Annotated in this window: 46 protein-coding genes, 1 pseudogene and 1 riboswitch (1 of these 48 running past the window's edge); of the genes and pseudogenes, 20 read left to right on the top strand and 27 right to left on the bottom strand. The window is 74.9% G+C overall.

Annotation, left to right across the window (positions count from 1 at the left end):
- From O4U47_RS07490 to mnmA, 5 genes are all read right to left on the bottom strand, one after another.
- Positions 1–662 carry the start of a putative bifunctional diguanylate cyclase/phosphodiesterase gene (locus tag O4U47_RS07490; protein WP_270676890.1) on the bottom strand. 1,390 nt of this gene lie to the left of the window's left edge, so the window shows 662 of its 2,052 coding nt (coding positions 1–662); the start codon lies at positions 660–662; its stop codon lies beyond the left edge, outside the window.
- Positions 663–788: 126 nt separating this feature from the next.
- A complete protein-coding gene (gene ligA / locus O4U47_RS07485) occupies positions 789–2,987 on the bottom strand; it encodes an NAD-dependent DNA ligase LigA (protein ID WP_270676889.1) in 2,199 nt (732 codons plus the stop codon).
- Positions 2,988–3,018: 31 nt separating this feature from the next.
- Positions 3,019–4,053 carry a uroporphyrinogen decarboxylase/cobalamine-independent methonine synthase family protein gene (locus O4U47_RS07480; protein ID WP_270676888.1) on the bottom strand — a complete coding sequence of 345 codons (1,035 nt, stop codon included), beginning with the start codon at positions 4,051–4,053 and terminating at the stop codon, positions 3,019–3,021.
- Entirely contained in the window at positions 4,046–4,552 is a 507-nt protein-coding gene (locus tag O4U47_RS07475) for a DedA family protein (protein ID WP_270676887.1), read from the bottom strand. The genes O4U47_RS07480 and O4U47_RS07475 overlap by 8 nt, the downstream gene beginning before the upstream one ends.
- Positions 4,553–4,609: 57 nt before the next feature.
- Positions 4,610–5,704, bottom strand: a complete 1,095-nt coding sequence (gene mnmA, locus O4U47_RS07470) for a tRNA 2-thiouridine(34) synthase MnmA (RefSeq protein ID WP_270676886.1) — start codon at positions 5,702–5,704, stop codon at positions 4,610–4,612.
- A gap of 67 nt (positions 5,705–5,771) precedes the next feature.
- On the opposite strand from mnmA, the gene O4U47_RS07465 reads away from it, so the two are divergent.
- Entirely contained in the window at positions 5,772–6,929 is a 1,158-nt protein-coding gene (locus O4U47_RS07465; protein WP_270676885.1) for a DUF695 domain-containing protein, read from the top strand.
- A 3-nt stretch (positions 6,930–6,932) separates the two neighbouring features.
- Here O4U47_RS07465 and O4U47_RS07460 read toward each other — a convergent pair whose 3' ends face one another.
- From O4U47_RS07460 to glgP, 10 genes and pseudogenes are all read right to left on the bottom strand, one after another.
- Positions 6,933–8,108: a cysteine desulfurase family protein gene (locus tag O4U47_RS07460; protein ID WP_270676884.1), complete on the bottom strand. Its 1,176-nt coding sequence runs from the start codon at positions 8,106–8,108 to the stop codon at positions 6,933–6,935.
- 159 nt (positions 8,109–8,267) lie between these two features.
- Positions 8,268–9,212 carry an electron transfer flavoprotein subunit alpha/FixB family protein gene (locus O4U47_RS07455; RefSeq protein WP_270676883.1) on the bottom strand — a complete coding sequence of 315 codons (945 nt, stop codon included), beginning with the start codon at positions 9,210–9,212 and terminating at the stop codon, positions 8,268–8,270.
- Between the two features lie 30 nt (positions 9,213–9,242).
- On the bottom strand, positions 9,243–10,022 hold the full coding sequence (locus tag O4U47_RS07450; RefSeq protein WP_270676882.1) for an electron transfer flavoprotein subunit beta/FixA family protein: 780 nt from the start codon (positions 10,020–10,022) through the stop codon (positions 9,243–9,245).
- A 244-nt stretch (positions 10,023–10,266) separates the two neighbouring features.
- Entirely contained in the window at positions 10,267–12,189 is a 1,923-nt protein-coding gene (locus O4U47_RS07445) for a serine/threonine-protein kinase (RefSeq protein ID WP_270676881.1), read from the bottom strand.
- Between the two features lie 161 nt (positions 12,190–12,350).
- A pseudogene (locus tag O4U47_RS07440) lies at positions 12,351–12,884 on the bottom strand (YbaK/EbsC family protein); the annotation flags it as partial.
- Between the two features lie 28 nt (positions 12,885–12,912).
- Entirely contained in the window at positions 12,913–13,701 is a 789-nt protein-coding gene (locus O4U47_RS07435; RefSeq protein ID WP_270676880.1) for an enoyl-CoA hydratase-related protein, read from the bottom strand.
- A 61-nt stretch (positions 13,702–13,762) separates the two neighbouring features.
- A complete protein-coding gene (locus O4U47_RS07430; protein ID WP_270676878.1) occupies positions 13,763–14,473 on the bottom strand; it encodes an energy-coupling factor transporter transmembrane component T in 711 nt (236 codons plus the stop codon).
- Positions 14,467–15,990 carry an ABC transporter ATP-binding protein gene (locus tag O4U47_RS07425; protein ID WP_270676877.1) on the bottom strand — a complete coding sequence of 508 codons (1,524 nt, stop codon included), beginning with the start codon at positions 15,988–15,990 and terminating at the stop codon, positions 14,467–14,469. The genes O4U47_RS07430 and O4U47_RS07425 overlap by 7 nt, the downstream gene beginning before the upstream one ends.
- Positions 15,987–16,574 carry an ECF transporter S component gene (locus O4U47_RS07420; RefSeq protein WP_270676876.1) on the bottom strand — a complete coding sequence of 196 codons (588 nt, stop codon included), beginning with the start codon at positions 16,572–16,574 and terminating at the stop codon, positions 15,987–15,989. Before O4U47_RS07420 ends, O4U47_RS07425 begins: the two co-directional genes overlap by 4 nt.
- Before the next feature lie 60 nt (positions 16,575–16,634).
- A riboswitch (TPP riboswitch) is annotated at positions 16,635–16,740 on the bottom strand.
- A 62-nt stretch (positions 16,741–16,802) separates the two neighbouring features.
- On the bottom strand, positions 16,803–19,433 hold the full coding sequence (glgP, locus tag O4U47_RS07415; protein ID WP_270676874.1) for an alpha-glucan family phosphorylase: 2,631 nt from the start codon (positions 19,431–19,433) through the stop codon (positions 16,803–16,805).
- 388 nt (positions 19,434–19,821) lie between these two features.
- On the opposite strand from glgP, the gene O4U47_RS07410 reads away from it, so the two are divergent.
- The 5 genes from O4U47_RS07410 (at position 19,822) to O4U47_RS07390 (ending at position 28,251) form a co-directional block, all read left to right on the top strand.
- The gene (locus O4U47_RS07410) at positions 19,822–21,774 is read left to right on the top strand and encodes an alpha-1,4-glucan--maltose-1-phosphate maltosyltransferase (protein WP_270676873.1); all 1,953 of its coding nucleotides are present in this window, start codon (positions 19,822–19,824) and stop codon (positions 21,772–21,774) included.
- Positions 21,771–23,480 (top strand): maltose alpha-D-glucosyltransferase, encoded by a 1,710-nt coding sequence (treS, locus tag O4U47_RS07405; protein ID WP_270676872.1) that lies wholly within the window; start codon positions 21,771–21,773, stop codon positions 23,478–23,480. Before O4U47_RS07410 ends, treS begins: the two co-directional genes overlap by 4 nt.
- Positions 23,477–24,862, top strand: coding sequence for a maltokinase N-terminal cap-like domain-containing protein (locus O4U47_RS07400; protein WP_270676871.1), 1,386 nt, complete (start codon positions 23,477–23,479; stop codon positions 24,860–24,862). The genes treS and O4U47_RS07400 overlap by 4 nt, the downstream gene beginning before the upstream one ends.
- 9 nt (positions 24,863–24,871) lie before the next feature.
- Positions 24,872–27,061, top strand: a complete 2,190-nt coding sequence (gene glgB / locus O4U47_RS07395) for a 1,4-alpha-glucan branching protein GlgB (protein WP_270676870.1) — start codon at positions 24,872–24,874, stop codon at positions 27,059–27,061.
- A gap of 101 nt (positions 27,062–27,162) precedes the next feature.
- The gene (locus O4U47_RS07390) at positions 27,163–28,251 is read left to right on the top strand and encodes a DUF418 domain-containing protein (protein WP_270676869.1); all 1,089 of its coding nucleotides are present in this window, start codon (positions 27,163–27,165) and stop codon (positions 28,249–28,251) included.
- Here O4U47_RS07390 and O4U47_RS07385 read toward each other — a convergent pair.
- Positions 28,148–28,885, bottom strand: coding sequence for a hypothetical protein (locus O4U47_RS07385; RefSeq protein WP_270676868.1), 738 nt, complete (start codon positions 28,883–28,885; stop codon positions 28,148–28,150). The two genes, O4U47_RS07390 and O4U47_RS07385, sit on opposite strands and share 104 nt — an antisense overlap.
- An 81-nt stretch (positions 28,886–28,966) precedes the next feature.
- Between O4U47_RS07385 and sppA the strand changes: the two genes are divergently transcribed.
- Together sppA and O4U47_RS07375 are read left to right on the top strand one after the other, a co-directional pair.
- Positions 28,967–30,673: a signal peptide peptidase SppA gene (gene sppA, locus O4U47_RS07380; protein WP_270676866.1), complete on the top strand. Its 1,707-nt coding sequence runs from the start codon at positions 28,967–28,969 to the stop codon at positions 30,671–30,673.
- A 32-nt stretch (positions 30,674–30,705) separates the two neighbouring features.
- Positions 30,706–31,164, top strand: a complete 459-nt coding sequence (locus O4U47_RS07375; protein ID WP_270676948.1) for a flavin reductase family protein — start codon at positions 30,706–30,708, stop codon at positions 31,162–31,164.
- Positions 31,165–31,327: 163 nt separating this feature from the next.
- On the opposite strand, the gene O4U47_RS07370 is transcribed toward O4U47_RS07375, so the two are convergent.
- The 6 genes from O4U47_RS07370 to O4U47_RS07345 are packed head-to-tail and all read right to left on the bottom strand — an operon-like array spanning position 31,328 to position 36,192.
- Complete coding sequence (locus tag O4U47_RS07370) at positions 31,328–32,245, bottom strand: ABC transporter substrate-binding protein (protein ID WP_270676865.1); 918 nt, start codon at positions 32,243–32,245, stop codon at positions 31,328–31,330.
- Between the two features lie 24 nt (positions 32,246–32,269).
- Positions 32,270–32,953 carry an ABC transporter permease gene (locus O4U47_RS07365; protein ID WP_270676864.1) on the bottom strand — a complete coding sequence of 228 codons (684 nt, stop codon included), beginning with the start codon at positions 32,951–32,953 and terminating at the stop codon, positions 32,270–32,272.
- Positions 32,950–33,630 carry an ABC transporter permease gene (locus O4U47_RS07360; RefSeq protein ID WP_270676863.1) on the bottom strand — a complete coding sequence of 227 codons (681 nt, stop codon included), beginning with the start codon at positions 33,628–33,630 and terminating at the stop codon, positions 32,950–32,952. The genes O4U47_RS07365 and O4U47_RS07360 overlap by 4 nt, the downstream gene beginning before the upstream one ends.
- The gene (locus O4U47_RS07355) at positions 33,623–34,795 is read right to left on the bottom strand and encodes an ABC transporter ATP-binding protein (protein ID WP_270676862.1); all 1,173 of its coding nucleotides are present in this window, start codon (positions 34,793–34,795) and stop codon (positions 33,623–33,625) included. Before O4U47_RS07355 ends, O4U47_RS07360 begins: the two co-directional genes overlap by 8 nt.
- Before the next feature lie 7 nt (positions 34,796–34,802).
- Complete coding sequence (locus O4U47_RS07350) at positions 34,803–35,453, bottom strand: HAD family hydrolase (protein WP_270676947.1); 651 nt, start codon at positions 35,451–35,453, stop codon at positions 34,803–34,805.
- A gap of 16 nt (positions 35,454–35,469) precedes the next feature.
- Entirely contained in the window at positions 35,470–36,192 is a 723-nt protein-coding gene (locus O4U47_RS07345; protein WP_270676861.1) for an NUDIX hydrolase, read from the bottom strand.
- Positions 36,193–36,263: 71 nt separating this feature from the next.
- Here O4U47_RS07345 and nadA point away from each other — a divergent pair, with 71 nt between their 5' ends.
- On the top strand, positions 36,264–37,244 hold the full coding sequence (nadA, locus tag O4U47_RS07340) for a quinolinate synthase NadA (RefSeq protein WP_270676860.1): 981 nt from the start codon (positions 36,264–36,266) through the stop codon (positions 37,242–37,244).
- 99 nt (positions 37,245–37,343) lie between these two features.
- Complete coding sequence (locus O4U47_RS07335; RefSeq protein WP_270676859.1) at positions 37,344–38,615, top strand: RNA polymerase sigma factor; 1,272 nt, start codon at positions 37,344–37,346, stop codon at positions 38,613–38,615.
- On the opposite strand, the gene O4U47_RS07330 is transcribed toward O4U47_RS07335, so the two are convergent.
- Both O4U47_RS07330 and O4U47_RS07325 read right to left on the bottom strand, forming a co-directional pair.
- Entirely contained in the window at positions 38,612–39,724 is a 1,113-nt protein-coding gene (locus tag O4U47_RS07330) for a steroid 3-ketoacyl-CoA thiolase (RefSeq protein ID WP_270676858.1), read from the bottom strand. The genes O4U47_RS07335 and O4U47_RS07330 overlap by 4 nt on opposite strands.
- 22 nt (positions 39,725–39,746) lie before the next feature.
- Positions 39,747–40,328, bottom strand: coding sequence for a TetR family transcriptional regulator (locus O4U47_RS07325; protein ID WP_270676857.1), 582 nt, complete (start codon positions 40,326–40,328; stop codon positions 39,747–39,749).
- A gap of 216 nt (positions 40,329–40,544) precedes the next feature.
- Here O4U47_RS07325 and O4U47_RS07320 point away from each other — a divergent pair, with 216 nt between their 5' ends.
- The 9 genes from O4U47_RS07320 (at position 40,545) to O4U47_RS07280 (ending at position 50,298) form a co-directional block, all read left to right on the top strand.
- The gene (locus O4U47_RS07320) at positions 40,545–41,516 is read left to right on the top strand and encodes an acyl-CoA dehydrogenase family protein (protein ID WP_270676855.1); all 972 of its coding nucleotides are present in this window, start codon (positions 40,545–40,547) and stop codon (positions 41,514–41,516) included.
- 18 nt (positions 41,517–41,534) lie between these two features.
- On the top strand, positions 41,535–42,704 hold the full coding sequence (locus O4U47_RS07315; RefSeq protein ID WP_270676854.1) for an acyl-CoA dehydrogenase family protein: 1,170 nt from the start codon (positions 41,535–41,537) through the stop codon (positions 42,702–42,704).
- 10 nt (positions 42,705–42,714) lie between these two features.
- The gene (locus O4U47_RS07310) at positions 42,715–43,971 is read left to right on the top strand and encodes an OB-fold domain-containing protein (RefSeq protein ID WP_270676853.1); all 1,257 of its coding nucleotides are present in this window, start codon (positions 42,715–42,717) and stop codon (positions 43,969–43,971) included.
- A gap of 5 nt (positions 43,972–43,976) precedes the next feature.
- Positions 43,977–45,155, top strand: a complete 1,179-nt coding sequence (locus O4U47_RS07305; protein ID WP_408638946.1) for a lipid-transfer protein — start codon at positions 43,977–43,979, stop codon at positions 45,153–45,155.
- A gap of 30 nt (positions 45,156–45,185) precedes the next feature.
- Entirely contained in the window at positions 45,186–46,238 is a 1,053-nt protein-coding gene (locus tag O4U47_RS07300) for an MBL fold metallo-hydrolase (protein WP_270676851.1), read from the top strand.
- Positions 46,231–47,124, top strand: coding sequence for an SDR family NAD(P)-dependent oxidoreductase (locus tag O4U47_RS07295; RefSeq protein WP_270676850.1), 894 nt, complete (start codon positions 46,231–46,233; stop codon positions 47,122–47,124). The genes O4U47_RS07300 and O4U47_RS07295 overlap by 8 nt, the downstream gene beginning before the upstream one ends.
- Before the next feature lie 92 nt (positions 47,125–47,216).
- Positions 47,217–48,497 carry a glycosyltransferase family 4 protein gene (locus O4U47_RS07290; RefSeq protein ID WP_270676849.1) on the top strand — a complete coding sequence of 427 codons (1,281 nt, stop codon included), beginning with the start codon at positions 47,217–47,219 and terminating at the stop codon, positions 48,495–48,497.
- On the top strand, positions 48,494–49,222 hold the full coding sequence (locus O4U47_RS07285; RefSeq protein ID WP_270676946.1) for a class I SAM-dependent methyltransferase: 729 nt from the start codon (positions 48,494–48,496) through the stop codon (positions 49,220–49,222). Before O4U47_RS07290 ends, O4U47_RS07285 begins: the two co-directional genes overlap by 4 nt.
- Positions 49,219–50,298 (top strand): prenyltransferase, encoded by a 1,080-nt coding sequence (locus tag O4U47_RS07280; RefSeq protein ID WP_270676847.1) that lies wholly within the window; start codon positions 49,219–49,221, stop codon positions 50,296–50,298. Before O4U47_RS07285 ends, O4U47_RS07280 begins: the two co-directional genes overlap by 4 nt.
- Positions 50,299–50,371: 73 nt before the next feature.
- Here the strand turns inward: O4U47_RS07280 and O4U47_RS07275 are convergent, their stop codons facing one another.
- The gene (locus tag O4U47_RS07275) at positions 50,372–53,662 is read right to left on the bottom strand and encodes a transglycosylase domain-containing protein (RefSeq protein ID WP_408638945.1); all 3,291 of its coding nucleotides are present in this window, start codon (positions 53,660–53,662) and stop codon (positions 50,372–50,374) included.
- Between the two features lie 438 nt (positions 53,663–54,100).
- Positions 54,101–54,748 carry a hypothetical protein gene (locus O4U47_RS07270; RefSeq protein WP_270676844.1) on the bottom strand — a complete coding sequence of 216 codons (648 nt, stop codon included), beginning with the start codon at positions 54,746–54,748 and terminating at the stop codon, positions 54,101–54,103.
- 192 nt (positions 54,749–54,940) lie between these two features.
- Between O4U47_RS07270 and O4U47_RS07265 the strand changes: the two genes are divergently transcribed.
- Positions 54,941–55,381, top strand: coding sequence for a protein-tyrosine phosphatase family protein (locus O4U47_RS07265; RefSeq protein WP_270676843.1), 441 nt, complete (start codon positions 54,941–54,943; stop codon positions 55,379–55,381).
- A 123-nt stretch (positions 55,382–55,504) separates the two neighbouring features.
- Here the strand turns inward: O4U47_RS07265 and O4U47_RS07260 are convergent, their stop codons facing one another.
- Complete coding sequence (locus tag O4U47_RS07260; protein WP_270676842.1) at positions 55,505–56,887, bottom strand: HNH endonuclease signature motif containing protein; 1,383 nt, start codon at positions 56,885–56,887, stop codon at positions 55,505–55,507.
- Between the last annotated feature and the right edge of the window lie 628 nt (positions 56,888–57,515).

The following is a 57,515-nucleotide window of genomic DNA, read 5'->3' as shown; positions in this document are numbered from 1 at the left end:
ATGGAGTGCACCATGGCCGCCACCACCAGCGGGGCCAGGCTGAGCAGCACCGCGTTGACGAACAGCCGCTGGCCGATGTCCTTGCCCAGCACGCTGTGCAGCGGCACCCGCTCGTGCATGGCCACCGCGCACTCCACCAGCACCAGGTTGGTGACGAAGTAGGCGGCCCCGGCCAGGCCCACCAGCAGCAGCTCGGCGCCCTGCGGCACCCACGGCCCGGCGGAGGCCGCGGGGTGGAACAGCCGCATGACGGCGTCGGCCACCCCGAAGCTCAGCACGTACTGGGCGAGGTTGAAGGCGGTGCGGTGGGCGGCGTGCCGCCGGGCGATCCCGGCCACCACCGTGGCCACCGCCTGCACCAGGGCCGCCGCGGGCAGCCCGAAGAAGATCAGCAGCGCGAAGGAGAACGGCAGCGAGGTGGGGGCGCCGCTGGTGGCCGGGGCGTTCGGGGTGGCGATGGGCCGCAGCTCACCGATGACGACCATGCACAGCACGACCCAGACGAGCGGTTCATCGGCCAGCGCCGCCAGGCCCGAGGGGCCGGTCCACACCAGGGACCCGCCGAGGAGGCCGCACCCGGCGACCGTGGTGCCCGCCAGGTACAGCCAGAGCGGCGTGCCGACCCGCGGGCCCACGTCACGGGTGTTGTTCGGGTCCTTCATCGCGTTCCGGGCACCCCCTCTCGTACCTTCCAGGCACAGCTTACGACGCTTCATCACCTGCTGTCGCCGCACAAGGACTTTAGGTGAGCCTTGGAGGTTTGCGCCCGATTCCGGAAGAACGCCCGGTCAGCCGGTCTCCTCCCCGTCGTCGGCGACGCGCGCGAGCTTCCTGGCCTCATCCGGCCCAGCGGCCAGCAGCACCCCGAAGCCCTCCTCGTCGAGGACCGGAACCCCCAGCTTCAGGGCCTTGTCGTACTTGCTCCCGGGGCTCTCCCCGGCCACCAGGAAATCGGTCTTCTTGGAGACCGATCCGGTCACCCGCCCCCCGGCCTCGGCGGCGGCCTCCTTGGCGCCGTCCCGGCTGTAGCCCTCCAGCGAGCCGGTCACCACCAGGGTCACCCCGTCCAGCGGCCGCGGCCCCGACCCGGCGCCCTCGTCCTCCATGCGCACCCCGGCCTCGCGCCACTTGCGCACGATCGCGCGGTGCCAGTCCTCGGAGAACCACTCCCGGATGGAGGAGGCGATGGTGGGGCCCACACCGTCCACCGAGGCCAGCTCCTCCTCGGTGGCGGCCTCGATGGCGTCCATCGACCGGAAGTGGCGCGCCAGGTCCTCGGCGGCGCGCGGCCCCACGTGCCGGATGGACAGCGCCACCAGCACCCGCCACAGCGGCCGCTCCTTGGCCGCCTCCAGCTCCTCGAAGAGCTTCTCCACGGTCTTCTTGGGCTCGCCGTCCTGGTTGGCGAAGAACGTCACCACCTTGCGCTCGCCCGTCCTGGGGTCGAGCTTGGGCTCGGTGGTGTCGGGGTCCAGAACCAGGGTGCGGATGGGCAGCAGCCGCTCCACCGACAGGCCGAACAGGTCGCCCTCGTCCTTGAGCGGCGGCTCGGACGGCTCCAGCGGCTGGGTCAGCGCGGTGGCCGCCACGTACCCCAGCGTCTCGATGTCCAGCGCCTTGCGCCCGGCGATGTAGAACAGCCGCTCGCGGAGCTGCCCCGGGCAGGAGCGGGCGTTGGGGCAGCGCAGGTCGACGTCGCCCTCCTTCTGCTGCCCGAGCGCGGTGCCGCACTCGGGGCAGGCCTCGGGCATGGCGAAGGCCCGCTCGGAGCCGTCCCGCGCCTCGGTGACCGGACCGAGGATCTCGGGGATGACGTCCCCGGCCTTGCGCAGCCGCACGGTGTCGCCGATGAGCACGCCCTTGCGCTCGACCTCCTGGGCGTTGTGCAGGGTGGCGAACTCCACTTCGGACCCGGCCACCCGCACCGGCTCCATCACCCCGTAGGGGGTGACCCGGCCGGTGCGGCCCACGTTCACCCGGATGTCCACCAGCTCCGTGGTGACCTCCTCGGGCGGGTACTTGTAGGCGATCGCCCAGCGCGGCGCCCTGCTGGTCGAGCCCAGGCGGCGCTGCAGCGCCACGTCGTCGACCTTGACCACCACGCCGTCGATCTCGTAGGCGGGGTCGTGCCGGTGGTCGCCGTAGTGGGCCACGTACTCGGCCACCGCGTCCAGGTCGGGCAGGACCCTGTAGCGGTCGCTGACCGGCAGCCCCCAGTCCCGCAGCATGTCGTACACGTGCGACTGGCGGGCGAAGTCCACGCCGCGGTGCTCGCCCACGCCGTGGCAGATCATGGTCAGCGGCCGGGTGGCGGTGATCCGCGGGTCCTTCTGCCGCAGCGACCCGGCGGCGCCGTTGCGCGGGTTGGCGAACTCGGCCTTGCCGTCGGCCACCAGGCGGCGGTTGAGCTCCTCGAACTCGGCCACCGGGAGGAAGACCTCGCCGCGCACCTCCAGCAGCTCGGGGGCCGGGCGCACGCTCTCGTCCAGCCGTTCGGGGAGAGCGGCGATGGTGCGGGCGTTGAGCGTGATGTCCTCGCCCACCCGGCCGTCGCCGCGGGTGGCGGCGGTGGTCAGCCGCCCGTTCTCATAGACCAGGTCGATGGCCAGGCCGTCGATCTTCAGCTCGCACAGGTAGGCGTCGACCGGCGCCTCGCCCTCCACCCGCGCCGCCCAGGCGGCCAGCTCCTCGGCGTTGAAGGCGTTGTCCAGGCTCTCCATCCGGCGCAGGTGCTCCACCGGCGCGAACAGGTTGCTGATGGGCGCGCCGACCTTCTGCGTCGGCGAGTCCTGCGTGACCAGCTGCGGGTAGCGGTCCTCGATCGAGCGCAGCTCGCCCATCAGCCCGTCGTACTCGGCGTCCGAGATGACGGGCGTCTTCATGTAGTACCGGTAGCTGTGGTCGTCGATCTCCTGCGACAGCTCGGCATGGCGCTCGCGCACCTCGTCGGGGACGGAACCGACTGCGGTCGACCTCTCCGCGCTCACCCAGGGCGTCCTTTCCTCATCCAGCGCCGTGTCACCGCCGCGGCTCGTCGCGCAGCACCCGCGCGGCCGCCCGGCAGACGGCCAGCGCCTCGCGCGCGCCGTCCGGGGACGCGCCCGCCAGGCCGCACGCGGGGGCGCACACCACGGCGTCGGCGAGCGCCTCCGGGGCGAGGCCGATGCGGTTCCACAGCTCCCGTACAGGATCGACGGTACTGCCCAGGTCGGACAGTCCTTCCCCGCGACGCGGGCCGGTGCCCGGAACCACACCCATAATGAGACCGACGCCGTCCTCCAGGGCCGTGCCCAGGGCCTCGTCGTCCCCGCGGCCGAGGAGCGCCGCGTCCAGCGCCAGGGCGCGGAAGCCGCACCGGTGGAACAGGGAGACCGGTGCGCCCTCGGCGCAGCAGTGCACCGCCGGGACCGCACCGGCGTCGGCGACGGCGGCGGCCAGCGCGCGCAGCCGCTCCTCGACCCGCACCCGGTCGGGGGCGGGGATGCGGCGCAGCCCGCTGGCGGTGGGCACCCGCCCGGCCGCGACGGCGGGCAGGCCCGGCTCGTCGACCTGCACCAGCAGGCGCGCCCCGGGCAGCCGCCCGGCCACCTCGGCGATGTGTGCGCGCAGGCCCTCCTCCAGGGAGGCGGCCAGGTCGGCCGCGGCGCCGTGGTCGGAGAGCATCCGCTCGCCGCCGCGCAGCTCCACCGCGGCCGCCAGCGTCCAGGGACCGGCCACCTGGAGCTTGAACGCGCCCTGGAAGGCGGCGCCGTGCCGCTGCACGGCGTCCAGGTCCCAGGACAGGAAGCTGCGGGCGCGCGCCAGGTCCCGGCCGGGGGCGCGGGCCACCCGCCACCCGGTCGGCTGCACCTCCAGCGGCAGGTCGGCCAGCAGGGCGGCGGCGCGGCCGACGGTGTCGGCCCCGGCGCCGCGGGCGGGAAGCTCGGGCAGGTGCGGAAGGTCGGGCAGTTCGCCGAAGACGGTGCGCGCCGCCTCGTCGGGGTCGGTCCAGGGGTAGGACCCCATGCCGGTGGCGCTCGCGGCGGGCCAGGGATAGCGTCGGGGCTCAGTCACGTCCGACAAGGGTAGGCGAACCCTCGGCGGCGCGGGCGGCGCGGCGCCGCCGGTACACCAGGACGGCGGCCACCGCGGCGACGGCCGCCAGGACGAGCGCCACGGCCAGCGCGGGCGAGCGGGTGAAGGCGTTCCACCAGGCGGCGATGACCGCCATCCCGACCGTGCCGTGCAGTGCGGCCCACAGGGCGCACCCGGGCAGCATCGCGGCCAGGTACCGCGCGAAGTGCATCCGCATCGCCCCGGCCACCAGGTGCACGGCGGTCTGCACGCCCACGGTCAGGTAGGCGAAGGTGACCACGGGCGGGCCGAACCGGTTGATCAGCCGCTCGGCGCGGCCCAGGCGCGCCCCCAGGCGCTCGCCCGCCCGCGACCGGTGCACGCCGGCGCCCAGCCCCCGGCCGATCCAGTAGGTGGCCTGGGTGCGGGCGAAGACGATGGCGAACAGCGCCGAGTAGACGATCCAGAAGGGACGCCCCTCCAGGAACCCGTACTCCATGCGCCCTCCCGGTGCCCGCGCCGCCTGGACCCCCCGGACGGCATTGCTAAGGCTAACCTAACCCGATACGGCCGGGGAAGGGGCGGGCTCGGTGGCGCCGATCGTCGCCGACCCCAGCACCGCCGCGCCGTCGTAGAACACCGCGGTCTGCCCCGGGGCCACCCCGGCCGCCGGCGCGTCCAGCTCGATGCGCAGCCCCGCGCCGTCGGGCCGCACGGTGCAGCCGTACACCTCCCCGTGCGCGCGCAGCTGCACGGTGCAGGCCAGTGGGCCCTCGTCGGCGGCGGGCGCGGCGCGGCCGCTCCACACCGGGCGGTCGCCGCGGATCGCCCCGACCCGCAGCGAGGAGCGCGGGCCCACCGTCACCGTGTTCTCCACCGGCTCGATGGACAGCACGTAGCGCCGCTCCGGAGCCCCGCCCAGGTCCAGCCCCTTGCGCTGGCCCACGGTGAAGGCGTGCGCCCCCTCGTGCTCGCCCACGACGGTGCCGGACTCGTCCTTGATCGGCCCCGGGGCGCCGCCCAGGCGCCCCTTGAGGAACCCGGCGGTGTCGCCGTCGGCGATGAAGCAGATGTCGTGGCTGTCCGGCTTGTCGGCCACCGCCAGCCCACGCCGCGCCGCCTCGGCCCGCACCTCCTCCTTGGTGCAGTCGCCCAGCGGGAACATCGCGTGCTCCAGCTGCTCGCGGGTGAGCACCCCCAGCACGTACGACTGGTCCTTGCCCTCGTCCACGCTGCGCACCAGGCGGCCGTCCGCCTTGCGCACGTGGTGGCCGGTGCACACCGCGTCGAAGCCCAGCGCCACCGCCCGGTCCAGCACCGCCTCGAACTTGATCTTCTCGTTGCAGCGCAGGCACGGGTTGGGGGTGCGCCCGGCGGCGTACTCGGCGACGAAGTCCTGGACCACGTCCCGGTCGAACTCCTCGGCCATGTCCCACACGTAGAACGGGATGCCGATCACGTCGGCCGCCCGCCGGGCGTCCCGGGAGTCCTCCACCGTGCAGCAGCCCCGGGCCCCCGTCCGGTAGGACCGCGGGTTCTTGGAGAGCGCCAGGTGGACGCCGGTCACCTCGTGCCCCGCCTCGGCGGCGCGGGCGGCGGCCACGGCCGAATCGACGCCGCCGGACATGGCGGCCAGTACGCGCAGAGTCATAGCCCCTCCAGGGTATGCGCCCCCGGGGCGGGCCCAGGACACCTCCCGCTTCTGCGAAAATCGGACCATGGCTCTGTTCCGTCGCCGCCGCTCCCCCGAGTCCGACTCCGCCGTCACCATCGACGCCTTCTGGGCCGCCTGGCCCGAGCTGCGCACCGCGCTGGCGTCGGCCGTCGACGCCGGAGAACCCGTACCCGAGCAGGCGGCGGCGCGCCTGACCGAGCTGGTGCAGCGCATCCACCCCGCCCTGGGGTGGGACGTGGGCCGCGCCCCCGAGCCCGCCGAGCCGGGCCCGGCGGGCCTGGACGCCCCGCTCGACGCCGACCCCGAGGACCTGCTGCGGCAGCTGGCCGAGCAGGACGAGGCGGTGGGCGGTCCGGCCCCCGACTACGCACTCACCCTGCGCCCCGGCCCCGACGACGAGGCGCGGGTGCTGTCCGAGCGCTGGTCGCGCGCGGCCCCCGGGGAGCCGGAGTGGGTGTTCCGCCCCGCCGTCCCCGCCGACCACCGGGCGCTCACCGGGGGCCTGGACTGGAACGGCCACGAGCTGGACCTGTCGCACGCCACCGTGGAGCTGCGGGTGGACCAGCGCCGGGGCCGCGTCGACGCCGGGGTCTACCACCCCGACTTCATGTTCCTGCCCGAGGAGGACCGGGCCGGGGTCGCCGAGCACGTGGTGCTGCTCGCCGTGGGCGAGGACGACCGGGTGCGCGCCGTGGGCGAGGTCCGCCCGCTGGTGGACAAGCCGCTGGACCCGCTGCCGCCCACCGCCGTGCCCTCGGTCGTCGAACAGCTCACCGGCGGCTCGGGCGGCTCCTGGGTGTCCTTCCGGGCGCGGGTGCCGCTGCGCGGCGTGATCGAGGTGCAGGCCCGCCACCCCCTGCGCCGCCGCGACTTCCCGGCCTTCACCCTGCTGGCCCGCGTCGAGCTGGCCTACACCGACACCGACGACGAGCGCCAGCCCACCGCCGAGGCCGCCGCCGAGATGGACGCCTTCTCCCAGCGGCTGCAGCGGGTGGCCGGCGGCGACGGCGCCCTGTTCGGCCAGGAGACCTCCGCCGGGAAGCGGCGGCTCTACCTGTACCTGGACCCCGAGGCCGGGGTGATGGGCCCGCTGGAGGAGGCCGCGCGGCAGTGGCCGCACGGCGCCTCGGTCGGCAGCAGCATGGACCCGGACTGGCGGTTCATCGGAGCGCTGACCCAGCCCATCCGGCGGCAGCGCTAGAGCTCAGCGCCGCCGCTTGCCGCGCGCGGCGCGGGCCCGCTCCACCGCGGGGCCGATCGCCGCGCCCAGTGCCTCCACGTCCGCCGCCGTCGAGCCGCGGCCCAGGCTGAACCGGAGCGAGCCCAGCGCGGTGTCGGTGTCGGCGCCCATCGCCAGCAGCACGTGCGAGGGCCGGGCCACCCCGGCCGTGCACGCCGACCCGGTCGAGCAGGCGATGCCCTGGGCGTCCAGCAGCATCAGCAGCGCGTCGCCCTCGCAGCCGGGGAAGGAGAAGTGGGCGTTGCCCGGCAGGCGGTCCTCCGGGTCGCCGTTGAGCACCGCGTCCGGCACCGCCTTGTGCACGGTGCGCACCAGCTCCTCGCGCAGCCGCGCCAGGTGCCCGGCGTGCTCGGCGCGCTCGGCCGCCGCCAGCCGCGCCGCCTCGGCGAAGCCCCGCAGCAGCGGCGGCGCCAGCGTCCCCGAGCGCACGTCCCGCTCCTGGCCCCCGCCGTGCAGTACCGGCTCCGGGTCCACCCCGCGCGCCAGCACCAGCGCGCCCGCGCCCACCGGCCCACCGATCTTGTGCGCCGAGGCGGTCAGCGCCGCCAGGCCCGCGTGCGCGGAGAAGTCCACCTCCAGGGCGCCCACGGCCTGCACGGCGTCGGTGTGCATCGGCACCCCGTACTCGGCGGCCACGGCGGCCAGCTCGGCCACCGGCTGCACGGTGCCGACCTCGTTGTTGGCCCACATGACCGAGACCAGCGCCACACCGTCGGGGTCGCGGGCGATCGCGGCGCGCAGGTCCTCCGGGCGGACCGCGCCGCGGCCGTCCACCGGAAGCTCCTCGACCACGGCGCCCTGGCGCCCGCCCAGCCAGTGCGCCGGGTCCAGCACCGCGTGGTGCTCCACCGCGCTCACCAGCACCCGGCGCCGCCGGGGGGCGGCCGCCGACCGCGCCCAGTACAGGCCCTTGACCGCGAGGTTGTCGGCCTCGGTGCCGCCCGCGGTGAACACCACCTCGTTCGGGGAGGCCCCCAGAGCCCCGGCGATGTCCTCGCGGGCCTCCTCCACCGCCCGCCGGGCGGCCCGCCCGGCCCCGTGCAGCGCGGAGGCGTTCCCCAGGCGCCCGAACTCCTCGGTCATCGCGGCGAGGGCCTCGGGGCGCACGGCCGTCGTCGCGGCGTGATCCAGATACACCATGGCGCCCCCACGGATACGGCGGCCCGGAAGGGGTGGAACGCCCGGAGGGGTGCCGGGCAGGTACCCGGGTGGCAGAGGACCGAGGGCGACCCCCTCGCCTAGGACGGCGCGCGGCGGGCCCCGGGCGCATCGCCCGGGGCCCCGCCGCTCCGTGCGCCGCTACTTGCGCTTCCCGATCTCCTCGGTCAGCTGCGGGGCGACCGTGTGCAGGTCGCCCACCACGCCGAAGTCGGCGATCTCGAAGATCGGGGCCTCGGGGTCCTTGTTGACCGCCACGATGTTCTTCGAGGTCTGCATGCCGGCCCGGTGCTGGATCGCGCCGGAGATGCCCAGCGCGATGTACAGGTTCGGGCTGACCGTCTTGCCGGTCTGGCCGACCTGGAACTGGTTGGGGTACCAGCCCGCGTCGACCGCGGCGCGGGAGGCGCCCACGGCCGCGCCCAGCGCGTCGGCCAGCCCCTCCACCACGGTGAAGTCGTCCGAGCCGACGCCCCGGCCGCCGGAGACCACGATCGCGGCCTCGGTCAGCTCCGGGCGCTCGCCCTGCTCCTGGGCCACGCGCTCGACCACGCGGGCGCCCTTGGCGGCCGCGGAGACCTCGATGTCCACGGCCTCCACGGCGGCCTCGCCCGCCTGCGGCTCGGCCGGGACGGAGTTGGGCCGCACGGCCACCACCGGGGTGCCGGTGCGCACCTTGGCCTTGGTGACCATGGCGCCGCCGAAGATGCTGTGGTCGGTGACCAGCTCGGCGGAGACGTCGACGACGTCGGTGAGCACGCCCGAGCCCAGCTTGACCGCGGTGCGCCCGGCGATCTCCTTGTTCCCGGCGGTGGCCGAGACCAGGACCGCTCCGGCCCCCTTCTCCTCGGCCAGCCGGGCCAGCAGCTCGGCGGTGGGCGCCACGACGTGGTCGTTGAGCTCCGCCGGGGCGGTGTAGACCTTCTGCGCGCCGTACTCGGCCAGCTTGGCCGTGCCCGAGTCGGACGCCTCGCCGACCCACACGGCCGACGGCTCGCCGATCCGCCGGGCGGCGGTCAGCAGCTCGGTGGTGACCTTCTTGACCTCACCGTCGACGTGGTCGACGAGGACGAGGACCTCAGCCATTGGTAAAACCCCTCTTTCGTCTCCGCCGGCCTACACGAACTTCTTCTCGGCGAGGAAGTCGGCCGCCTTGGCGCCGCCGTCGCCCTCGTCCTTGACGATCGTCCCGGCGGCCCGCGGCGGCGCGGGGCTGGCCTCGACGGTCTCGGTGCCCGCGGCGGACACCCCGACCCGGTCGGCCTCGATGCCGGCGTCGGCGATGCCGAGCTTGGCCACCGGCTTCTTCTTGGCCTGCATGATCAGCTTGAAGGACGGGTAGCGCGGCTCGTTGATCTTCTCCACGACCGACACCACCGCGGGCAGCTGCGCCTCGACGACGTCGTAGCCGTAGTCGGTCTGGCGCTGGACCGTGACCGCGGTGCCCTCCACGTCGACCTTGCCCGCCAGGGTGAGCTGGGGCAGGCCCAGGTACTCGGCCAGGGCGGCGCCGACCACGCCGGTGCGCGCGTCGGTGGACTCCGACCCCAGGACGACCAGGTCGAACTCCAGGGTGCCCAGCGCCTTGGACAGCGCGTAGGCGGTCTGCAGCGCGTCCGAGCCGTGCAGCGCGTCGTCGACGAGGTGCACCGCCTTGTCGGCGCCCATGGACAGCGCCTTGCGGATGGAGTCGGTCGCCTGGTCCGGACCCATGGTCAGGACGGTGACCTCGCCCCCGTGCTTCTCGCGCAGGAGGAGGGCCTCCTCGATCGCGTACTCGTCGAGCTCGTTGATGACCCCGTCCGACGCGGCGCGGTCGAGCGTGAAGTCGTCGGACGTCAGTTTCCGCTCGGTCGCCGTGTCCGGGACCTGCTTGACCAAAACGACAATATTCATGGCCGGTGGCCGACCTCCCTGCACTCCGATGCGTCGCCCTCCGGCGGCGCGGACGCGGGCGCGTCCGTGGTCCCTAAGGGTGCCAAATGCGCTGGTCGCATCCGGCGCCGGGGGCGCGTTCCGGTCCCGCGCCCCGCGGGTTCGTCGTCGTGACACCCCCGATGTTACTGACTGGTAGCCCAGACGGCGAACGCGGGTGTGCGCTCAGAGCGAACATCAGGGCGGACCGGGGCCCGTCCCGTCCTCAGCCGCCGAACGGCTGGGAGGGCGACCACCCCGTCCACACCGGGGCCGAGGTGAACCCGAAGGAGAGCACCAGCAGCGCGAAGAGCACGGTGAACACGATCACGCCCCAGTAGACGTAGACGTTGCGGAAGCCCGCCTTGTCCACCAGCTCCATCGCCTGGCGCCGGGCGCCCTTGCCGTTGGGGCCCACCATGCTGCCCAGCACCATGAAGAACACCGCGTAGGAGCCCACGTTGTTGGCGGTGTTGGTATCGGTGACCAGCCCGATGATGATGCCCAGGACGACGCCGACGAGCAGGTACCCCATCCCGAACAGCAGGTTCACCCCCAGCGAGCGGATCAGCGCCACCGGCATGCTCAGCGCCACCACCATGGTGTCGGAGCTGCGCGGCCCGCGGGTCTGCAGCCGCCGGGCGTGGTCGGACTTGACCTTGTCCAGCGCGCCCAGGACGCTCACCGCCAGCATCCCCAGCACCAGGCCGATGGTGGGCACCACCAGCGCCAGCCCGGCGATCAGCGCCGCCACCGGGAGCAGGTAGAGCTTGGGCAGGTGCCAGCGCTCGTCGTCGTACTCGTCGCCGCCGTATCCGCCGAAGTAGTCCGACCACCGGTCGGTGCGGCTGCGGCGGCCGCCCCCCTCGCCGCCGTACTCGCGGGAGGTGGTGTAGCCCTCCTCGACGCCGTCGCCGCCGAACATCGCCGTCTGGTCGGGGGCGCCGCCGCGCCCCTGCTCCTGGCCGACCGGGGTCAGGATGTCGCGGAAGTCCTCGGGGCGCAGCGTGGAGTTGAAGTACTGGGTGTGCGGACCCTGCGCGGCGCCGTCGTCCTCGTCGTCGTCGGCGTAGTAGGTGCGCACCTGCGGTTCGGGCTCGGAGGGGGCCACCTGCGTGTGCTGCGCCTGCTGCGGCGCCTGCTGCGCCGAGGACGGATCGAACGCCTGCGTCCGCGGCGCCTCGGGCTCCTCAGGCGCCTCCGGCTCGGCGTACAGGGCCTGCTCCTGCTGCTGCGGCGGGCGCTCCTGCATGGGCGCGTGCACCGTGTGGCTGCCGGTCGTCCCCGACGCCGCGTAGGCCGCCATGTCGTCGCTGAGCGGCAGGTCCAGGTTGAGCCGCCCGGTCTCGGCCACCAGCTGGGCCGCGGTGGGGCGGGCCTCCATGTCCCGGGAGACCGCCGCGGTCACCAGCGGGCGCAGCTGGTCGGGCATCCCGTCCAGGCTGATCTCCCCGTTGAGGATGCGGAAGAAGATGACCTCGAACGACCCGGCGCCGTAGGGCGCCGTGCCGGTGGAGGCGAAGGCGACGGTGGCGCCCCAGGCGTGCACGTCGGTCGCCGGGCCGAGCGCGGTGCCCTCGATGACCTCCGGCGACAGGTAGCTGGGGGTGCCCACGAAGGTGCCGGTCTGGGTCAGCTTGGCGCCGTCCACCGCGTGGGCGATGCCGAAGTCGATGACGATGGGCTCGCCGTTGGAGATGATGACGTTGCCCGGCTTGAGGTCGCGGTGGATGACCTCGGCGGCGTGGATGTCGTCGATGGCGCGCGCCATGCCGCCCACGAAGCGGGTCAGCGCGCGCCCGCGCAGCGGGCCGTGGTTCTCCACGGTGGCGTCCAGGGTCGGGCCCGGGATGTACTCGGTGACCACCCAGGGCAGCTCGGCGTCGGTGTCGGCGTCGATGACCTCGGCGACGTTGCGGCTGCGCACCCGCCGCATGGTCTCCACCTCGCGGGCCAGCCGGGCGCGGGCGATCGCGTCCCCGGCCACCTCCGAACGCAGCACCTTGATCGCCACGAAGCGGTCCTGCCGGGGGTCGTGCCCCTGGTACACGACGCCCATGCCGCCCTGGCCGATGCGCCGCCGGATGGTGTAAGGGCCGACGCGTTCCGGCAGCTCCTCGCCCTCGGGGAAACCTGCCGTCATAGCCATTGCCTGCTCATCCCCTCAAACCCCGCATACCACCACACCAGCTTAGCCGTCGGCCGGGGGCCCTCCGCGGCCGTCGGCCGGGGCCCCGGAAGTTCGGGCGACCCCACGAGTATGACGGAAATCCGGGGCGCCCGGTTCCTCACCCCCCCGGCCGCGACCCCCAGTCCGTCGACGATCTGGGCCCCCGGAAGCCGCGCGAGGGCGGCGCCGGGCACGATGAGCTTGGCCGACCGCACCCCGGCGCCGATGACCGCCCGGGGGCGCTCCGCCGCGGCCGCGTCGACCAGGACCGGCCAATCCGGCGGCAGCCCCACCGGGGTGATGCCGCCGAAGGCCATCCCGGTCGCCTCCACCGCCTCCTCCTGGCGGGCGAAGGAGGCCTTGCGCGCCCCCAGCAGGCGGCGCACCGCCCCGTTGACGTCGGCCCGGGTGGTGGCGAGCACGACGCAGGCCGCCATGCGCACCTCGCCCGCCCGCTTGCCCGCCACGATCACGCAGTTGGCCGAGTCCTCCGGCGGCACGCCGTAGCGCCCGCAGCAGGCGGCCGTGTCGGCCAGGTCCGGGTCGATGGGCGCCACCAGCGGCTCCTCCTCGCCCCCGGCCCCCTTCCCGCCCTCCAGGGCGGCGGCGACGGGCGGGGCGAGCAGGTCGGGCCGCTCGCGGGCGGGCACGGCGTCGAATCCCCACACCTGCATCGGCTCACTCCTTCCTCGACGGGACCCCTCAGCGCCCGGTGAACTCGGCCTTGCCGGGGCCCTGCTCGACGAAGCTGCGCATCCCGGCCTTCTGGTCCTCGGTGCCGAACAGGCCGGAGAACCACCCGCGCTCGATCTCCAGGCCGGTGTCCAGGTCGGTCTCCAGGCCCCGGTCGATCGCCTCCTTGGCCGCGCGCAGCGCCACCGCGGGGCCGCCCGCGTACCGGGCCGCCCGCTCCACCGCCTCGGCGTACACCCGGCCGGCCGGGACCACCGCGTCGACCAGTCCGATGCGCTCGGCCTCGGCGGCGCCCACGTGGCGCCCGGTGAAGACGAGGTCCTTGGCCCGGGCCGGTCCGATCAGGCGCGGCAGGCGCTGGGTGCCCCCCGCGCCCGGGATGATGCCCAGCTGGATCTCGGGCTGGCCCAGCTTGGCGTCCTCGGCCGCGATCCGGAAGTCGGCGCACAGCGCCAGCTCGCACCCGCCGCCGAGGGCGTAGCCGGTGATCGCGGCGACCACCGGCTTGGGCACCCGCGCCACGGCCGTGAAGCAGTCCTGGAGGGTGCGCGAGTGGGCGCTCATGTCGGCGAACGACATGTCGGCCATCTCCTTGACGTCGGCCCCGGCGGCGAAGACCCGCTCACCGCCGTAGAGGACCACGGCCGCCACCGAGGCGTCGGCGGCGACCTCCTCGGCGGCCGCCCCGATCTCCCGCTGCACCTGCGCGTTGAGCGCGTTCATCTTGGGGCGGTCCAGCCGCACCACCGCCACCGCCGGGTGGGTCGGGTCCTTCTCCACACGCACGAACTCCGGCACGTCGGTCGCCTCCTGTACCCGCTGTTGCCCGCTGCCTGTCACCCAGGTGTCTACCACGCGCTCACGCGAACAGCGGGCGCCAGGCCCCCAGCCACAGGGAGAGGCCGTAGGCGGCGGCCAGCACGGCGGCCGTGGCCGCCAGCAGCGCCGTGTCGGCCCCCGTCCACACGCTGCGCCGGGCGTGCGTGCGCGGCCCGGTACCGAACCCGCGCGCGTCCATCGCCGCCGCGAGCCGCGTCCCCGTCCGCACCGCCCGCACCAGCAGCGCGAACACCTTCCCCGCGAACAGGCGCACCGCGGCGGCGGGCCGCCCGCCCGCCTCCAGGCCGCGCGCACGGCGGGCCAGGGTGAGGGTGCGCCACTGCTCCGCCAGCAGCGGCACCAGGCGCAGCGCCGCCAGCACCCCCAGGGCCGGCCGCTCGGGCACCCGGAGCCGCTGCACCAGCGCGTCGGCGGTCTCGGTGGGGTCGCTGGTGAGCACCGCCAGCACGCACGGCAGGGCGATGGCCGCCAGCCGCACCCCCAGCCCCAGCGCGGCCATCGGACCGGCGTCCCCGTAGAGCAGGTTGACCACCGCCACCGACCCCGCCGCCAGCAGCAGCGGCGGGAACAGCACCAGCGCGGCCCGCGCCGGGATCCCGGCGAACGGCAGCAGCAGGACGACGGCCGCCAGCACCACCCCGGGGGTGACGGGGTCCACCACCGGCGCCAGCGCGGCGGCGACCAGCAGGGCCGCCACCAGCTTGGCCGCCGGGTTGCGGCGCTTCAGCACGGCTCCTCCCCCTGCCCGCGCTCCCCCGCCGCCAGGCGCAGCTCGGCGTCGGCGAACCCGCCGAGCAGCCGCTCGTCGTGGGTGGCCGCGACCACGGCCCGGCCCTCGGTGCGCAGCCCGTGCAGCAGCTGCGCCAGCTCCGCCCAGGTCACCGCGTCCTGCCCGAAGGTCGGCTCGTCCAGCAGCAGCACGTCGGGGGCGTGCTCGGGCCCCGCGCTCAGCGCGGTGGCCACCGACAGGCGGCGCTTCTCCCCGCCGGACAGGGTGAAGGGGTGGGCACCGGCCAGGCCCTCCAGCCGCAGCCGCCCCATCAGCTCGGCGGCCCAGGCCCGCGCCCGGCGCGCGCCCAGCCCGGCGCGCAGCGGCGCGAACTCCAGCTCATCGCGGACCGACCCGGTGACGAACTGGTCCTCGGCGTGCTGGAAGACGGTCCCCACCCGACCGGCGAGCCGCCGGGCGGGCCAGCGCACCAGGTCGCGCCGGTCGGCCCCGGCCAGCGGACCGGCGGGGCGCACCCGGCCGCCGTCCGGGCGGGCCAGCCCGCCCAGCAGCCCCAGCAGGGTCGACTTGCCCGCGCCGTTGGGCCCCGTCAGCGCCGTGACCGCGGCGGCGGGCACGTCGGCCTCCACCCCGTCCAGCACGGCGCGGCGGCCGCGCGAGGGCGCGCCGGGGCCGCGGGGCTCCAGCGCGCGAACGGACCGCGCCTCGATCAGCGCCTCCCCCGGGCGGCCGTGGCCGCGCGGGGCCCCGGGCTCGCGCCCCGGCACCCACACCCCGCGCGCCGCGAGGTCGGCGCCGCGGTCGGCGAACACCCGCTCGGGCGGGCCGTCGGCGGCCACGCCGCCGCCCGGCTCCAGCACCACGACCCGGTCGACCAGGCCGACCGCCTCGGCCACCCGGTGCTCCACCAGCACCAGGGTGGCGCCGCTGCGCGCGGCCAGGTCGGCCACGACCCCGCGGACCAGCGCGGCCCCGGCCGGGTCGAGGTTGGCGGTGGGCTCGTCGAGCAGCAGCAGCCGCGGCCGCATGGCCAGCGCCCCGGCGATCGCCAGGCGCTGCTGCTCGCCGCCGGACAGCGCGGCGGTGGACCGGTCGGTGCCGTAGGGGAAGCCCACGTCCTCCAGGGCGGCGCGCACCCGCGGGCCGATCTCCTCGGGCGGAACGCCCAGGTTCTCCGGCCCGAAGGCCGCGTCGTCCCCGGCGCGCGCCATCACCAGCTGGGCCTGCGGGTCCTGGCCCACCAGGGCCGCGCCGCCGCGCCCGCGCCGGGCGGGGGCGCCGTCCAGCAGCAGCTCCCCCTCGGACTCGCCGGTGACCGCGGCGTCCGGCCCGGTCAGCCCGGCCAGGGCGTGCAGCAGGGTGGACTTGCCCGCCCCCGAGGGGCCGAGCAGCAGCACCCGCTCCCCCGGCGCGACGGACAGGTCCACCCCGCGCAGCGACCAGGCGTCGCGCCCGGCGTAGCGCCAGCCCCACCCGGACAGCTCCACGCGGGCACCCTCAAGGGCGTCCGCGCTCATCCGCGGGCCGACGGGAACGGCGACAGCGCCCCGGCGCGGGCCAGCGCGGTGGTGAGCGCCCGGCTCCCCGCGCCGCCGATGGCGGCGGCGCTGACCACCACGATCACCCCGTAGGCCAGCATGAAGTGCGGCGGCCAGGTCGGGTAGTACAGGGTCAGGTCCATGGCCACCGGCGCCAGCCCGGCCACCGCGCCCGCGGCCACCGACACGCCCATGCCCCAGCGGCGGTACCGGGTGGCGGCGAACACCAGCTCGGGCAGCAGCCCCTGGAGCAGCCCGGCGACGAGCACCATCAGCCCCCAGGAGGTGCCCAGCAGGGCCGAGACGGCCGCGGCGGCCAGCGAGGTCAGCACGCCCGCGCCGGGCCTGCGGATCACCAGCATGCCCAGCACGCCCGGCACCAGCCACATCCCGTAGATCACGGCCTGGGCCGGCGGGAAGAACAGGAACACGGGCCCGGTCGCCGACCAGAGCATGCCCCAGATCCAGAACACGACGCCGACGGCGACGCCGAGCACGGCGGCGACGACGATGTCCACGGTGCGCCAGCGGACCGAGCCCGCCTGCGGATTCGCGGTCTTCAATGGATGTCCCTTCGCATCGGTTGCGACACGAGGGGGCGTGAGCCAAGAGCGCCCGTCGCGCGGGCGGGTCCTACGACTTCCTTCGCCGGCATGATCCGGATCAGGTGTCTAAGGGTCTGCGGCCGGACCGCACTCTCAGCGCCGGAGCGCTCCCCTGTCGTTGCCCGTCCATTATGACCGATGGCCGCGAAAGGGACATATCACTCCGACAACGACCCGGCCCACGCTTCACCGCAGCACGATGCCGTCGTCCATCGCCTGCGGCGGATCGGGCACCGCCACCAGGCCCATCTCCACCGGGCAGGTCAGACGCGGGTGGTGCGGCAGCACCCGCACCGTGTACCCGCAGGCCCCGGCCCGCGACAGCGGCGCCGTGCCGGTGTAGCGCAGCAGCGCCCCCTCGCCGCCGTCCGGCTTCAGCTCCACCGCCAGCGGCTCCTCCAGGCGGTCCCCCTCGTCCACCCGGCCGATCAGCGCCTCCACCCGCACGTCCCGCGGCTCCAGACCGCCCAGCACCACCGTGGCGTGCACCGCCAGCTCTCCGCCCACCTGCGGCGCCTCCTGCCCGCCCGCCACGTCCACGTGCTGGATGCGCACGCCGGACCAGCCCGCGCGCACCCGCCGCTTCCACCCGGCCAGCTCCCGCGCCCCGGCCGCGCCGTCGGCCAGCAGGTGGCGCGAGGAGTCGGCCGCGCCCTGGTAGAGCCGCTCGGTGTACTCGCGCACCATCCGGGTGGCCAGGACCTTGGGCCCCAGCGACACCAGGGTGTGCTTGACCATCTCCAGCCAGCGCTTGGGCAGCCCGGCGGCGTCGCGGTCGTAGAACAGCGGCGCCACCCGGTTCTCCACCAGGTCGTAAAGGGCGTGGGCCTCCAGGTCGTCGCGGCGCTCGGGGTCCTCGACGCCGTCGGCGGTGGGGATGGCCCATCCGTTCGACCCGTCGAACCACTCGTCCCACCAGCCGTCGCGCACCGACAGGTTGAGCCCGCCGTTCAGCGCCGACTTCATCCCCGAGGTGCCGCTGGCCTCCAGCGGGCGCAGCGGGTTGTTCAGCCACACGTCGCACCCCTGCACCAGGGCGGTGGCCAGCGCCATGTCGTAGTCGGGCAGGAACACCAGGCGGTGCCGCACCCGCGGGTCGTCGCCGAAGCGCACGATCTCCTGGATGAGCCGCTTGCCGCCCTCGTCGGCCGGGTGCGCCTTGCCCGCGATGACGATCTGCACCGGCCGGTCCGGGTGGAGCAGCAGCCGCCGCAGCCGCTCGGCGTCGCGCAGCATCAGGGTGAGCCGCTTGTAGGAGGGCACCCGGCGGGCGAAGCCGATGGTGAGCACCTCGGGGTCGAGCGCCTCGTCCACCCAGCCCAGCTCGGGGGCGCCCGCCCCGCGCGCCCGCCACGAGGCGCGCAGCCGCTCCCGGGCCTCCTCGACCAGCCGGGTGCGCAGCACCCCGCGCATGTGCCACAGCTCGGCCTCGTCGGCGCCGGTGACCTTGCGCCACCCCTCGGGGCCGGTGAACTCCCCGGAGTCGGGCACCAGGCGCGCGGCGAGCTCCTGGGCCTCCTCGGCGACCCAGGTGCGGGCGTGCACCCCGTTGGTGACCGCGGCGATGGGCAGCTCGTCGGCGTCGAACCCGGGCCACAGCCCCTGGAACATCGACCGGCTCACCGCCCCGTGCAGGCGGCTGACCCCGTTGGCGCGCTGGGCCATGCGCAGCCCCATGACCGCCATGTTGAAAACGCCCGGGTCGCCCCCGTCGTGGTCCTCGGCGCCCAGCGCGAGCAGCCGGTCGGCCGGCAGCCCCGGCACCGCCGGGGAAGGACCGGCCAGGTGGCGGCGGACCGACTCGCGCGCGAACCGGTCGATCCCGGCCGGGACGGGGGTGTGGGTGGTGAACACCGTGCCCGCGCGCGCGGCCTCCACCGCCTCGTCGAAGCCCAGGCCGTACTCCATGTACTCGCGGACCCGCTCCAGCCCCAGGAACCCGGCGTGGCCCTCGTTCATGTGGAACACCTCGGGCACCGGGTGGCCCGTGCGCTCGCAGTAGAGCCGCACCGCGCGCACCCCGCCCACGCCGAGCAGGATCTCCTGGCGCAGCCGGTGCTCGCCCCCGCCCCCGTAGAGCCGGTCGGTGACCGCCCGCATCTGCGGGGAGTTGCCCTCGTGCATGGCGTCCAGCAGCAGCAGCGGCACCCGCCCCACCCGGCACACCCAGATGCGGGCGGCGAGCCGCTCGCCGTCGGGCATGTCCACCGCCACCTCGGCCGGGGCGCCCTCCGCCCCGGCCAGCCGGGACACCGGCAGGCCCTCCGGGTCGACCTCGGGGTAGGACTCCAGCTGCCACCCCTCGGGCGAGAGCGTCTGGGCGAAGTAGCCGTGCCGGTAGAGCAGCCCCACCCCGACCATCGGCAGGCCCAGGTCGCTGGCGCTCTTGAGGTGGTCCCCGGCCAGGATGCCCAGGCCGCCGGAGTACTGCGGCAGCGCGGAGGTGAGCCCGTACTCGGCGGAGAAGTAGGCCACCGCGGCCGGAGGCGCCTCCCGCCCGGCCGCCGCGGCCTCCTCGGCCGCGCGCTGGTACCAGCGCGGCTCGGCCCGGTAGGCGTCCAGGTCGGCGGCGGCCTCGGCGACGCGCGCGGTGAACGGGGCGTCGCCGGCCAGCGCGGCCAGCCGGTCGGCCCCGGCGTCGCCGAGCAGGCGCACCGGGTCGCCCCCGGCCGCGCGCCACAGGTCCGGGTCGACGGCGCGGAAGACCTCCCGGGTCGGGGCGTGCCAGGCCCAGCGCAGGTTGGCGGCGAGCCGCCCCAGCGGGGCCAGCGGCTCGGGCAGGACGGTACGGACGGTGAATCTGCGGATGGCCTTCACGCAGCGGCACGCTAGTCCAGCGGCGGCCCGCGCACCAGGACGCCGCGCAATTTCACGTGCATTCGCACGCCGAATTTCCGATGGCGCCGTTACCACGGTGACGGAAGACCGTTATGCCGGATTTCACGGAAATAAAACGCGGCGAAATCGCCGGGGACTTCCGAATCGGTACTGTGACGACTATCACAAAAATAAGGACCGCCGGACTGTCGGACACGGGCGCCCGCGCACCGACGATAGGACTGTGGGCGCGGCACCGTTCCGGCCGCGTTTCCCCCCGAAAACCCCAGGCGTCCCATGCCTTCATCCGGTGATGGGTGCTGCCCGACTCGGGGTCACACCGGCCACACGCGGCGAAATGCGCCGCTCGCGAAGAATTGGTGCACACGTGATCGGACGAATTCCAGTGCTGGACCCCGCCCCCGTGCTCTCCTACGGCACCGCCCAGGCCGCCGAGCACGAGACGGTGCCGGTGGCCGCCACCGTGCTGCGCGAGGGCCACGGCGCCCTCGGCGCGCACGCGGTCCTGTACGACCCGCGCGGGCGCCGCCGCGCCCGCGTGCGCATGGCCGAACAGGCCCCCGGCACCGACCGGTACACCGCCGGCCTGCGCCCCGACGCCCCCGGCCGGTGGAGCTTCGCGATCGAGGCCTGGGCCGACCCCTACACCACCTGGCGGCGCGAGGCCGCCGTCAAGATCCCCATCGGCCAGGACACCGAGCTCGTCCTGGAGGAGGGCGCCCGGCTGCTGGAGCGCGCCGCCCGCCGCGTCCCCCGCCGCCCCGCCCTGGCCGCCGCCGCCCGCACCCTCCGGGACGCCTGCCTGCCCGCCGCCGAACGGCTCGCCGCGGCCGCCGCCGGGGAGGCCGCCGCGATCATGCGGGCCGAGCCGCTGCGCGACGCGCTCACCCGCACCAAGCGCTTCCCGCTGCAGGTGCACCGGCGGCGCGCCCTGGTCGGCTCCTGGTACGAGTTCTTCCCCCGCTCCGAGGGCGCCGCCTTCGACGAGGAGGAGGGCGTGTGGCGGTCGGGCACCCTGCGCACCGCCGCCAAGCGGCTGCCCGCCATCGCCGACATGGGCTTCGACGTCGTCTACCTGCCGCCCGTCCACCCCGTCGGGCACACCTTCCGCAAGGGCCGCAACAACGCCCCGTCGGCCGCGCCCGGCGACCCCGGGTCGGTCTGGGCGATCGGCTCCCACGAGGGCGGGCACGACGCCGTCCACCCCGACCTGGGCGACCTGCGCGACTTCGACGCCTTCGTGTCCGAGGCCGCCGCGCACGGCATCGAGGTCGCCCTGGACCTGGCCCTGCAGTGCTCCCCCGACCACCCCTGGGTGGCCGAGCACCCCGAGTGGTTCGCCCACCGCGCCGACGGCACCATCGCCTACGCCGAGAACCCGCCCAAGAAGTACCAGGACATCTACCCGCTGGACTTCGACACCGACCCCGAGGGCCTCTACGCCGAGGTGCTGCGGGTGGTGCGGTTCTGGATGGACCGCGGGGTGCGCATCTTCCGGGTGGACAACCCGCACACCAAGCCGCTGGCGTTCTGGGAGCGGCTGCTGGGCGACGTCGCCGCCACCGACCCCGACGCGGTCTTCCTGTCCGAGGCCTTCACCCGCCCGGCCACCGTGCACGCCCTGGCCCGGGCCGGGTTCCACCAGTCCTACACCTACTTCACCTGGCGCACCGGCAAGGAGGAGCTGCAGGAGTTCGCCGCCTCCCTCACCGGGGAGGCCGCCGCCTACATGCGGCCCAACCTCTTCTGCAACACGCCCGACATCCTGCACGCCTGCCTGCAGGAGGGCGGCCGCCCGGCGTTCGAGGCGCGGGCGGTGCTGGCCGCCACCCTCGCGCCCACGTGGGGGATCTACTCCGGATACGAGCTCTGCGAGAACACCCCGCTGCGCCCGGGCAGCGAGGAATACCTCGACTCCGAGAAATACGAGTACAAACCCCGGGACTGGGACGCGGCCGATGCCGCGGAAATGTCGATCTCCCCGCTGATCCGCAGGCTAAACTGTCTGCGGCGCGACCACCCGGCATTGCAGGAACTGCGCAACCTGCGGTTCCACCATGTCGACCAGCCCGAGCTGATCTGCTATTCGAAACGGCTGGCCGGGGACACGGTCATCGTCGTGGTGAACCTCGACCCGCACCGCGCCCGCGAGGCGACGGTGCGGCTCGACATGCCCACTTTGGGATTCTCGCCCGAAACGAGCCTCTCGGTACGCGACGAGCTCTCCGGCGAGGCCTACACCTGGGGTCAGGCCAATTACGTGCGCCTCGACCCGGCCGTCCAGCCCGCCCACGTTCTGACGGTGGAGCCGCTCCCGTGACCACACCCGCCCTGCCGCGCAACCCGCACTGGTACAAGCACGCCGTCTTCTACGAGGTCCAGGTCCGCGGATTCCACGACTCCAACGGAGACGGCGTCGGCGACCTGCGCGGCCTCATCGAAAGGCTCGACTACCTGGCCTGGCTGGGCATCGACTGCCTGTGGCTGCTGCCGCTCTACGAATCGCCGCTGCGCGACGGCGGGTACGACATCTCCGACTACATGGCCGTCCAGCCCGAGTTCGGCACCCTGGCCGACTTCGTCGAGCTGATCGAGCAGGCCCACGCGCGCGGCATCCGGATCATCACCGACCTGGTCATGAACCACACCAGCGACCGGCACCCCTGGTTCCAGGCCTCGCGCACCGACCCCGAGGGCCCCTACGGCGACTTCTACGTCTGGTCCGACACCACGGACCGGTACTCAGGCGCGCGCATCATCTTCGTCGACACCGAGCAGTCCAACTGGACCTACGACGAGGTGCGCGGCCAGTACTACTGGCACCGGTTCTTCTCCCACCAGCCCGACCTCAACTTCGAGAACCCGGCGGTGCAGGAGGCCGTGCTGGAGGTCCTGCGGTTCTGGCTCGACCTGGGCATCGACGGGTTCCGCCTGGACGCGGTGCCCTACCTGTACGAGCGCGAGGGCACCAACTGCGAGAACCTCAAGGAGACGCACGAGTTCCTCAAGCGGGTGCGCAAGGAGGTCGACCGCCTCTACCCCGACCGGGTGCTGCTCAGCGAGGCCAACCAATGGCCCGCCGACGTCGTCGACTACTTCGGCGACTTCCGCTCCGGCGGCGACGAGTGCCACATGAACTTCCACTTCCCGCTGATGCCGCGGATGTTCATGGCGGTCCGCCGCGAGCAGCGCTACCCGATCTCGGAGATCCTCGCCCAGACGCCCCGCATCCCCGCCAACTGCCAGTGGGCCATCTTCCTGCGCAACCACGACGAGCTGACCCTGGAGATGGTCACCGACGAGGAGCGGGACTACATGTACGCCGAGTACGCCACCGACCCGCGCATGCGCGCCAACGTGGGCATCCGGCGCCGGCTCGCCCCGCTGCTGGACAACGACCGCGACCAGATCGAGCTGTTCACCGCCCTGCTGCTGTCCCTGCCCGGCTCCCCGGTGCTCTACTACGGCGACGAGATCGGCATGGGCGACAACATCTGGCTCGGCGACCGGGACGCGGTGCGCACCCCCATGCAGTGGACCTCCGACCGCAACGCCGGGTTCTCCCGCTGCGACCCGGCCCGGCTGTACCTGCCGCTCATCCTCGACCCCGTGCACGGCTACCAGGCGCTCAACGTCGAGGCCCAGCGCGGCGACCCCGGGTCGCTGCTCAACTGGACCCGCAAGATGATCCGCATCCGCAAGCGCCACCCCGTCTTCGGCACCGGCGACTTCACCGAGCTGCACGCCAGCAACCCCAGCGTGCTCGCCTTCGTCCGGGAGTGGGGCGACGACCGGATGCTGTGCGTCAACAACCTCTCCCGCTTCCCCCAGCCCGTCGAGCTGGACCTGCGGCGCTTCGAGGGGGCCACCCCCGTGGAGTGCACCGGCGGGGTGCGCTTCCCCGCCATCGGCGAACTGCCCTACCTGCTCACCCTGCCCGGCCACGGCTTCTACTGGTTCCAGCTGCCGCCGGTCGAGGAGGGCGACGGGCCCACCACCGACGACCGCACCCGGGACACGGCATGAAGGAGATCGAGGAGCTGCTGGCCGCCTGGCTGCCGCGGCAGCGCTGGTTCGCCGGCAAGGCCGCCCCCGTCGAGGCGGTGCGCATCGAGCGCGACCTGCCCGTCGGCGGCGGCGACCCCGGGGCGCACGGCCCCGGCCTGCGCCTGCTGGTGGTGCGGGTGGACCAGCCCCGGGGCACCGACCGCTACCTGGTGGTGCTCGGCCTCGCCGAGCCCGGCCGGCTCCGCCCCGGGCTGGAGCACTGCGCCATCGGCCGGTGCCGCGTCCGCGGCGCCCGCCGCACCGCCTACGACGCCCTGCACGACCCCGAGCTCACCGGCCGCCTGCTGCACCTGATCGCCCGCGGGGCCGACCGCGGGCCGGTGCGCTTCCGCACCCGCCCCGGGCACGCGGTGCGCACCGGGCTGCGCAGCCTCGTGCTCACCGGCGAGCAGTCCAACACCTCCCTCGTCTTCGGCGAGGACTACGTGCTCAAGGCCTTCCGGCGGCTGTGGCCCGGCCTCAACCCCGACCTGGAGCTCAACGGCGCCCTGGAGGGCTCGCCGTACGCGGCCCCGCCGCACGGGTGGATCGAGGCCGACATCGAGGACGGCGGCCGGCCCGTGCCCACCACCGTCGCCATGCTCCAGGGCTACCTGCGCAGCGCCACCGACGGCTGGGTGCTGGCCGCCACCAGCGTGCGCGACCTGTACGCCGCGCCCGGCACCGGCCCCGCCGACGCCGGGGGCGACTTCGCCGCCGAGGCCGAGCGGCTCGGCGCCGCCACCGCCGCGGTGCACCGGGCGCTGGCCCGCGCCCTGCCCACCGACGTGCTCTCCCCGTCGTGCCTGCGGGGCCTGGCCGACGCCATGGCCCGCCGCCTGGACGAGGCCACCGGGCAGGTGCCCGAACTGGCCCCCTACGCCGGGGTGCTGCGCAGCGCCTTCGACGACTTCGCCCGCGCCCCGGACCCGCTGCCCGTGCAGCGCGTGCACGGCGACTACCACCTGGGCCAGGTGGTGCGCACCGACGCCGGGTGGGTGCTGCTGGACTTCGAGGGCGAGCCCGCCGTGCCGGTGGCCGAGCGGCGCCGCCCCTCCAGCCCGCTGCGCGACGTGGCCGGGATGCTCCGCTCGTTCGACTACGCCGCCCGCCACCAGCTCATCGGCAGCGCCGAGGAGGACCTGCTGGCCCCGGCGGCCCGCGCCTGGGCCGACCGGAACCGGGAGGCGTTCTGCGCCGGGTACGCCGCGGGAGGCGGCACCGACCCGGACAAGCACCTGACGGCGCTGCGCGCCTTCGAGTACGACAAGGCGGTGTACGAGGTGCTCTACGAGGCCCACCACCGCCCCACCTGGCTGCGCGTCCCGCTGGACTCCATCGCCGCGCTCGCCCACGCCTGAGGAGCCCCATTGACACCCGACCCCGCCGAGGTCGACCGGCTGACCGCCGGCCGCCACCACGACCCGCACGCCCTGCTGGGCGCCCACCCCGACGGCGCCGGGAACGTGGCGCTGCGGGCGCTGCGCCCGCTCGCCCGCACCGTGCACGCCGTCCTGCCGGACGGCTCCCGGGTGCCCATGGAGCACGCCCACGGCGGCGTGTTCACCGCCGAGGCGCCCGCCGCCGCGCTGCCCACCCCTGGGCCCGGCGCACCGCCCGACTACCGCATCGCCTGCACCTACGCCCCCGGCGGCCCCGAGACCGTCGCCGACGACCCCTACCGGCACCCGCCCGCGCTCGGCGACCTGGACCTGCACCTCATCTCCGAGGGGCGGCACGAGGAGCTGTGGCGGGCGCTGGGCGCCCACCCCGGCCCCGACGGCACCGCCTTCGCCGTCTGGGCGCCCGGCGCCCAGGGGGTGCAGCTCATCGGCGACTTCAACCACTGGGACGGCACCGCCCACCCGATGCGCTCGCTGGGCTCCAGCGGGGTGTGGGAGCTGTTCGTCCCCGGGCTGGGCCCCGGCGCGCTGTACAAGTTCCGGGTGCACGGCCGCGACGGCGGCGTCCGCGACAAGGCCGACCCGATGGCATTCGCCGCCCAGCACCCGCCCGAGACCGCCTCCATCGTGCACGCCTCCGCGCACACCTGGGCCGACGACGCCTGGATGAACGAGCGCAAGGCCCGCGACCACACCCGCGAGCCGATGAGCGTCTACGAGGTGCACCTGCCCTCCTGGCGCCCCGGCCTGGGCTACACCGAGCTCGCCGCCGAGCTCGTCGGGCACGTGCGCGCCCGCGGCTTCACCCACGTGGAGTTCCTGCCCGTGGCCGAGCACCCCTTCGGCGGCTCCTGGGGCTACCAGGTCACCTCCTACTACGCCCCCACCTCCCGTCTGGGCTCCCCCGACGGGTTCCGGTACCTCGTCGACGAGCTGCACCGGGCCGGGATCGGGGTGCTGCTGGACTGGGTGCCCGCGCACTTCCCCAAGGACGCCTGGGCGCTGGCCCGGTTCGACGGCTCGCCCACCTACGAGCACCCCGACCCGCGCCGCGGCGAGCACCCCGACTGGGGCAGCCTCGTGTTCGACTACGGCCGCACCGAGGTGCGCAACTTCCTCATCGCCAACGCCCTGTTCTGGCTGGAGGAGTTCCACATCGACGGGCTGCGGGTGGACGCCGTGGCCTCGATGGTCTACCTGGACTACTCCCGCGACTCGGGCGAATGGGAGCCCAACGCCTTCGGCGGCCGGGAGAACCTGGAGGCGCTGGAGTTCCTGCGCGAGCTCAACACCGTCTGCCACCGGCGCAACCCCGGCATCATCATGGCCGCCGAGGAGTCCACCGCCTGGCCCGGGGTGACCCGCCCCGTCCACCACGGCGGCCTGGGGTTCGGCTTCAAGTGGAACATGGGCTGGATGCACGACACCCTGGAGTACCTCAAGCGCGACCCGGTGCACCGCGCCCACCACCACGGCGAGATCACCTTCTCGATGATCTACGCCTACAGCGAGAACTACATCCTGCCGCTCTCCCACGACGAGGTCGTGCACGGCAAGGCGTCCCTGCTGTACAAGCAGCCCGGGGACGAGTGGCGCCGGTTCGCCGGGCTGCGCGCCCTGTACGCCTACATGTGGGCCCACCCCGGCAAGAAGCTGCTGTTCATGGGCGGGGAGATCGGCCAGGGCGAGGAGTGGTCGCACGAGGCCGGGGTGCAGTGGTGGCTGCTCGACCACGGCTTCCACCGGGGCGTGCAGTCCCTGGTGGACGAGCTCAACGGGCTCTACCGGGGGCGCCCGGCCCTGTGGTCGCGCGACTGCGAACCCGAGGGCTTCCGGTGGATCGACGGCGGCGACGCCGACGGCAACACCCTGGCCTTCCTGCGCTTCGACGACGGCGGGCGGCCGCTGGCCTGCCTGGTGAACTTCGCGGCCGTCCCGCACGAGGGCCGCCGCGTCGGGCTGCCCGAGCCGGGCGGCTGGCAGGTGCTGCTGGACACCGACGACGCCCGGTTCGGCGGCAGCGGGTTCCGCGGCGGCCGCACCCGGGTGGAGGCCTCCGCCCGGCCCGCGCACGGCCTGCCCGCCTCCGCGGTGCTCGACCTGCCGCCGCTGGGCGTGCTGTGGCTCGAACCGGATGGGCCCACCCGGCGGGGGTAGCCGAAAGGACGAGACCGGATCCGGCCGGTCGGCCGATCCGCCGCCCGCGCCGCGCCGCGTACGTTCTCCCTGGTCGAGAAGTACGACGAGAGGAGAGCGCCGTGGCCGAGCCGGGTCGGCGCATCGACGCCTTGGACGTGGTCCGCGGGTTCGCCCTGTGCGGGATCCTGACGGTCAACATCGGCCCCATCACGCAGATGGGCGCCGACGTGCTGGAAGCGCTGCCGCCCGGCCAGGGGCTGCCCGCGGCCGCCCCCGAGGTGTGGCTGGACCTGCTCGTCGCCGAGCGGTTCTTCCCGGTCTTCTCGTTCCTGTTCGGGATCGGGTTCGCGATCTTCCTGGAGTCGGCCGGGCGGCGGCACCCGCGGCCCCGGCTGCTCCTGGTGCGGCGCCTGGCCGCCCTGGGCCTGCTGGGCCTGGCCCACCAGGTGCTGCAGCCCGGGGAGGCGCTGACCCCCTACGCGGTCTTCGGGATCGCGGTCCTGCTGCCCGCGAGCTACCTGCCCTCCTGGGCGGTGCTGGCCCTGGGCGCCGCCGGGACCGCCGTCCCCGCCGCCCTCGGCCACGGCGGGACGCTGCTCATCCCGGGCCTGTTCCTGCTGGGCCTGGCCACGGCCCGGTACCGGGTCCCCCAGCGCCTCGACCGGCTGACCGGGTGGACCGCCCTGGCCTTCGCCCTGTCCGCCGCCGCGGCGGTCCCGGCGGCGCTGTGGCAGTACGGAGAGGTCGAGAACTCCGGCTTCGCCGCCTCCAGCGCGGTGGCCGGGCTGCTCATGGCCACGGCCTACGTCAGCGGCCTGGCCCTGCTGATGCGCACCCCGCTCGCCGGGGCCCTGCGCGCCGTCTTCGCCCCGCTCGGCCGCATGGCGCTGACCAACTACGTGACCGCGACGGTGGCCGTGCTCGCCGCCGGGGCCCTGCTGGACTTCCGCTCCGGCTTCATGTGGGGCGCCCTGTTCGCACTGGCGGCCGGCGTGCTCGCCGCCCAGTGGGTGTTCTCCTCCCTGTGGCTGCGCGCCTTCCGCTACGGCCCCCTGGAGTGGGCCTGGCGGTGCGCCACCTGGTGGGAGGCGGTCCCCCTCCGGGTCAGTCGTCCTTCTTCTCCTCCTTCTTCTCGTCCTTCTCCTTCTGCTCCTTCTTCTCCTGCTCCTTCTTCTGCTCCTCAGCCCGGGCCTTCTTGTACTCGGTGACGTCCATCGACGCGGCCACCTGGTCGTACACGGGCCCATAGGCCGGGTCCACCGACGGCACGTACACCATCACGTCGCTGTCCGGCAGGAACCACATGCGCACCTCGAACGAGGCGCCGCCGTCGCACTCCACCTCCCAGACCCGGTGGTGCGACCGGAGCCCGTCGGCGTGCTCGGTCACCTCCGGCGGGCCGACGGTCAGCTCGGCACCGCCGGGCTTCTGGCCCTCGGCCCCCGGGGCCCGGCAGGACGCGTCCCCGCCGCGCCACCCGTCGTTCTCGTTGTACGCGGTGCCCTTGGCGGGCCAGTCCCCGCCGTGGCGCTCGGCGGCCTTCGGGTACAGCTGCACCGACCCGTAGCCGCACCGCTCGCCCTCCGGCGGGTCCATGCACATGCGCCCGTTCCCGTCGGAGCGCGACCACCCCTCGGGCATGCCGATCGCCACGCCCTCGAAGGACGTCCCGGACAGGGAGGCGGACGCCGCCGGGAGCGCGTCCGTGTAGGCGCCCTCGACCGACGGGGCCCCGCCCGCGCCGTCACCGCCATCGTCGCCGTCGCCACCGCCGCCGCACCCGGCGGCGAGCAGGAGCAGCCCCGCGGCCGCCACCGCCTTGAGCCCCAACGCCTCGGACATCGGTCCCTTCCTCGACAACCGGTGCCGCATCCGCCCCGGATCGGCCCTCCGACGATAGCCGACCGCCACTACCCTGTGGGCATGGCGGACCTTCCCGACCTCATCGCCCCACTGGCCGACCTGCGGCGCAGGCGCACCGCACCGCTGGTCCTCGAACTCGACCTGACCGAAGGGACCACCGACGGGCCGCCGGGCCCACCGCTGGCCCAGGTCCTCGCGCGCCGCCGGGAGCGGCTCACCGACATCGTGGAGGGCCTGCGCCGCGGCGCCCGCGACCCCCGCGTGGGCGGGGTGCTGGCCAAGGTCGGCGGCGCCCCCGCCGGGCTGGCCGCCGTGCAGCAGATCCGCGACGCGGTCGCCGACTTCCGCGCCTCCGGCAAGCCGGCCGTGGCCTGGAGCGAGTCCATCGGCGACTTCGGCCCCGGCACCGTCGGTTACTACCTGGCGGCCGCCTTCGGCGAGATCGCCCTGGCGCCCACCGGCACCGTCGGGCTGACCGGCCTGTCGCTGAACGCGCTCTTCCTGCGCGGCGCCTTCGACAAGGCCGGGGTGCGCCCCGAGACCGCCGCCCGCCACGAGTACAAGACCGCCGTCAACACCTTCACCGAGCACGGCTTCACCGACGCCCACCGCGCGGCCGCCGAGGGGCTGCTGGAGTCGCTCTCCGAACAGGTGCGCACCGGCATCGCCGCCGACCGCGGCCTGGAGGCCGGACGCGTCGCCGAGCTGGCCGCCCGCGCCCCGCTCACCGCCTCCGAGGCGATGGAGGCCGGGCTCGTGGACCGGCTCGCCTACCGCGACCAGGTCTACGCCGACCTGCTGAAGAGCGTCCAGGACGGCGGCCCCGAGCCGGTGCTGCGCTTCGCCTCCCGCTACAACCGGCACCGGGCCGCCGCCGAGCAGATGGGGCCGCACCCGGGCCGCGGCCAGATCGCGCTGATCGGGATGCACGGCCAGATCCACTCCGGCCACTCCCGCCGTTCCCCCACCGGGCGCACCACCGCCGGGGCCGAGACCGTCTCGGCCGCCCTGCGCGCCGCCCGCCGCGACTCCTCGGTGCGCGCCGTGGTGCTGCGGGTGGACAGCCCCGGCGGCTCCCACTCGGCCTCCGACGCCGTCCGCCGCGAGGTGCGGCTCACCGGCGAGGCGGGCAAACCCGTGGTGGTGTCCATGGGCGACGTGGCCGCCTCCGGCGGGTACTACGTCTCCCTGGGCGCCGACCGCATCGTCGCCCAGCCCGGCACCGTCACCGGCTCCATCGGGGTGTTCGTCGCCAAGCCCGACGCCCGGGGGCTGATGGACCGCCTGGGCATCGGGTACGGGACCGTGGACAGCGACCCGCACGCCGGGATGTTCTCCACCGCCCGCCCCTTCACCGACTCCGAGTGGGAGCGGGTCGACGCCCTGCTGGACGCGGTCTACGCCGACTTCACCGGGAAGGTGGCCATCGCCCGCGGCCTCGACGCCGACCGCGTCGACCGGCTGGCGCGCGGCCGGGTGTGGTCCGGCGCCCAGGCTTACGAGCGGGGCCTGGTGGACGCCCTGGGCGGGCTGGAGACCGCGGTGCGGCTGGCCCGCTCACTGGCCGGGGCGCCGCACGCGCCGCTGCGCCCCTTCCCGCGCATGGGCGCCCTGGAGCGGCTGCGCCCCGCCGAGTCCAGCGAGGAGCGCTCCGCGGCGGCCCGCACCCGGCTGGACGCCTGGGGGCCGCTGGCCGAGCTGTCGGCCCGCGCCGGCCTGCCCGCCGCCGGCCCGCTGGTGCTGCCCGGCGACTGGGAGGTGCGGTGAGCGCCCCCGCCCCCGGCGCCTTCACCGAGGCCATGGCGGCCCTGCCCACCGGGGTGGCGGTGGTGGCGGTGCGCGACGGGCGCGACGACATCGGCAGCACCGTCAGCGCCCTGTGCTCGATCTCGGCCGACCCGCCGGTGGTCATGCTCAGCGTGGTCTCCGACGGGTACCTGCGCGAGGTGATCGACCGGCAGGGCGCCTTCGCCGTCAGCGTGCTCGGCGCCGGGCACCGCGCCATCGCCGGGCGGTTCTCCGCCGAGGGGCGGCCCAGTGCCCGGCTGCTGCTGGCCGCCGAGCCGCACGACCGCGGCGGGGACACCGGGGCGCTGGTGCTCACCGAGGCCCTGGCCGCGCTGGAGTGCTCGGTCCGGCAGAGCCTGGAGGTGGGCGACCACGCCGTCTACTTCGCCGAGGTGACGGGCCTGCCGCGGGTCGGCGGCGGGGCGCACCCGCTCGTGCGCTTCGAGGGCCGGTACCGCACCCTGAAGTGAGCGAAACTCTCTAGAGAGGTCGCCGGGGGCTACCCTCCGGGCACACCGCTGTGCGGGCGGCGCCAGTTCACAGGGCGCCGCCCGGGCGGTGCAATGGGCGCATGGACGGCTTCTACACGGTTCTCGGAATCCTGGTGGCCGGGCTGATCCTGGCCATGATCCTCTAGTCCAGCCCCGCCTGCTCGAGCCAGTCCGCCGCCACCGCGTCGGCGCTCTCGTGCTCGACCCCGACCCGCTCGTTCATCTCCACCAGGTCCTCGGTGGTCAGCTCCGCCGACACCCGGTTCAGGACCTCGCGCGCGTCGCGGGGCACCGAGGCGTCGTGGATCAGCGGCACCACGTTCTGCGCGCCGAACAGGTTCTCCGGGTCCTCCAGGGTCACGAACCCCTCGGAGGCGATCGCCGGGTCGGTCGTGAACAGGTTGGCGGCCTGCACGTCCCCGTCGTTCAGCGCGGTGGGCACCAGCGCCGGGTCCAGCGACCGGAACCCGCCGAACTCCACCCCGTAGACGTCCTTCAGGCCGGGCAGCCCCTGCGGGCGCGTCTCGAACTCCGGCGGCCCGCCGATCTCCATGTCCCCGGCCACGTCCGCCAGGTCCCCGATCTCGGTGAGCCCTTCCTCGTCGGCGGTCTCCTGGGTGACCGTCACCGAGTCCTTGTTCTCCGCCGGGGAGGCGTCCAGGATGCTCAGCCCGTCGGGCAGCTCCGCGGCCGCCCGCTCACTGGTCTCCTCGGTCGGGCCCGACTCGGCCTCCGGGTCGAGGTAGAGCAGGATGCCGCCGTTGTACTCGGGCAGCACCGAGATGGCCCCCGACTCCACCTGGTCGTAGTAGACCTCGCGGCTGCCGATGTTGAGCTGGGTCTCCACCTCGTTGCCGGCCGCCTCCAGCGCCTGGGCGTAGATCTGGGCGAGCAGGGCCGACTCGGGGAAGTCCGCCGAACCCACGGTGATCACCCCGGAGCCGCCGCCCCCGCCGCCGTCGGCGTAGGGGTCCTCTCCGCCGCAAGCCGAGGCGGCCAGCGCCAGCGCCCCGGCGGCCGCGGCCGCCCCCGTTCCGAGGCCCACGCGGTTCTTGCGCATCGTCCCAACTCCCTCGAACGTCGACTACTCCCGGACGGCGGCCTCGCGGGCACGCAGCCCGGGGGACACCGCCAGGCGGCGCAGCAGCCAGAAGAACACCAGCACCAGCACCGCCATCAGCGCCACCAGCAGCGACCCCCCGGCCACCATGCCGAACTCCTGGCGGTTCTGCCCGTCGAAGATGAACCGCCCCAGGCCGCCCACGCCGACGTAGGCGGCGATGGTGGCGGTGGAGACCACCTGCACCGCCGCGGTGCGCAGCCCCAGCAGCACCATCGGCAGCGCCACCGGCAGCTCCAGGCGCAGCAGCACCTGCGGCCCGCGCATGCCCATCCCGGCGGCGGCGTCGCGCAGGCCGGGGTCGACCGCGCGCACCCCCTCATGCGTGTTCACCAGGATCGGCGGCACCGCCAGGACCACCAGCGCCACCTGCACCGGCACCAGGCCGATCCCCATCGCCAGCACCACCAGGAACATCACGCCGATGGTGGGCAGCGCGCGGGCGGCGTTGGCCAGCCCCACGGCGAGCAGCCCGCCCCGGCCGGTGTGCCCGGTGGCCAGGCCCAGCGGCACCGCGATCGCGGCGGCCACCGCCATGGCCGCGGCCGAGTAGGCGGTGTGCTCGGCGAAGCGGGCGGGGATGCCGCCCGGACCGGTCCAGTTGCCCGGGTCGGAGAACCAGGCGGCGACCAGCTCGTAGATGCTCACCGGACCCCCTTGCGCTCCCGGCCGCGCGCCGGGCGCGGCACCCACGGGGTGAGCAGCCGCTGGGCCAGCACCAGCAGCCCGTCGACGGCGAAGGCGAGCACGGCGGTCAGCACCACGCCGACGATGATGGGGGTGGCGAAGCGGTTGTTGAACCCCTCCCGCAGGATCAGCGCCCCCAGGCCGCCCAGGCCCACCATGGAGGCGACGCTGACCATGCTGATGGTGGCCACCGAGGCCACCCGCAGCCCGGCGATCACCGCGGGCACCGCCACCGGCAGCTCCACCAGCACCAGGCGGCGCAGCGGGCCGAACCCCATCGCGGTGGCGGCCTGGCGCACGTGGCCGGGCACCTGGTGCAGCCCGTCGACGATGTTGGGCACCAGGATCGCCAGGGTGTACAGGGCCAGCGGCAGCACCGCGGTCCACATCGTCAGCCCGGTGTAGGGCAGCAGCAGGAAGAACAGCGCGATCGAGGGCACCGCGTAGAGCACGTTGACCACGGTGAGCAGCGGCGGGTACACCCGCCGCCAGCGGGCGGCGGCCACCCCCAGCGGCAGCGCCGCCAGCAGGCCCAGGGCGATGGGCACCAGGGAGAGCTGGAGGTGCTGGAGCACGGCGGTGCCGATCGGGTCCTCCAGGCCGCGGGCGATCCAGTCCCAGCGGATCACCTCACCCATGGTCCTGCCCGCCCACCGTGTCCCCGCCCACCGTGTCCTCGCCCACCGTGTCCTCGCCCACCGACCAGATCGCCGCCGCCAGGTCCGCCTGGGAGACCACGCCGAGCACCGCGCCGCCGGGGTCCACCCCCACGGCCCGCCCCGCCGGGGAGAGCACCGCGGCGTCCAGGGCGGCCCGCAGCGAGTCGGCCTCCACGTGGAAGATGTGGCCGTAGCCCTCCAGTTCCAGGGACTCCAGGGGCCGCTCGGGGTCGGCGGCGGCCGCGCGCCCGGCCGACAGCCACCCCAGCGGGGCCCGGCCGGCGCCGGTGACCAGCAGCCACGGTTCACCGGTGGCGGCGGCGGTGCGCGCGGCCGCGCCCGCGGTCCGGCCCCCGTCGAGCACCGCGTCGGTGTGCAGCTCCAGCCGGGAGGCGGGGAAGAAGGACAGCCGCCGCACGCCCCGGTCGTAGCCGACGAACCCCTCCACGAACGTGTCCACCGGTTCGGCGAGCAGCCGCTCGGGGGTGTCGTACTGGGCCAGCACCCCGCCCGGGCGGAACACGGCGATGCCGTCGCCGAGCCGGACCGCCTCGTCGATGTCGTGCGTCACGAACAGCACCGTCTTGTGCAGCTCGGACTGCAGGCGCAGCAGCTCGTCCTGCAGGCCCGCGCGGACCACCGGGTCGACCGCGCTGAACGGCTCGTCCATCAGCAGCACCGGCGGGTCGGCCGCCAGCGCGCGGGCCACCCCCACCCGCTGCTGCTGGCCCCCGGAGAGCTGGTGCGGGTAGCGCCGCCCCTGCGCGGCCTCCAGCCCCACCAGCTCCAGCAGCTCGGCGGCGCGGGAGCGGGCGCGGCGGCGGCCCCAGCCCAGCAGCAGCGGCACGGTGGCGATGTTGTCCAGCACGGTGCGGTGCGGGAACAGCCCGGCCTGCTGGATGACGTAGCCGATGGAGCGGCGCAGCAGCGCCGGGTCGCGCTCGCGCACGTCGGTGCCGTCGATGAGGACCCGCCCGCCGGTCGGCTCCACCAGCCGGTTGACGGCCCGCAGCGCGGTCGTCTTGCCGCTGCCCGAGGAGCCGACCAGCACGGTGGTGCGCCCGCTGGGGGCCCGCAGGTCCAGCCCGTCCAGGGCGACGGTGCCGTCCGGGTAGCGCTTCGTCACGCCCTCGAAGGTGATCATGCCGTCCTCAGCGGCGCCCGGCGATCCAGGCGGGGATGTCGGTCAGGGAGTCGGCCACCAGGTCGGCCCGCTTGGCGTCGGGGTCGTCGGCGTGCAGGTAGCCGTGCATGCCGCGGCGCACCAGCACCGTGGCCATCCCGGCGGCGCGCGCGGGGAGCACGTCGTTGTCGAGCCGGTCGCCCACGTAGGCGATCTCCCCGGGGGCCGAGCCGGTCTCGCGCACCACCCGCTCGAAGAAGGCGGGGTCGGGCTTCTCCAGCCCCCACTCCTCGGACACGTGCACCGCGTCCACCGGCAGGTCCATGGCCTCCAGCGCGGCGCGGGCCTGCGCGGGCTGGTTCCCGGCCACCACCACGTTCAGGCCCATCGCGCGCAGCTCGGCCAGAGCCGGGCGCACGTCCGGGTACAGGTCGCCGGAGTCGAAGCCGTCGGCGGGGGTGCCGGGGTCCTCGGCCCTCCAGGCCGCGACCTCCTCCTCCAGCCGGAAGCCGGGCTTGACCAGCCGGAAGGCGTCCATCAGCGGACGCCCGCGGGCCATCACCCCGCCCATCAGGCCGAAGAAGGCCAGGCGCGGGACGCCGAGGCGGTCGGCCCAGCGCTCGAAGATGCGCGTCTCGTCGACCAGCGTCTCCCCGACGTCGAAGACCACACTCCTCATCATCACGGTCAGGACGCTAGCACGGAGGGCGCTGATCCGGACGGGCCGCGCCGGGCGGGCGCAGCACCGCGCAGGCGTCGGTCACCTCCAACCGCGGGGCCCGGAACCGGCAGAGCGCCGCCGGGCGGCCGCCGGAGCGGCCGGAGGGCACCGAGCGGCCGGTCTCCTCGATCTGGCCGCGGCGCAGCAGCACCCGGCGCAGGTTGGTGGCGGCCACGTCGTGCCCCAGCGCGGCCCGGTAGTACCCGGACAGCTCGGACATGGTGAACTCGGGCGGGGCCAGCGCGAAGCCGATGTTGGTGTAGGAGAGCTTGGCGCGCAGCCGGCGGCGCCCCGAGTGCACGATCGCCGCGTGGTCGTAGCCCATGGACGGCAGGTCGGAGGCGGGGTGCCAGGCGGTGTCGGCCGGCACCACCGGCTCGATGTGCGCGGGCACCAGGCCCAGGTAGGCGGTGGCCAGGGTGCGCCCGCCCGGGCACCGGTCCGGCGCCCCGCGGGTCTCCAGCTGCTCCAGGTGGGCCAGGTCGCGCACGTCCACCTTCTGGGCGAGCTGGCGCCGGATGGACTCGCCCAGCCCCTCGTCGCCGCCCAGCCGCCCGCCCGGCAGCACCCAGGCGCCCTCGAACGGCGGGCGCGCGCGGCGCCACAGCAGCACGCTCAGCCGCCCGGACCGGATCTGCAGCACCGCGGCCAGGACCTCGTGCCCGGCCCGCGCCCCCCTGCCCGCTGTGTCGTCCATGGCCCCCCATGTTAGGCTTTTTCGAGTTTTTGCCTACAAGTCAAAAACCCGTTCCGAAGGAAGAACCGGCCATGGCCACCGTCAACGCAAGCCAGACCTGGGCCGCCGAGGTCCGGCGCCTCGCCGATGAGCGCGGCGCGGTCATCCTCGCCCACAACTACCAGCGCCCCGAGATCCAGGACGTCGCCGACCACACCGGCGACTCGCTGGCCCTGTCCCGCCTGGCCGCCGATGTGGAGGCCGACACCATCGTCTTCTGCGGGGTCCACTTCATGGCCGAGACGGCCAAGATCCTCGCCCCCGAGAAGACCGTGCTGCTGCCCGAGCCGAAGGCGGGCTGCTCCCTGGCCGACACCATCACCGCCGAGGACGTGCGCGCCTGGAAGGCCGAGCACCCCGGCGCCGTGGTCGTCGCCTACGTCAACACCACCGCGGCGGTGAAGGCCGAGACCGACATCTGCTGCACCTCCTCCAACGCCGCCGACGTCATCCGGTCCGTCCCCGAGGACACCGAGATCCTCTTCCTCCCGGACCAGTTCCTGGGGGCCCACGTCAAGCGGGTCACCGGACGGGAGAACATCCACGTGTGGATGGGCGAGTGCCACGTGCACGCCGGGATCGACGGGGCCGCCCTGCGCGAGCGCGCCGCCGCCGAGCCCGACGCCGAGCTGTACGTCCACCCCGAGTGCGGCTGCGCCACCTCCGCCCTCTACCTCGTCGGCGAGGGCACCGTCCCCCAGGAGCGGGTCAAGGTGCTCTCCACCGGCGGCATGCTCGCCGCCGCCGAGACCACCACCGCGGACAAGGTGCTCATCGCCACCGAGACCGGGATGCTGCACCAGCTGCGCGCCGCCAACCCGGACACCTCCTTCGAGCCGGTCAACCCGCGCGCCGAGTGCCACTACATGAAGATGATCACCGGCGAGAAGCTGCTGGAGTCGCTGCGCACCGGCAGCGGGGAGATCCGCGTCGACACCGCGACCGCCGACCGGGCGCGCCGTTCGGTGGAGCGGATGATCGCCATCGGCACCCCCTCGCGCGGGGGCGAGTGAGATAACGGATTCCTCTCCTTGTCCCCGCACCCGGCCCATGGCCCCGGCCGGTGCGGGACCCTCGGGCACAGAGCGGCTCGGGCACGGAGGGGAGGAGCGATGGCACCGCGCGGCGAACCGGCGGCGCTCTACGACGCGCACGCCGCCGAGCTGTACCGCTACTGCTGGACCCTGGTGGGGCCGGACGCCGCGGGCGACACGGTCCGCGAGGCGCTGGCCGCCGCCGCCGTCCTGGAGTGCGCCGACGCCGAGGACCTGCGGCCCTGGCTGTTCGCCCTGGCGCGCACCGCCTGCCGGCACGCCGGGTTCGCCCCCGGGCCGCCCTTCGACGGGGTGCCCGCCGCGCCCGGCGAGCGCCCGGCCCGCGCCATGTGGGGCCGCCTCCCGCCCAGCTACCGGGAGCTGCTGGAACTGCACGGCCGCCACGGCCTGACCGCCGGGCAGATCGCCCGGATCCTCGGCCTGGACCCCGAGACCTGCGCCGAGCTGTGCCGGGCCGCCGGGCGGCGCGCGGCCGACCTGCTCGCCGAGGCGCTGGAGGAGGCCGGGCGCGGCGGTGAGGCCGCCGACACCGGGGCGGCGCTGGACCTGCTGGAGCCCCCCGGCCCACCCGCCGGGCTGCGCGAGCGGACGGTGCGCGCCTGCGGCGCCCCCTCCGGCGCGGTCGAGCGGGAGGAGTCCGCCGCCCGGATGCGCCCGCTGGGCCACGACGGGTTCCCGCTGCACCGCCGCCGCGGACCGCAGGCGCCGCCCGCCGCGGACCGCACCGAGCCGCCGGCCGGCGATCCGCGCACCGCGTCCCTGCCCGAGGGCTCCCTGCCCGGGGACGCCCTGCCCGGGGACCGGGTCACCACCGCCGACGTCCCCCGCCCGGCCGGGCCCGGCGGCCCCGCCGACGGGACCGGCGGCCGGCACTGGCCCGGCGCGGCGGTCTCCGGCCTGGTCACCGTGGCGGTGGCGGTACTGCTGTCCGCGGCCGTGTTCTGGTTCAACGGGCCCCGCACGCTCACGCCCGACGGCGCGCCGCCCCCGGCGACGGGGGAGCGCTCCCCCGTCGCCGGGAGCCGGAGCGGCCGGGAGGAGCCGACCGACACGGCGGTCGTGCGCCCCGGCGAGGCCCCGGAGCCCTCCTCCGAGGCGGCGCCCCCGGCGGACTCCGCGCCGCCGGAGTCCGCCGCACCGTCGGCGCCCCCGGCGTCCCCGGCGTCCCCGGCGCCTCCGGGGCCGTCCGCGGCGCCGCCCCAGGGCCCGACCTCCGAGCCCGACGAGCCCGAGCCCAGCGCGCCGCCCACACCCCCGGACGACGGCGGTGGCGGTGGCGACCCGGTCCTCGATTTCTTCGAGGACCTGGCCGACCTGCTCACCCCCTAGACGCGCTCCAGCACCGCCCCGGACGCCAGCGCCCCGCCCGCGCACATGGTGACCAGCGCCGTCGTGCCCCCGCGGCGCTCGACCTCGTGCAGGGCGGTGGCCACCAGCCGGGCGCCGCTCGCCCCCACCGGGTGCCCCAGGGCGATCGCGCCGCCGTTGGGGTTCACCCGGTCGGTGTCGGCCCCGTGCACATGTGCCCAGGACAGCACCACCGCGGCGAAGGCCTCGTTCACCTCGGCCACGTCGACGTCGCCCAGCACCATCCCGGCGTCGCCCAGCACCTTCTCGGTGGCCCGCACCGGCCCGTCCAGGTGGTAGTGCGGCTCGGCGCCCACCAGGGCGTGCGCGCGCAGCCGGGCCCGCGGACGCAGCCCCAGCTCGCGCGCCCGCCCGGCGGAGGACCGCAGGACGGCGGCGGCGCCGTCGGAGATCTGCGAGCTGGTCCCGGCGGTGTGCAGGGCGCCCTCGCCCACCGGGCGCAGCGCCGCCAGCCCTTCGGGGGTGGTCTCCCGCAGTCCCTCGTCGGCGTCCAGGCCGGGCACGGGCACCACCTCGCGGTCGAACCGGCCCTGGGCCCAGGCGCGGGCGGCCCGGTGCTGCGAGCGCACGCCCCAGGCGTCCAGGTCCGCGCGGGTCAGGCCGCGCCGGGCGGCGATCCGCTCGGCGGCGGTGAACTGGTCGGGCAGGTCCACGTCCCAGTCGGCGGGGCGGGGGTCGTCCGGGTGCACCGCGCGGCCCAGCGGGACCCGGCTCATCACCTCCACGCCGCAGGCCACGGCGGTGCGCACCGCGCCGCAGGCGATCATCGCCGCGGCCAGGTGCACCGCCTGCTGGCCCGAGGCGCACTGGGCGTCCAGCGTGGTCGCCCCCGCCTGCCAGGGCAGCCCGGCGTGCAGCCAGGCGTGCCGCCCCACGTGGTTGCCCTGCTCCCCGGCCTGGGTGACGCACCCGGCGAAGACCTGGTCCACCTCGGCGGGGTCGGCCCCGGCCCGCTCCAGCACGGCGCGCTGGGCGCGGCCGAGCAGCTCGACCGGCTTGGTCCCGGCGAGCGCGCCGCGCCGCCGGGCGATCGGAGTACGGACGGCTTCCACGATCACGGGCTCGGCCATGACCGCGAGGCTATAACGTGTTCTACTCCTCGGGAAGGCCCGGCAGCAGCCGCTCCGCGGTCACCGTGAGCCGCTGGTGGACCTGTTCCACATCCCGGTGGCCCTTGAGGACCTCCAGCAGCTCGAAGATCCACACGCTGGCCAGCGACCCGGCCAGCACGTAGGCGGGGGCGTCCCGGTCCGGCTCGCCGTCCGGCGCCTCCCCCTCGCCCGAGACCCGCCACAGCAGGTCGGTGATGCGCTGGCCCAGCTCGGTCTTGACCTCGGCCATGATCAGCGAGCGCACCAGCGCGTCGGCCAGCTCCGGCTCGCGCATGAGCCCGCGGGTGGCGCGCATCAGCACGTCCACCGCCCGGCCCGCCGCGGTCGGCGCCGCCGGGGGCCGCCGCTCGATGCTCGACTCGAGCAGGTCGAGCTCCTCGGTGACCACCGCCACCACGAGGTCCATCTTGGAGGGGAAGTAGCGGTAGAGCGTGCCCAGCGCCACCCCGGCCCGCTCGGCCACGGTGCGCATCTGCATCGCCTCCACGCCGCCCCGCAGGGCCAGCGCGGCGGCCGTCTGCACGATGCGCCTGCGGCGCTGGTTCTGACTCCGCGACCGCATCCCTACCGGCGCCTGAACCGCCACGGTGCCCCTCCCCGTTCGCTGCCGTCCACAAGAACACGTTATCTAAGGATCCCCCAGCGGATCAGCTCTCCACAACTGTGGAGAAGACCTCATCTTGCGATGTTGCGGCCGTGTTAACCGGAGGATTGCGGACACCCTTCCCCTTCCGGGCGCAACAATCTAGAATCTGTTCTAGATTTTCGAGGAGGACCCGTGGACTTCTCCCCCGACGAGTCCCAGGAGGACCTGCGCGCCCTGGCCGCCGAGGTCCTCGACCGCGAGGACGACCCCCGCCGCCTGCGCCGCGCACTGGCCGACACCGGCATCACCACCGCACGGCAGGGCGCCGTCGGCGCCGCCCTGGTCCTGCGCGAGGCCGCCGCCCGCGCCGCGCCCGCGCCCCTGGTGCCCGCCCTGGCCCTCGACCCGCTGCTGGACCCGGCCGACGCCGGCGCCCCGGCCACCGCCCCCGTCCCCGCATCCGGCCCACGCGGCGCCGACGCCCGCCCCGACGGGACCGGAGCCCTGCGCGTCGACGGCGCCGCCGCCGGGATCCCCTACGCCGACGAGGCCGCCACCCTGCTCCTGCCCGTGCGCACCCCCGACGGCCCCGCCGTCGCCCGGGTGCCCGCCGGCGCCGACGGCCTCACCCTGGCCCCCCAGCACACCGGCGCCCGCATCCCCGCCTTCCGGGCCGGGCTGGACGGCGTGCGCGCCGAACCCCTCCCCGGCGGCGCTGCCGCCGCCCGCACCCTGCACCTGTGCACCCTGACCGCGCTCATCGCCACCGCCTCCGGGGCCCTGCGCGCCGCCCTCGACCTGACCTGCGCACACGTGCGCACCCGGCACCAGTTCGGCCGCCCCCTGGCGCAACTGCAGGCCGTCACCATGCGCGTCGCCGACATCTCCATCGCCTCCCGCGCCCTGGACGCCGCCCTGCTCGCCGGGGCCTGGCGGCTCGACCGCGGCGACCCCGACGCCGCCCCCGTCCTCGAATCGGCCGCCCTGCTCGCCACCGAGGACGCCCTGGACGCCCTTTACGCCGCCCAGCACCTGCACGGCGGCCTGGGTGTCGACGCCTCCTACCCCCTGCACCGGCACTTCGCCACCGCCAAATGGGCATCGGCCGCCCTCGGCGGCCCCGAGGCGCGCCTGGCCGCCCTCGGCGACCTGGCCTGCGCCTAGCGAGAACAGGAGCCGCCCGTGTTCATCGACCTCACCGACGACCAGAAACGGCTCCGCGACGAACTGCGCGCCTACTTCGCCCGCAGCGTGCCCCCCGACGAGCGCGACCGCGCCGCCGACGAACCCGAGGTGTACAAGCGGGTGGTGCGCCGCCTGGGCGCCGACGGCATGCTCGCCCTCGGCTGGCCCGAAGAGTACGGCGGACGTGGTCTGGGCCCCGTCGAACAGCAGGTGTTCGTCAACGAGGCCTCCCGCGCCGGAGTCCCCTACCCGCTGGTCACCCTGCAGACCGTCGCCCCGGTCGTCCTCCGCCGCGGCACCCCCGGCCAGCGCGCGAAATTCCTGCCCCCCCTCCTCGCCGGGGAGCTGCACTTCGCCATCGGCTACACCGAGCCCGAGGCCGGGACCGACCTGGCCGCCCTGCGCACCACCGCCGCCCCCGACGGCGCCGGGGGCTACACCGTCCACGGCTCCAAGCTCTACACCTCCGGGGCGCACTTCGCCGACCACATCTGGCTCGCCGCCCGCACCGGCCCGCCCGGCTCCCGGCACGAAGGCATCACCCTGCTCATCGCCGACACCGCCGACCCCGGCTTCTCCTGGACCCCCATCACCACCGCCGACGGCCACCACCACACCAACGCCACCCACTACGACGGCGTGCGCGTCCCCTCCGGCCGCCGCGTCGGCGGCGAGGGCGAGGGCTGGGGCATCATCACCGAGCAGCTCAACCACGAACGCCTCACCCTGGGGCCCTCCGGCACCATCGGCCGCCTCTTCGACCGGTTCCTGGAGTGGGCCCACACCGCCCGCGGCCCCGGCGGCCGCCCCCCGGCCCAACTCCCCGAGGTCCGCCGCGCCCTCGGCCGCGTCCACGCCTACCTGCGCGTCAACGAACTGCTCAACTGGCAGGTCGCCGCGGGCGACGGCAGCGGGTGGATCGGCGCCCCCGACGCCTCGGCCAACAAGGTCTACGCCGGCGAACGGCTGCAGGAGGTCCCCCGGATCATCGCCGAGACCGCCGCCCGCTTCGGCGACCCCGCCGACCCCGCCACCGCCGGCCTGCTGGAGCGCATGGACACCGCCGCCAAGGGGGCGCTGGTGATGACCTTCGGCGGCGGCGTCAACGAGGTGCAGCGCGAGCTCATCGCCACGCTCGGGCTGGGCCTGCCGCGCGCCCCCCGCTGAGAGGAGCCCCATGGAGGATCTCGCCGACGCCGCCCGCGCCCGCGGAGAGGTCGACGGCGGCACCGCCCCCGACCCCGTCAACGCGGCCATGGTCCGGCACTGGCTGCAGGCCATGGGCGACACCGCCGCCCCCTACCTCGACGAGGGCCTGGCCCCGCCCGCCATGCTGCAGGTGTGGACCATGCCCGGCCCCGACGGCGGCCCCCGCCCCTCGGCCGTCGACACGGTGCTGGCCGGGCTCGACGCCCGCGGCTGCACCGGCGTGGTCGCCACCGACTGCACCCAGGCCTACGACCGCCCCCTGCGCATGGGCGAGACCCCGCGCGCCGCCACCCGGTTCTCCTCCCTGCGCGGCCCCAAGTCCACCGCCATGGGCCGGGGCTACTTCCTCACCTGGGACACCACCTGGTACTGCGGCGAAGAACGCGTCGGCACCATGACGTTCCGGGTGCTCAAGTTCGACCCGGCGACCCGCCCCGAACCCCGTGCCCCCGGCAGTGCCCCCGGAGGCACCCCCGAAGCGCCGCCCCCGCCCCCCCCCCGCACCGCCGACACCGCCTTCTTCTGGGACGGCGCCGCCGCCGGGGAGCTGCGCATCCGCCGCTGCGCCGACTGCGGCACCCTGCGCCACCCGCCCGGCCCCCTGTGCCCCGCGTGCCGCTCGGCCGCCGCCGACCACGTCACGGCCTCCGGCGAGGGCACCGTGCACAGCTACACCGTCCACCACCACCCGCCGGTCCCCGGGCGCACCGCCCCCTTCGCCGTCGCCCTGGTCGACCTGCCCGAAGGGGTGCGCGTCGTCGGCGCCGTCACCGGCGCCGACCCCGCCGACGTGCGCGTGGGCATGCCCGTCCGGGCCGACTTCGCCCGCGGCGGCGCCGAGCCGCCCCGGTGGCGCCCCGCCGACCAGGTCCCCCTGCCCGCCCTGGAGCTGGAACTGACCCGCACCTCCGTCACCGCCCAGGCCCTGGCCACCCGCGACTTCACCCCCGTGCACCACGATCCCGACCGCGCCCGCGCCCAAGGGGCGCGCGACGTCTTCCTCAACATCCTCACCACCCAGGGCCTCGTGCAGCGCTACGCCACCGCGCACCGCCCCGGCGCCCGGGTGCGCCGCATCGCCGTGCGCCTGGGCGCCCCCGCCCACGCCGGGGACACCCTCGTGCTCACCGGAACGGACCGCCCCCGCGAGGGCCGCGTCGACGTGCGCGGCACCACCTCACTGGGACGGCACGTCACCGCCACCGTCGACCTGGAGGACCGATGAAGGCCGTGACCGCGACGAAGGCGGTGATCGCCGGGATCGGCGCCACCGGGTTCTCCAAGGACTCCGGGCGCAGCGAGACCCGCCTGGCCGCCGACGCGGCCCTCGACGCCCTCGCCGACGCCGGGATCTCCCCCGAGGAGGTGGACGGCATGGCCACCTTCACCATGGACCCCACCTCCGAGATCGCGCTCGCCCGCGAGATCGGCGCCGGGGCGCTGCGCTTCTTCACCCGCGTCCCCTACGGCGGCGGCGCCGCCTGCGGCGCCGTCGCCCAGGCCGCCATGGCCGCCGCCTCCGGCACCGCCGACGTCGTCCTGGTCTACCGGGCCTTCAACGAGCGCAGCGGGCGCCGCTACGGGCGCGCCGTGCCCCAGGACGGCGCCCCCACCGGCGCCCCCGCTTCTCAGGCCCTGGAGCTGGGCTGGCACGTGCCCGCCGGGCTGGCCACCCCCGCCGCCTGGGCGGCGCTGCCCGCCCGCCGCTACATGCACGAGTACGGCGCCACCGGCGAGGACTTCGGCCGGGTCGCCGTCCAGATGCGCGCCAACGCCGCCACCAACCCCCGCGCCTGGTTCCACCGCCGCCCCATCACCCTGGAGGAGCACCAGGCCTCCCGGTGGGTCGCCGAACCGCTGCGGCTGCTCGACTGCTGCCAGGAGAGCGACGGCGGCGTCGCGCTCGTGGTCGTCGGCGCCCGGCGCGCCCGCTCCCTGCCCCGGCCCCCCGCCGTCATCGAGGCCGCCGCCCAGGGGTCCGGCGCCGGGCAGCTGACCATGGTCGACTTCTACCGCGACGACATCGCCGCCCTGCCCGAGATGGCCGCCGTCGCCGAGCGCCTGTGGGCCGACAGCGGTCTGGGCCCCGGGGACATGGACGCGGCGATCCTCTACGACCACTTCACCCCCTACGTCCTCATGCAGCTGGAGGCGCTGGGCTACTGCAAGCGCGGGCAGGCGCCCGCCCTCGTCGCCGACGGCCGCATCGGCCCCGGCGGCGACCTGCCGGTCAACCCGCACGGCGGCCAGCTCGGCGAGGCCTACATCCACGGGATGAACGGCATCGCCGAGGCCGTCCGCCAGCTCCGCGGCACCGCCGCCAACCAGGTCCCCGGGGCCGGGCACGTCCTGGTCACCGCGGGCACGGGGGTGCCCACGAGCGGCCTGGTGCTCGGCGCCTACAGTTAGAACCGAATTCGGTTCTACGAAAGGCGACGCATGCGCCCCCTCCCCCGCGAGCTGCCGCCCGTCGAAGACCTCGGCGGCGGGGTCTGGTCCATCCCCGTGCCGATCCCCGGCAATCCGCTCGGCTACACCCTCGTCTACGCCCTGGAGACCCCCCGCGGCCCCGTCCTCGTCGACGCCGGATGGGAGCACGAGGACTCCTGGGCCGCGCTGGCCGACGGGCTGCGCGCCGCCGGGTCCGACCCCGCCGACGTGCACGGCGTCGTCGTCACCCACTTCCACCCCGACCACGCCGGGCTCGCCGGGCGGGTGCGCGCCGCCTCCGGCTGCTGGATCGCCATGCACCACGCCGACGCCGAGATGCTCCGCTTCGTCGCCGAGGCCGGGGTCGGCGACGGGTCGGGCCTGGAGACCGCCCAGCTCCGCCTCGCCGGGGCCCCCGAAGACCAGGTCGCCGCCTACGCGCGCACCGACCCCCGGCTCGACCCGCCCGCCGCCCCCGACACCGAGCTGGCCCACGGCGAACTCGTCGACGTCCCCGGCCGCAAGCTGCGCACCGTGTGGACCCCCGGCCACTCCCCCGGCCACATCTGCCTCCACCTGGAGGACGCCGACCGCCTGTTCACCGGCGACCACGTGCTGCCCCGCATCACCCCGCACATCGGCCTGTACCCCTTCACCCTGCCCGGCGGGCGCCCCGACGACCGCGACCCGCTCGGCGCCTTCCTCGACTCCCTGGCCCAGATCACCGACACCGCCCCCGCCGACGTCGAGGCCCTGCCCGCCCACGAGGCCCGCTTCACCGGCCTGGCCGAACGCGCCGCCGCCATCGCCGCCCACCACGCCGAACGCCTCGACCTGCTCGCCGCCGCCCTGCAGCGCGGCCCGGCCACCCTGTGGGAGCTGTGCGCCGCGCTGCCCTGGAGCCGCGGCTGGGAGGCGATGGGCGTGGTCCAGCGCCGCCTGGCCGCCTCCGAGACCGCCGCACACCTGCGGGTGCTGGAACGCCGCGGCCTCGCCGTGCGGACGGCGCCCTCGACCGGCCCCCCGCCCGAGGTCCTGACCTGGAGGAGAGCACATGGATGAGCCGAACGTGCGCCTGGACGGCCTCGCCGCCGCCGTCACCGGCGCCGGGCGCGGCCTCGGCCGGGCCCACGCCCTGGCCCTCGCCGACGGCGGCGCCCGCGTCCTCGTGGCCGACCTGCAGGGCGCCGACGAGGTCGCCGCCGAGATCCGCGACCGCGGCGGCACCGCCCGCGCCCTCGGCGGCGACGCCGCCGCCGACGGCGCCGGCCGACGCCTCCTCTCCGCCGCCGAAGAGCACTACGGCCGCCTGGACGTGCTGGTCAACAACGCCGGGGTGGTCCGCGACCGGATGCTGTTCAACATGGACGAGGCCGACTGGGACGCCGTCGTCCGCACCCACCTGCGCGGCCACTTCCTCGCCTCCCGCGCCGCCGCCGCGCACTGGCGCGCCCGCTCCAAGCGCGAGGGCGGCCCCGTCCACGGCCGCATCGTCAACACCGCCTCCGAGGCGTTCCTCCTCGGCTCCCCCGGCCAGCCCAACTACGCCGCCGCCAAAGCCGGCATCGCCGCCCTGACCACGGCCACCGCCCAGGCCCTGCGCCGCTACGGCGCCACCGCCAACGCCATCTGCCCGCGCGCCCGCACCGCCATGACCGCCGAGGTGTTCGGCCCGCCCCCGCAGGACGGCCCCGACCCGCTGGCGCCCGACCACGTCTCCCCCCTCGTCGCCTACCTCGCCTCGCCCGCCGCCGCCGGCGTCACCGGCCAGGTGTTCCTCGTGCACGGCGGCGTCATCGGGGTGCTCCGGCCCCCCGAGATCGGCCCCGTGCTGCGCGCGGACGCCTCCGGCGGGTGGAGCGGGCCCGGGGAGGTCGCCCGCGCCGTGGGCGGCGCCGACCTCCCACCGCACGGCTTCACCACCCCCGAGGCCGCGTCGCTGGCCTGAGGGGCGGACCTTAAGATCGGGCGGGACGGCCGCGTACTAAACTGCTCGGTAACTTTTCGCTCCATCCACCGCCCCCGACGGGTTCGAGGACCATGCCGCACACCCCGCCGCCCCCCGCCCAGCGACCCCTGCGCGTCGCCCTGCTCTCCTACCGGAGCAAACCCCACTGCGGCGGGCAGGGCGTCTACGTCCGCCACCTGTCCCGGGAGCTCGCGGCCCTCGGCCACCGGGTCACCGTGCTGTCCGGCCAGCCCTACCCCGAACTCGACGACGGCGTCATCCTCGAAAAGCTGCCCAGCCTCGACCTCTACAACGACGCCGACCCCTTCGCCACGCCCCCGCTGCGCCAGTGGCGCGACTGGATCGACGCCCTGGAGGTCGGCACCATGTGGACCGCCGGCTTCCCCGAACCCCTCACCTTCTCCCTGCGCGCCCTGCGCGACCTGCGCCGCCGCCGCGGCGAATTCGACGTCGTGCACGACAACCAGACCCTCGGCTACGGCCTGCTCGGCCTGCAAAAGGCCGGATTCCCCCTGGTCACCACCATCCACCACCCCATCACCGTGGACCGGCGCATCGAACTGGAGGAGGCCCGCGGCTGGCAGCGCCTCTCCAAGCGCCGCTGGTACTCCTTCACCGCCATGCAGGGCCGCGTCGCCCGCCGCCTCGACCCCGTCCTCGTGCCCTCCCGCTCCTCCGCCGACGACATCGTCCGCGAATTCGGCGTCGACCGCCCGCGCATCGACGTCGTCCCCCTCGGCGTCGACACCCGCCACTTCCACCCCCGCCCCGAGAGGGAGCGCGTCCCCGGCCGCATCGTGTGCACCGCCAGCGCCGACAGCCCCCTCAAGGGCGTCGCCACCCTGCTGCGCGCCGTCGCCAAACTCGCCACCGAACGCGACGTGTCGCTGACCGTCGTCAGCCGCCCCAAACCCGGCGGCCCCACCGACACCCTCGTCGACGAACTCTCCCTGCGCGGGATCACCACCTTCGTCAACGGCATCGACGACGCCGAACTCGGCCGCCTCATCGCCTCCGCCGAGGTCGCCGTCGTCCCCTCCTTCTACGAGGGCTTCTCCCTGCCCGCCGTCGAGGCCATGGCCTGCGGCACCCCCCTGGTCGCCAGCCGCGCCGGCGCCCTGCCCGAGGTCGTCGGCACCGACGGCGCCGCCGGGGTGCTCACCGAGCCCGGCGACCCCGAAGAGCTCGCCGCCCGCATCGGCGCCCTCCTCGACGACCCCGCCGAGCGCGCCCGCATGGGCCGCGCCGCCTGGGACCGCGTCCAAAAGCGCTTCACCTGGCGCGCCGTCGCCGAGGCCACCGCCGCCCGGTACGCCGCCGCCCTCGCAACGAACCGAAGGAGCCAGCACTGATCACCGTCGACTTCTCCCTGTTCCCCGTCGGCCCGGGCGACCGCGTCCTCGACCTGGGATGCGGAGGCGGACGCCACGCCTTCGAGGCCTACCGGCGCGGCGCCGACGTGGTCGCCTTCGACCAGAACACCGCCGACCTGGCCGACGTGGCCACCATGTTCGCCGCCATGCGCGCCGAAGGGGAGGCGCCCCAGGAGACCGAGGCCGAGACCGTCAAGGGCGACGCCCTCGACATGCCCTTCGACGACGGCTCCTTCGACCGCGTCATCGCCGCCGAGATCTTCGAGCACCTGCCGCACGACACCGCCGCCATGGCCGAGCTGTACCGGGTGCTGCGCCCCGGCGGCATCGCCGCCGTCACCGTCCCCAGCTTCCTGCCCGAACGCCTGTGCTGGGCGCTGTCGGAGGACTACCACACCGCCGAAGGCGGCCACGTGCGCATCTACACCCGCGCCGAACTCCAGGCCAAGCTCAAGGCGGCCGGGTTCGTCCTGGGCCCGAACCACCGCGCCCACGCCCTGCACGCCCCCTACTGGTGGCTCAAGTGCGCCGTGGGCACCGACGACGACGCGCACCCCGCCGTCCAGGCCTACCACCGGATGCTCGTGTGGGACATGCTCCAGGCGCCCCCCACCACCCGGATCGCCGAGAAGGCCCTCAACCCCCTCATCGGCAAGAGCGTCGTCGTCTACGTCCGCAAGCCCCTCGACGCGGGACCCGCATGAGCCCCGCCCCCGCACCGGCCACCGTCCTGGAGGTCCCCGGCGTCCTCACCGCCGACCAGATCGAGCGCTCCGCCCGCTACCTGCTCGCCAGCCAGGAGCCCGGCGGGGCGCTGCCCTGGTTCCCCGGCGGCCACCTCGACGTGTGGGACCACGTCGAATGCGCCATGGCCCTCACCGCCGCCGGCCACCACGGCGCCGCCCGCCGCGCCTACACCTGGCTGGCCGGGGTGCAGCACGCCGACGGGTCCTGGCCCGCCAAGATGCGCCAGGGCCGCACCGCCGCCGACCACCGCGAGCCCAACCACGCCGCCTACCCCGCCGTCGGCGTCTGGCACCACTTCCTGGCCACCGGCGACACCGCCTTCGCCGAACGGATGTGGCCCGCCGTGGCCGCCGGAGCCGAATTCGCCCTCGGCCTGGCCACCGAACGCGGCGAGATCCTGTGGGCCCGCGGCGCCGACGGCTCCCCCGGCGACCACGCCCTGCTCACCGGGTGCGCCAGCGTCCACCACGGGCTGCGCTGCGCCGCCGCCCTCGGCGCCCGGCTCGGCCGCGACCGCCCCGGCCTGCGGGCCGCCGCCGACCGCCTCGGCCACCTCGTCGCCGAACACGACGAGGTCTTCGCCGACCGGTCCCGCTTCTCCATGGACTGGTACTACCCCGTCCTCGGCGGCGCGCTGCGCGGAACCGCCGCCCGCAAGCGCCTGGACGAGCGGTGGGACACCTTCGTCGTCCCCGGCCTGGGCATCCGCTGCGTCAGCGACCAGCCCTGGGTCACCGGCGCCGAGACCAGCGAACTCGTCCTGGCCCTGGCCGCCGTCGGCGACACCGAGCGCGGCACCCGCCTGCTCGCCGACATCGCCCACCTGCGCGACCCCGACGACGGCGCCTACTGGACCGGCTACCAGTTCGCCGAACGGGTCAACTGGCCGGTCGAGCGCAGCACCTGGACCGCGGCCGCCGTCATCCTCGCCGCCGACGCCCTGACCGGGGCCACCCCCGGCGCCCGGGCGTTCACCGCCGACTGGGGCGAGCCCCCGGCCGACCCGCGCGGCCTGTGCGGCTGCCCCTTCTGACACCCCCCTGAACGCGGCGGAGCCGCGCCCCTACGAGGGGCGCGGCTCCGGAGTCGGTTCCGGGGGCGGCGGGTCAGGGAAAGAAGGTGCCGTCGTCACCACCTCCCCCGCCGCCGTCCGGCGGGGTCGCACCTCCGTCCCCGCCGTCCGGCGGGGTCTCGCCTCCGCCCCCGCCGTCCGGCGGGGTCTCGCCTCCGCCCGGGCCGGTCGGGCCCGGCTCCGCCGGGACCTCCGGCTGCTCCGGCTGCTCGGGCTGCTGCGGCTGCTCCGGCTGCTGGGGCTCCTCGGGCTGCTGCTGCCCCGGGTCCCCGTCCGGATCCTGCGTCGGCACGTCCGGAGCGTAGTTCTCCGTCGTCCCCCCATAGCTCGGCGACGGGAACGGCTCGGGATCCTTCCCCTCCATCGCCTCGGCCATGAACGTGCGCCAGATCGACGCCGGCGCGTTGCCGCCGTAGACCTCGCCCACCCCCGGCAGGACGAACGGCTGGTTGTTGCCGTTGTACACGCCCACCGCCGTGGACAGCTGCGGGGTGTAGCCCGCGAACCAGCCCGCCACGCTGGAGTCGGTGGTCCCGGTCTTGCCCGCCACCGGGCGCCCGTCCGGGAGCCGCGCGGCGGTCCCCGTACCCGAGGTGACCACCTGCTGCAGGGCGTAGGTGACGTCGGCCGCCACGCCCTCCTTCATGGCGCGGTTCTCCTCGGGCGCCGGCCGCGCGTTCTCCCCGTCCGGGCCGATGATCTCCCTCACCACGTGCGGCTCGATGTGCACACCGCCGTTGGCGAACGTCGCGAAGCCGCTCGCCTGGTCGACCGCGCTCACATCGGACACGCCCAGCGCCAGCGTGGGGGCGGCCGCCTGCTGCTCGGTGATCTTGTCCTTCGGGATGCCGGCCGCGTGCGCCATGTCCACGACCTTCGGCAGGCCGGTCTCCAGCGCCAGGTTGATGAACCCGGTGTTGCTCGACTCGCGCGTGGCGTCGATCAGGTTCTGCGGACCGCCCCCCGGATGGGAGTTGTTCACCACCGACCCGTTGAACGACTGGCCCGACGTGCCGTCCACGATCGTGTTCAGGCTCTTGCCCGACTCCAGCGCCGCCGCCAGCACGTAGGGCTTGAACGCCGACCCGGCCTGCGCCGAGCCGCGGAACGCGCTGTCGTACTGGTTCTCGTTGTAGTCCTGGCCGCCGTAGAACGCCACGACCTCACCGGTCGCCGGGTCGATCGCGGTCAGCCCCGCGTACACCCCGTCCGGCAGCGTGTCCACGTTGACGTTGCTCTCCACCGCCTCCACGGCGGCGTCCATCAGGCCCTTGTCGAACGTGGTGACGACCTTGAGGCCGTTCCGGTTGATGTTGTCCTCGGTGTAGCCCAGGTCCTGCAGCTCGGACATGGCCTGCTGGAGCATGTACCCCTTGTAGCCGCTCAGGTCCATCCCCTCGGCGGGGCGGCTCTCCTCGGGCTTGGGGAACTCCATCCCGTCTGCCTCCGACGGGGTGATGATCTCCTCCGAGACCAGCCCGTTCACCACGTACTTCCAGCGCTTCTCCATCTCGGGGGTGGTGTCGCTGTCGGCCGTGCCGAACTTGGTCGGCTGCTGGATGGCGGCCGCCAGGAACGCCGCCTCGTCCGGCGACAGCTCCCCCACGTCCTTGTGGTAGTAGGCCTGGGCGGCGGCCTGGATGCCGTAGGCGTTGCGGCCGAAGTAGATGGTGTTGAGGTACTGCTCCATCACCCACTGTTTATCGTACTCGTCCGAGCGGTCGATCTTGAGGGCGATGATCATCTCCTTGACCTTGCGGGAGATGGTCTGCTCCTTGGAGACGCCCTCGAAGTAGTTGCGCACCATCTGCTGGGTGATGGTGGACCCGCCCTGCACCTGCTGGCCGGTGAACGTCGACCACGCGCCCCGCACGGTGCCCGAGAGCGACACGCCCGGCTCGGTCCAGAAGCCGCGGTCCTCCGCGGAGATCACCGCCTCCTGGACGTGCTCGGGGATCTCGTCGTAGGAGACCGGGTCCCGGTCGACACCCCGCTCGGCGAACTTCGTCTCGCCGTCCGCGTAGTAGAAGATCGACCCCTGGTCGGTCGCCTCCGCCTTCGCCGTCGTGGGCACCTCGAAGGAGGCGTAGGCCACCGCGAACCCACCGATGCCGAGCAGCATGAAAACGCCCGCGGTGATCAGCAGCGCGCGCGTCGCCCGGAACCACATCGGCTTCTTGGGCTTCTTGCCCTTCCCCGGACCGGATGGGCCGTTCGGCCCCTTGGGGCCCTTCCCCCCCTTGCCCTTGCCGGGCCCACCGGCCGCCGCGGCCGACGCCGCCCCGCCGGAGGCGGCGGCGCCGTCACCCGCCTTGCCCTTGCCCGGCACCTTGGCCCGGAGCAGGTTCCGCGCACCCGTGACCGGCGGCTCGTCCGTACCGCCGGAGCCGGATCCGGCGGCGGGGCCGGACTCCGCCTCGGACTCGGAGGAGGGGGTGGGGGTGGGATCAGGGGTGGAGGGTCCCGCGGACGCCGGAGCCGGAGGAGGCGTGGGGATCGCGTAGACGGGCCCGTCCCCCGCCTTGGGGGAGCCCTCGGAAGCGGCGGCAGCCGCAGCGCCGGAGTCGCCGTCCCCGGCCTTTCCCCCGGCCTCGCCCTCGCCCTTACCGTCCGCACCCTCAGCAGAACCGTCAACGGTGTCGGCAGCGGCGCCGTCAGCGCTGTCGTCCGAGAAGACCGGCGTGAAGGCGGACGTGCTCTCAGGGTCCTCATCAGCGGCGGCGGAGCCCTTCTCCCCTTCGGGCTCCGCACCGGATGACGTGTCCGCCGCCGTGTCGGACTCGGCCTCTGCCGCCGGCGGCTCCGCTTCAGGCTCCCCGCCGGGCTCTTCAGGGGCGTCATCGTCGTCGAGGTCGTCGAGCACCGGGGCGAACGCCGCGGTGCTCTCCGGGTCCCACGCGTCGGAGGAGTCATCGGAGGGCGCGTCAGAGGCGTCCGGAGAAGCCGGTCTCTCCTGCTCCTCGGCCTTGTCAGCCGCCTTGACCGGCTCGGCCTCGTCGTCCGCCTCGGCCGCGCCCTTCGCCGCCTCCCCGCCCGGGGACGCCGCGGGGCCGCCGTCATCCCAGGTCCCGTCACTGCGCAGGCTGAACCCCTGCTCGGCAAGGGTCTGGGCGACCTTGTCCCGGAAGAAGCTGCCGCTGTCCTTGAAGGCGCCCACGCCCTCGTCGGCGTCGCCCGCGTCCGCGCCCTTGTCGTCGCTGTCGTCGCTGTCGTCGCTCACCGGTGCCTCACCGGCCTCCGACTCCCCAGGCCCACCGTTTTCGGACTCCCTGCTCGCGGACTCGTCGCTCTCGGGCACGTCACCGGCAGCCGCGTCGACCGGCACCCCCTGCTCAGCGGGGGCACCCGCGGCGGTCTCGTCGTTCTCTGGCGTCTCAGGGCGCCGCTCGTCGCCGGCGCCGTTGGTGCTGTCACTCAGTTGGAGGCCCCCTGGAATCCTCGATCCCCCATACGTGTCCACCGCTGTGTGACGCGGACATGGGCCGAATCGGTTCAGCAGAAATCTCGGGCGGGGAACGGCGCTGCGGGGGAGACCGCCGAAAACCCCGCCAACACGATACCCGGCCCCGCCGCCGCCCGATGTCGCGGGGAATGGTCAGCGGCCGATTCTTACAGGACTCTTATTTCACAGGGCGGGGGCCCATATTGGCCCGCCCGGCCCCGTGTTCACCGTGGGTGAAGACGGTCGACCCACACCGCCCGAAAGCGGGTCAAGCCATTCCAGGGAGTAACCGCCCGCCCCGGCGTCGGCGGCTGTCGGCGGCTACGGCCCCGTGCTCACCCCCGGGGACGGTCCGCCGCCGGTACCGCCGCTCCCCTCGCCCGTGCTCCCGCCGGTGCCGGTACCCCCGGAACCGTCGGTACCGCCGACGTCCTCAGCGCCCCCCTGCTCAGCACCCCCTTGAGTGCCGTCCTCGCTGCCGCCGTCGGGGCCGCCGGTGGCCCCTTCGGACGGCACGGAGACGACGGTCGGCGGGCAGGTCCCGCTCCCCTCGGCCAGGACGGCGTCCTCGGCGCACGGCGAGGACTCCCCGGGTACACCGACCTCGGACCGCACCCCGGGGTCCCCCAGCGGGACGGTCGTCCCGGACCCGGCCTCCTCGCCCCGCACCACGGAGGCGACGGGGCGGCCCGCGGCGACCTCGGCGGAGGTGACGACCCCGGCCGGAGCGGCCAGGCCCACGGGGACCAGGAGGAGCAGGGCGACAGCACCGACGGCGCCGTCCACGGCGGCCGCGACCGCCACCCCGGCCAGGGCCACGCCGCCCGCCGCCATGCCCAGTACGGCGCCCGTGTCCCCCATGAGGTAGGCCAGAACGGGAACGGCGACCATGTCGAGGACGAAGGTGGTGAACCACGCGGCCACGTGCTTGCCCATCGCGATCCCCTCCGAAGGGCGGGCGAAGTGCATGGATCATAGCTCCGGAATGGACGCCCGCCACCTGGGCCGGGACGCTTTCCCGCCCGTCCGGCGCCCGTTTCCCTCCCCCGTACCGCCCGCAATGGCGACGGACGTTCCGAAAGCGAGCGAATGCGCACCGGGAACCGCACATCCGCACCATCCGGCCGGATTTCCCACCGGCGGAAGAAAGGAGTTTCGGCCATGCCGACGACGTGGGATTCCAAGGCAGCGGGGGTCCTGGCACTGCCGTCCGGGCGCCTGATCCGCGGCCGTGGCCTGCGCCGCCCCGAACCGGACGGCCCACCCCCCGACTTCGGTCTCTACCTGCAAGGACGCCGCCCTCCCGCGATGCCGTGGGAGAGCGTGTGGGTACGCTGGCCGGATTTCCTGCTCCCCCTCGACGGGGCCGCAGGAGAGCACTTCAGAACGGCTTGGCGGCGCACCGCGGACGAACGCGTGGAGGTCGCCTGCTCGGCGGGGATCGGCCGCACCGGGACCACCCTGGCGTGCATCGCGGTGCTCGACGGCCTGGCACCGGATGAGGCCGTCGAATACGTCCGCAGGAACTACCACCGGCGCTCCGTGGAGACCCCGTGGCAGCGGTGGTACGTTCGGCATTTCCACACCCGGGGAGCGGTGTAGCAGAACCCGGGCGCTTTTCGGAGTAGGGGCCGGGAAAAACCGCCCTGAAGCGGGAGGAGTCCCGCCGGAGGTGCTTCTTCCGGGTTGTGCCCGACCCTGCGGGGGTCTCAGTAAGGCCGGTCTTCAGTCACCGGGAGGGTCCGGCCCGGCCTCCCCTCCCCCGGGCTCCCGGTGGGAGGTACCGCCACGGCGGGCGCGGGGGCGGCGGTCGGTGGCCAGGTAATGGGCCTCCGCCCGGCGCCGGTGCTTCTCCCGGTTGTGGCGGCCGCAGAGCATCTGGCCGTTCTCCACGGTGGTGGCGCCGCCTTCCCACCACTCGGTCCGGTGGTCGGCCTCGCACCAGCGGACCGGGGTGGTGCACCCCTCCTCCCACTGGCACACCGTGGTGCGCGCGGCGAGCGCGTGGCGGACCTTGTCCGGGAAGAGCCGACGGGCGGTGCCCACGTCCAGCACCTTGCCCGAGACCGGGTCGGTCACGATCCGCTGCAGGACGCAGTCGGTGGAGAAGGCCCGGGCGGCGGAGCCGGGAAGGACCCGGTCGCGGTCGCTGACCGCGGGCTCGGCCCCCTCCTCGCCCCGCAGGGCGGCCAGCGGCACCGTGATGTTCACCAGCGGCCGCCCGGCCCCCTTGCGCCCGCCGCAGGAGCAGGGGCGCGGGACCGCCAGGGCCGTGGCCGCGTCCGAGCCCTCCTCGGGCACCGGAACCTCGACGCCCTCCGCGATCAGCCGGTTCTCGCACAGCTGGATCAGAGCGTCGAACCGCCGCTCGTCCATGGTCCGCTCGTCACCTTCCCCCGGAGGAGCGAGGTGGCAGTCCACGGCGGAGGCAAGGATGTGCTCGCTGGCGATGTCGCCCTGCACATCGAAGGTGAACCCGAAGCGGTTCTTCACGAACCGCGCCCTGCGCTCCTCGTAGGCCCGCCGGTTCTCCTCCTCGTGCGTCTTGGGCGAGATGCGGCACACGAGGGTGCGGCCGATCTTCCCGAGCCCGCTCTTGTCCGCGCCCGCCTTGGCGGCCTGAAGCATGATCGGCTCGGCCTTGGCCCGGAACCCGGCCGCGTCCGGGTACTCGCCGGTGGGGCGCTTGTCGGTGGCGTTCTCGCACTCGGCCACGATCTTCGCCAGGTGCGCGAAACCGATCTCCCCCGACTCCGCGGCCCGGACCGAGTCGCCGTACTCGTCCATGTGCTGGGCGACCCGGACGATGTCCTTGGCCTGGGCCAGGCTGCGACCGTTGTCCCGCAGGAGCCCGGTGACGGTGGAGTGGTCGGATCCGGCCAGGGCGCCGGTCTCGCGCATCCGCGCGGCCAGCCGGGCCGCCGCCAGGTCCAGGGCGTCCTGGCCTCCGGCCAGAGCGGCCATCGCCTGGGTGAGGCCCTCGCGGTGGCCGGGGGCCACCTCGGCCCCCACGGCCCGCTCCACCCCGCGCAGCACGCCCGCCAGGCCCTTCCGGATCTCCTCTGCGGGAGAACCGGCGGGGATGCCGGGGTGCTGCTCGATCGCCATATACCAAAGATAAGCGATCGCGGCGGCTTTATGGGAAGATCCCCAGGGCTTTCTAAAGAAATTCCAAGAAACGCCGAAAGTCCAGGTCAGAGCGATGTTGATCTTGGGAGCAACTCTCGACGCGATGCAGCTGAAACCTTTTCCAAGAAGCCGACGAAACGACGCCGCAAGCCCTCTAAGAGAGCTTGCGACATGATTTTCAAAGACCCTGCAATACCCGGTCCATCCGCCCGCGAGGGGGGTGGGGCACCTACCCCACCTCACCTCCAGGGGGGCCAGGTTCAACACGAGGCGCCGCACCCAGGCCCCTGGGAACGCGGTGCAACCGCCTCCCTAGGGCAAGGCGGTATCGGCCCACCTCAGAGGCGCCCGGCCGAACCGCGAGGGTCCTACCACCCGGCAAGCAGCACCGGGGAACCAGCCCGCTCACACCGTCGCCGCCCCGCCCCCGCACCACAGGAGGCCGCCACCCGGCCGGAGCCGACACCCACCAAACCACCTTGTTCACATGTTCACAAGCATGCGCGCAAAAAAGAGGAGGCAGGGCCCCAACAAGGACCCCGCCCCCCTTCAAAAAAATGCGGCGGCAACCTACTCTCCCACCCCACACCATGGAGGCAGTACCATC

This window comes from Nocardiopsis suaedae (assembly GCF_027706745.1).
Lineage (GTDB): Bacteria > Actinomycetota > Actinomycetes > Streptosporangiales > Streptosporangiaceae > Nocardiopsis_A > Nocardiopsis_A suaedae.
This window is presented reverse-complemented; position numbering and strand designations above follow the sequence as displayed.

Excerpts from the sequence above, each read along its gene's own strand:
- O4U47_RS07330 (WP_270676858.1), bottom strand. The coding sequence starts at position 39,724 with ATGGCCGAGCCCGTGATCGTGGAAGCCGTCCGTACTCCGATCGCCCGG.
- mnmA (WP_270676886.1), bottom strand. The coding sequence starts at position 5,704 with ATGACTCTGCGCGTACTGGCCGCCATGTCCGGCGGCGTCGATTCGGCC.
- O4U47_RS07265 (WP_270676843.1), top strand. The coding sequence starts at position 54,941 with ATGCCGACGACGTGGGATTCCAAGGCAGCGGGGGTCCTGGCACTGCCG.
- sppA (WP_270676866.1), top strand. The coding sequence starts at position 28,967 with ATGGCGGACCTTCCCGACCTCATCGCCCCACTGGCCGACCTGCGGCGC.
- O4U47_RS07290 (WP_270676849.1), top strand. The coding sequence starts at position 47,217 with ATGCCGCACACCCCGCCGCCCCCCGCCCAGCGACCCCTGCGCGTCGCC.
- O4U47_RS07465 (WP_270676885.1), top strand. The coding sequence starts at position 5,772 with ATGGCTCTGTTCCGTCGCCGCCGCTCCCCCGAGTCCGACTCCGCCGTC.
- O4U47_RS07450 (WP_270676882.1), bottom strand. The coding sequence starts at position 10,022 with ATGAATATTGTCGTTTTGGTCAAGCAGGTCCCGGACACGGCGACCGAG.
- O4U47_RS07345 (WP_270676861.1), bottom strand. The coding sequence starts at position 36,192 with ATGGACGACACAGCGGGCAGGGGGGCGCGGGCCGGGCACGAGGTCCTG.
- O4U47_RS07400 (WP_270676871.1), top strand. The coding sequence starts at position 23,477 with ATGAAGGAGATCGAGGAGCTGCTGGCCGCCTGGCTGCCGCGGCAGCGC.
- O4U47_RS07270 (WP_270676844.1), bottom strand. The coding sequence starts at position 54,748 with ATGCACTTCGCCCGCCCTTCGGAGGGGATCGCGATGGGCAAGCACGTG.
- O4U47_RS07375 (WP_270676948.1), top strand. The coding sequence starts at position 30,706 with ATGGCGGCCCTGCCCACCGGGGTGGCGGTGGTGGCGGTGCGCGACGGG.
- O4U47_RS07260 (WP_270676842.1), bottom strand. The coding sequence starts at position 56,887 with ATGGCGATCGAGCAGCACCCCGGCATCCCCGCCGGTTCTCCCGCAGAG.
- O4U47_RS07455 (WP_270676883.1), bottom strand. The coding sequence starts at position 9,212 with ATGGCTGAGGTCCTCGTCCTCGTCGACCACGTCGACGGTGAGGTCAAG.
- O4U47_RS07310 (WP_270676853.1), top strand. The coding sequence starts at position 42,715 with ATGGAGGATCTCGCCGACGCCGCCCGCGCCCGCGGAGAGGTCGACGGC.
- O4U47_RS07350 (WP_270676947.1), bottom strand. The coding sequence starts at position 35,453 with ATGAGGAGTGTGGTCTTCGACGTCGGGGAGACGCTGGTCGACGAGACG.
- O4U47_RS07300 (WP_270676851.1), top strand. The coding sequence starts at position 45,186 with ATGCGCCCCCTCCCCCGCGAGCTGCCGCCCGTCGAAGACCTCGGCGGC.
- O4U47_RS07475 (WP_270676887.1), bottom strand. The coding sequence starts at position 4,552 with ATGGAGTACGGGTTCCTGGAGGGGCGTCCCTTCTGGATCGTCTACTCG.
- O4U47_RS07295 (WP_270676850.1), top strand. The coding sequence starts at position 46,231 with ATGGATGAGCCGAACGTGCGCCTGGACGGCCTCGCCGCCGCCGTCACC.
- O4U47_RS07360 (WP_270676863.1), bottom strand. The coding sequence starts at position 33,630 with ATGGGTGAGGTGATCCGCTGGGACTGGATCGCCCGCGGCCTGGAGGAC.
- O4U47_RS07325 (WP_270676857.1), bottom strand. The coding sequence starts at position 40,328 with ATGCGGTCGCGGAGTCAGAACCAGCGCCGCAGGCGCATCGTGCAGACG.
- O4U47_RS07280 (WP_270676847.1), top strand. The coding sequence starts at position 49,219 with ATGAGCCCCGCCCCCGCACCGGCCACCGTCCTGGAGGTCCCCGGCGTC.
- O4U47_RS07445 (WP_270676881.1), bottom strand. The coding sequence starts at position 12,189 with ATGGCTATGACGGCAGGTTTCCCCGAGGGCGAGGAGCTGCCGGAACGC.
- O4U47_RS07370 (WP_270676865.1), bottom strand. The coding sequence starts at position 32,245 with ATGCGCAAGAACCGCGTGGGCCTCGGAACGGGGGCGGCCGCGGCCGCC.
- nadA (WP_270676860.1), top strand. The coding sequence starts at position 36,264 with ATGGCCACCGTCAACGCAAGCCAGACCTGGGCCGCCGAGGTCCGGCGC.
- O4U47_RS07460 (WP_270676884.1), bottom strand. The coding sequence starts at position 8,108 with ATGGTGTATCTGGATCACGCCGCGACGACGGCCGTGCGCCCCGAGGCC.
- O4U47_RS07335 (WP_270676859.1), top strand. The coding sequence starts at position 37,344 with ATGGCACCGCGCGGCGAACCGGCGGCGCTCTACGACGCGCACGCCGCC.
- O4U47_RS07385 (WP_270676868.1), bottom strand. The coding sequence starts at position 28,885 with ATGTCCGAGGCGTTGGGGCTCAAGGCGGTGGCGGCCGCGGGGCTGCTC.
- O4U47_RS07425 (WP_270676877.1), bottom strand. The coding sequence starts at position 15,990 with ATGAGCGCGGACGCCCTTGAGGGTGCCCGCGTGGAGCTGTCCGGGTGG.
- O4U47_RS07355 (WP_270676862.1), bottom strand. The coding sequence starts at position 34,795 with ATGATCACCTTCGAGGGCGTGACGAAGCGCTACCCGGACGGCACCGTC.